Source organism: Rathayibacter sp. AY1E2 (genome assembly GCF_002932325.1).
Taxonomy (GTDB): domain Bacteria; phylum Actinomycetota; class Actinomycetes; order Actinomycetales; family Microbacteriaceae; genus Rathayibacter.
The window spans coordinates 1-55,095 of sequence record NZ_PSVO01000017.1; the positions used below are offsets into that span (position 1 = coordinate 1).

The window sequence follows — 55,095 nt, forward strand, 5'->3', positions numbered from 1 at the left end:
GGGGGAGGAACGGGGGCCGGCGAGGCGCTGCAGCTCGGCGACCAGGTGCGCCCGGAGGGCGGGCTCGGCCACGCGGAGGTAGCTGTCGACGGTCTCGTCGCCGCGGGGCGACCAGGAGATCACGAGCAGGCCGCCCTCCTCGACGACGCGGTCGATCACGTAGCTGCCCTGGCCCGCTCCGCGCAGGAGGGAGGCCGGGATCACCGTCTCGCGCTCGCCGACGGGGGCGATCACGACGCCGCGCTCGTGGAGGCGCAGCACCGCGTTGCCGCGGAAGCCGAGCCCCGGCAGCACGACGCGCTCGAGCGGCTGCTCGAAGCGGGTCGTGGCCACGTACGGGAGGTCGACGCGCTCGACCTCGGCGCCCAGCGAGGACGCGGGCACGGGCTCCGGCGCGAGGGCGGCCGAGCGGCGGCGCCGCGCGCGCCAGGAGAGCAGCATGCCGACGAAGACGAGGACGACGACCGCGGCGATGACGATCGTGATCGCGGCCCTATCCACGGGAGGCCTTCGCGGAGGCGGCGACGACCGCCGCGTCGACGAGCTCGCCGTCCAGCACGGTCGGGAAGCCCCGGTGGAGGGTGGCGACGACGCGGCCCGGCAGCTCGCGACCGAGGTACGGGGAGTTGCCGCTGCGGCCGCGCAGGTCCTCGACGGAGAAGCGGCGTCGCGCCTCCGGGTCGTAGAGCACGACGTTCGCGGCGGCCCCGACGGCGAGGCCGCGGTCGTAGCCGTCGAGCCGGCCGATGCGGGCGGGGGCGGAGGAGAGCACGCGCGCGACGTCGGACCAGCTCATCCGCCCGTCCTCGACGACGGCGGCGTGCACCACGCTCAGCGCGCTCTCGAGGCCGACCATGCCGAACGCCGCGGCGTCCCACTCGCAGTCCTTCGCCTCGACCGGGTGCGGCGCGTGGTCGGTGGCGACGATGTCGATGGTGCCGTCGGCGAGGGCCTCGCGGAGGGCGAGCACGTCCTCGTCGCGGCGCAGCGGCGGGTTCACCTTGAAGCGGGCGTCGTAGCTCGGCCCGTCCTGGCCGGCGACGGCCTGCTCGGTGAGGAGCAGGTGGTGGGGGGTGACCTCGGCGGTCACGTCGATCCCCCGGGCCTTCGCCCAGCGGATGACGTCGACCGAGCCCGCGGTCGAGACGTGGCAGACGTGCAGGCGGGAGCCCACGTGCTCGGCGAGGAGCACGTCGCGGGCGATGATCGCCTCCTCGGCCACGGCGGGCCAGCCCTGCAGGCCGAGGGCGCTGGAGACGGCGCCCTCGTTCATCTGCGCGCCCACGGTGAGCCGCGGCTCCTGCGCGTGCTGGGCGACGACTCCGTCGAACGCCTTGACGTACTCGAGAGCGCGGCGCATCAGCAGCGCGTCCGAGACGCACTTCCCGTCGTCCGAGAAGACCCGCACGGCCGCGCGGCTGCGGGCCATCGCGCCGAGCTCGGCGAGCGACTCCCCCGCCAGACCCACGGTCACCGCGCCGATCGGGCGGACCGTCGCGTAGCCGGCGTCCTCGCCCAGGCTCTGCACCTGCTCGACCACGCCCGCGGTGTCCTGCACCGGCGAGGTGTTCGCCATCGCGAAGACGGCGGTGAAGCCTCCGGCGGCCGCAGCTCGCGTGCCGGTGAGGATCGTCTCGCTCTGCTCGAACCCCGGCTCGCGCAGGTGGGTGTGCAGGTCGACCAGGCCGGGCAGCGCCAGCAGGCCGTCGGCGTCGATCACGCGGGCCCCGCGCGAGTCGAGGTCGGCGCCGATCTCGACGATCACGCCCCCGTCGATCAGCAGGTCGGCGGTCGACTCGTCGGCGAGCGTCGCTCCCGAGATCAGGATCCGCTCCGGCGCCGTGCTCTGAAGCGGCTGGGCAGTGCTCATCAGTGGACCTCCCGTTCGCCGGACAGCAGCAGGTAGAGCGCGGCCATCCGGACGGACACTCCGTTCGTGACCTGTTCGAGCACCGTGGAGCGGCTCGAATCGGCGGCCGCCGAGGAGATCTCGACGCCCCTGTTCATGGGTCCGGGGTGCATGACGATGGTATCGGGACCCAGCCGGGCGAGCCGCTCGTCGTCGAGGCCCCAGATCCGCGCGTACTCCCGGCCGTTGGGGAAGAACCCGCTCGACATCCGCTCGAGCTGGATGCGCAGGAGCATCACGACGTCGGGGAGCCCGGTGTCGATCGCCTCGTCCAGATCGAAGCGGATGGTCGCGGGCCAGTCGCGCGTGTCGACCGGCACGAGGGTCGGCGGTGCGACCAGGGTCACCTCGGCGCCCAGCGCCGTCAGCAGCCAGACGTTCGAGCGCGCCACCCGCGAGTGCAGGACGTCGCCCACGATCGTGACCGCGACGCCGTCGAGGCTCTTGCCGCGGGACGCGGAGGCGCCGTGCAGGCGCCGGCGGATGGTGAACGCGTCCAGGAGCGCCTGGGTCGGGTGCTCGTGGGTCCCGTCACCGGCGTTGAGGATCGACGCGTCGATCCAGCCGCTCGCCGCCAGAACCGCGGGGGCTCCGGAGGCGCTGTGGCGGATGACCACGCCGTCGGCGCCCATCGCGGCGAGCGTCTGCGCGGTGTCCTTCAGGCTCTCGCCCTTGGAGACGCTGGAGCCCTTCGCGCTGAAGTTGATGACGTCGGCCGAGAGCCGCTTCGCCGCCGCCTCGAACGAGATCCGCGTGCGGGTGGAGTCCTCGAAGAAGAGATTGACCACGGTCTTCCCGCGCAGGGTCGGCAGCTTCTTGACCTCGCGGTTCTGCACGTCCGCCATGTCCTCGGCGATGTCGAGGAGGGCGATCGCGCTCGCGCGGTCGAGGTCCCGGGTCGAGAGCAGGTGCTTCACGGAGCCGTCTCCTCGCCGGTGGCCTGCGACTCGATCGCGACCAGGTCCTCACCGTCCGTCTCGACGAGCCGGACGTTGATCCGCTCGCTCAGGCTGCTCGGCAGGTTCTTGCCGACGAAGTCCGCCCGGATCGGGAGCTCGCGGTGTCCGCGGTCGACCAGCGCGGCCAGCCGCACGGCTCGCGGACGGCCGATGTCGCTGAGGGCGTCCAGGGCGGCGCGGATGGTGCGGCCCGAGAAGAGGACGTCGTCGACGAGGACCACGGTCCGGCCGTCGATGCTCGCGGGGACGGCGGTGCGCGCGGGGGTACGGACCGGGTGCCGGGAGAGGTCGTCGCGGTACATGGTCACGTCGAGGGAGCCGGCGAAGACGGGGGGACCGTCCGGCTCGATCCGCGCGATCGTCTCGGCGATGCGCCTCGCGAGGGCGACGCCGCGCGTCGGGATGCCGAGGACGACCAGCGACTCGGGGCCGCGGTTCGACTCGAGGATCTCGTGGGCGATGCGCGTGAGCGCTCGCGTGATGTCAGCGCCGTTGAGCACGATTCGTGCCGTCACACCGACCTCCTTCCCCGCCTCACAGGACGGCTGTTAAAGGAAAAGCCGTGTCAAGTATAGGGGCCGTCGCGCGGCCCGCCGGACGGGCAGCCCGGGAACGACTTCGGCCCGCCCGATCACGGGGATCCGGCGGGCCGAGCAGGTCTCCGGGGCGGGTCAGGCCGTCGTGCGGGACTCCGCGACGGAGGCGAGGAGCCCGTTGATGAAGCCCGCCGAGTCGTCGGTCGACAGCGACGTGGCGGCCTCGACGGCCTCCGAGATGGCGACGCCGTCGGGCACCGCGTCGTTGTGCAGGATCTCCCACACCCCGATCCGGAGGATCGCGCGGTCGACCAGCGGCATGCGCGAGAGGGTCCAGCCCTGGGCGAGCCGGGCGATCAGCTCGTCGATCTCGTCGGCGTGGTCGATGACCCCGTCGACGATCTCGCGGGCGTAGAGCCACGAGGCCTCACGGGCCGGCTCGTTCGCCGCTCGCTCGGCCTCGGCGCGCAGCGACTGGGCGAAGCTGATCTGCCGGACGTCGGCGTTGTAGAGGATGTCGAGGGCGCGCTTGCGCGCCTTCGTGCGAGCACTCACGGGAGGCCCGGCTCAGCTGACGCGGCCGAGGTAGTCGCCCGTGCGGGTGTCGACCTTGACCTTCGTGCCCTGCTCGAGGAAGAGCGGGACCTGGATCTGGTAGCCGGTCTCGACCGTCGCGGGCTTGGTGCCGCCGGTCGAGCGGTCGCCCTGGAGGCCCGGCTCCGTGTAGGTGATCTCGAGGACGACCGAGGCGGGGAGGTCGATGTAGAGCGGGTCGCCGTCGTGCAGGGCGAGGGTCACGTTCTGGTTCTCGAGCATGAAGTTCGCCGCGTCGCCGACGACCGCCTCGGGGACGGTGATCTGGTCGTAGTCGCTGGTGTCCATGAACACGAAGTCCGCGCCGTCGCGGTAGAGGTACTGGAAGTCGCGGCGGTCGACGTTGGCCGTGTCGATCTTGGCGCCCGCGTTGAAGGTCTTGTCGACGACCTTGCCCGTGAGGACGTTCTTCATCTTGGTGCGGACGAAGGCGCCGCCCTTGCCCGGCTTGACGTGCTGGAAGTCGATGACGTTCCAGAGCTGGCCGTCGATGCTGAGGACGGTGCCGTTCTTGATGTCGGTGGTAGAGGCCATGCGAAGGGGGATCCGTTTCGGTGGAAGTCTGCGCCGGCGAGCCCGGTACGCGGGCGCGGCGATATCGGCCGGTCCGGCTGACCCGTCGAGTGTAGTCGACGCGGCCCCGTCGGCAGAGGAGTCTGGACGCCGCGTGCGAATCGTCCCACCGGTCCGCGGGAGCGCGAGACGGTGGAGGACCGACCCCGAGGAGGAGGACAGGGACGCCGTTCCCGCCGACACCGTCGTGCCGCCCTGGTACTCGATCGCGTTCATCGCCGTGCCGATCGTCATCGCCGTCGTGATCGTGCTCGTCGTGGTGCTGATCGTCGTGAACGTGCGCCGGGCGCGCTCGCTCGGAGTGGATCCGCTGACCCTGCGGACCGAGGTCGCGGCCCGCTTCGCGCGCGAGGGTCCCGGCTCCGCCCGCCCGCTGGCGGACCGGCTCGCCGAGCTGGAGGCGCTGCGAGCGGCGGGCACGATCACCGCGGCCGAGTACGCCCAGGCGCGGAAGGCCGCCCTGGGTGGAGGCTGACGGCGCCGCCCGGGCTCAGCCGAGACGGACCTACGATCCGATCTCCTGGTACGCCGCGAACAGCAGCGACGTCTCCGGCCCCTGCAGGATGCTCGGGCGGGCGATGTCGTCGAGGACCACGAAGCGGAGCATCCCCGCGCGGGTCTTCTTGTCGCGCTGCATCGCGGCGAGGAGCGTCTCCCATCGTCCGAGCGGGTAGCTCGTCGGCAGGGTCAGCGACTCGAGGACCCGGCGCTGGCGGTCCACGACCGCGTCGCTGAGCGATCCGGTCAGGCGCGAGAGCTCGGCCGCGAACATCATCCCGACGGAGACGGCCGCGCCGTGGCGCCACTGGTAGCGCTCGGCGTGCTCGACCGCGTGCCCGAGGGTGTGCCCGTAGTTCAGGATCTCGCGCAGGCCCTTCTCGGTGAAGTCCTCGCCGACGACCCGCGCCTTGATCCCGATCGACAGCTCGACCAGGCTGCGGAACTCCTCCGACGTCGGGTCGGTGGCCAGGTCGATGTCGGACTCGATGATGTCGAGGATGCGCGGCTCGGCGATCATCCCGTACTTCACGATCTCGCCGAAGCCGGCGAGGATCTCGTTGCGCGGGAGGCTGGTCAGCACGTCGAGGTCGGCGACGACCGCCCGTGGCGCGTGGAAGGCGCCGACGAGGTTCTTGCCCTCGGCCGTGTTGATGCCGGTCTTCCCGCCGACGGCCGCGTCGACCATCCCGAGCACGGTGGTCGGCACCTGCACCAGGTCGACCCCGCGGAGCCAGGTGGCGGCGACGAAGCCGGCCAGGTCGGTGATCGCGCCGCCGCCGAAGCCGACGACCACGTCCGTGCGGGTGAAGTCCGACTGCCCCATCACCTGCCAGCAGAAGGCCGCCACCTCCACGCGCTTCGCGGCCTCGGCGTCCGGGACCTCGGCGAGCAGCACCTCGTAGCGCTCGAGCAGGCTCTCGCGGATCTCGGCGGCGAGGACCGCGAGGGTCGGCGGGTGCACGATGAGCACCTTCGCGGCCCGGGGGCCGATCGCGTCGGCGAGGCCGTCGAGGAGTCCGCGCCCGACGTGGATGTCGTAGCCGTTCTCTCCGGCGACGGGGATGGCGGTGGTGCCGTCGTTCATGACTGTCTTCCGCTCGGGCGGCTCGCGGCCGCCGGGTCCGATGGTGCAGGGGTGGCGGAGGGGCGCTGCGCGCGCACCCACTCCGCGATCTCGGCGGCGATCAGGGTGATCGGCCGCCGGGAGGTGTCGACCACGGTGTCCGCGAGGGACTCGTAGACCGGGCGCCGCTCGTCGAAGATGCGGACCCAGTCGCCGACCCCGCCGCGCACCAGCGGGCGGGAGCCGGAGCCGAGCCGGTCGCGGACGGCCTCGGCCGTGGTGGTGAGGAGCACGACGGGGACGTCCGCGAGGTCGGCGCGCGTCGCGGGATCGAGCACCGCTCCCCCGCCGAGGCTCAGCACCACGTCGCGGCGGACGGCGCGCTCGACGACACGGCGCTCCTCGCGGCGGAAGGCCGGCTCGCCGTGGGCGTCGAAGTAGGGGGCGATCGGGCCGTGGGTGCGCACGAACTCCGCGTCGGAGTCGACGAAGCCGGCGCTCAGCGCCTTCGCGACCCGCTTGCCGATCGTCGTCTTGCCGGCCCCCATCGGACCGATCAGGACGAGGCGGGCGCGGGCCGCGCCGGTATCGTGACCCGCCATCAGCGGGCCGCCGAGGACGCGGCCATCAGGCGAGCCCGAGAGCCGGGTCGCTCGCGGCGGCCGTGCGGAGCTCGTCGGGGATGGCGGCGAGGTAGCCCTGCAGGTTGCGACGGGTCTCGGTGACGCTGTCGCCGCCGAACTTCTCGAGCACGGCGTTCGCGAGCACCAGGGCGACCATCGCCTCCGCGACGACACCGGACGCCGGCACCGCGCAGACGTCGGAGCGCTGGTGGTGGGCGCCGGCCGCCTCGCCGGTGGCGACGTCGACGGTGCGCAGCGCGTGCGGCACGGTCGCGATCGGCTTCATGCCGGCGCGGACCCGCAGCACGGTCCCCGTGCTCATCCCGCCCTCGGTGCCGCCGGCCCGGTCGCTGGACCGGGAGATGCCGGCGTCGGACTGGAAGAGCTCGTCGTGCGCCTCCGAGCCGCGGCGGGTGGTGGTGAGGAAGCCGTCGCCGACCTCGACGCCCTTGATCGCCTGGATCCCCATCAGGGCCGCCGCGAGCTGGGAGTCGAGACGACGGTCCCAGTGCACGTAGGACCCGAGTCCGGGCGGGAGATCGTACGCGAGGACCTCGACCACGCCGCCGAGGGTGTCGCCGTCGTCGTGGGCGCGGTCCACCTCGGCGACCATGAGGGCGCTGGTCGCGGCGTCGTGGCAGCGCAGCGGATCCGCGTCCAGGGCGGCGACGTCGGCCGGGCCGGGCAGCGGCGAGCCCTCGGGCACGCGGACCGGCCCGATGGCGAGGGTGTGGCTGACGAGCGAGACGCCGAGCTCGCCGAGGAAGCGGCGGGCGACGGCGCCGAGGGCGACGCGGGCCGCGGTCTCGCGGGCGGAGGCGCGCTCGAGCACGTTGCGGGACTCGGGGAAGCCGTACTTCTGCATCCCGACGAGGTCGGCGTGGCCCGGGCGGGGCCGGGTGAGCGCGGCGCCGCGGCCCTTGGGCAGGCTCTCGGGGTCGCGGGGCTCCGCCGACATGACGTCGACCCAGCGCGGCCACTCCGTGTTGCCGATGCGCAGGGCGATGGGGCTGCCCATCGTCGCTCCGTGCCGGACGCCGGAGGAGATCGTCAGCTCGTCCTGCTCGAAGTTCATCCGGGCTCCGCGGCCGTAGCCGAGCTTCCGACGCGCGAGATCGGCGCGGATGTCGTCGAGGGAGACGGGGACGCCCGCCGGCAGTCCTTCGAGGACGGCGACGAGTTCGGGACCGTGGGATTCCCCGGCCGTGAGCCAACGGAGCATCCTCCGATTCTGGCACACGAGGTCAGTGCGCCGGACCCGCCGAGACGGCTCGGCGCATCGCCGCGAGCACCTCGTCCTCACGATCGAGAGGCAGGGCCGGGTCGCCGCCGACGAAGATCCGCACCTGCACGAGTGCCTGGTGGAGCAGCATCCCGAGCCCGGAGACGACCGGGGAGCCGCCCTGCTCCCAGCGCTGGGCGAGAGCGCTCGGCCACGGGGAGTACGCCACGTCGAACAGGGTCGAGCCCGCGACCGCCGCGTCGGGCACGTCGAGGCCGTCCACCGCTCCGCCGGGGAGCGTCGAGATCACCAGCGGCGCTCCGGTGGACCAGTCGGCGAAGGAGCGGACCGAGATCAGGACGCCGAGCGACTCCGCGAGCGGAGCGAGCTCGACGGCCCTCGACGCCGTCCGCAGGACGAGGTCGACCCGCGCCGCGCCCAGCTCGGCGGCGGCGGCCAGGGCGGAGGCGGCGGTCGCTCCCCCGCCGAGCACCTGGACGCGCTCCGCCGAGACGACGCCCGCCTCGGCGAGGGCGCGCACGATGCCCGCGACGTCGGTGTTGAACCCGCGGAGGCGGGGTGCCGGGCCGGAGCGGTCGACCAGCACGGTGTTGACCGCGCCGGTGGCCCGGGCGACCGCGTCCTCCTCCGCCAGCAGCGGGCGCACCGCGTGCTTGAGCGGCATGGTCAGCGACAGGCCGTGCCACGGCTCACCGGACACGACCTCGGAGAGGGTCGCCTCCGTCGTCTCGACGGCGCGGTAGCTCCAGTCGAGTCCGAGCACCCGGTACGCGGCCGCGTGCAGCGCGGGCGACTTCGAGTGCGCGATCGGCGCGCCGAGGACCGCGAGGCGGTACCCGGCGACCGTCACTGGTACTCCGGGTGGTCCCGCATCCAGGCCTGCCACTGGTCGACGGCCGCGTTGTGCTCGGCGTCGGTGGTGGAGTAGACCGTCTCGCCCGTCTCGAGGTTCACCGTGACGAAGTACATCCAGGTGCCGTCCGCGGGGTGCATGACCGCGTCGATCGCCACGTCGCCCGGGTTCGAGATCGGCGCGGGCGGCAGGCCGTCGCGCTGGTAGGTGTTGTAGACGTTGCCGGCGTCGTTCCGCTCGGCGTCCGTGGTCGAGACGCGGTCGGTCGCGCCGGTGCCGTACGCCACGGTCGCGTCCGACTGCAGGCGCCACCCCTGGTCGAGGCGGTTCTGGAACACGCGCGCGACCTTCGGGAAGTCCTCGGCGACGCGGGCCTCGCGCTGCACGAGGGACGCGAACACCACGACGCGGTAGCGGTCGTCCACCGGCACGCCGGCCTGGTCGAGCGACTGGTACATCCGGTCGACCAGGGTCTTCAGGATGTCGTGCGCCGGCGTCGACGGGTCGATGTCGTACGTCGCGGGGAACAGGAACCCCTCGAGGCTCGTCGCCCCGGCCGGGAGCCCGAACGAGCCCCAGTCGGCGGCGGCCGCCTCGAGGTCCGTCAGCGCGACCCCGGTGCCGTCCGCGATGAGCGGCAGCGCCTCCTTGAGCGCCGTCCCCTCGGGGATGACGAAGGTGTTCGCGAGGCGCGTCGACTCGGAGTCGAGCAGCGCCGACAGTGCGGCCTTGGCGCTCATCTCGGCCTTGAGCGAGTACGCGCCGGGCTGGAAGACGGGCTCCGGGCTCTGGGCGAGGAGCAGGTCGTAGAAGGGGTCGTACGACTTGATGACCCCGTCCGAGACGAGGTTGTTGGCGATGTCGCTGCCGCCGTCGCCCTGGTGGATCGTGAACAGCACCTCGCTCGAGCCGGTGCCGGTGAAGTCGGTCGGCTCGGGCTCGGCGAACAGGCCGCGCACGGGCTCGAGGAAGATCGTGACGGCGATGGCGACGAGCGCGGCGAAGACGCCGAAGGCCAGAAGCCCGCCGATGAGCCCGCGGCGGCTGCGGCGCTTCTTCGCGCCGCCCGTCGCGCGAGCCGCGCGGCGACGCTTCGGGCGCGCGTCCGGGTCGAACGCGGCCGCGTCGTCGCGGCCACGGGGCTCGGGCACGTCGGGCCCGGTGAAGAGGCGGCCCAGCGGATCGTGCGCCTCAGTCGGCGCGGGCTGCTGCTCCGGAGTCGGGTCGGGCGGAGTCGGCTGCGCCTGCTCGGCGGCGCGGGCGTCGCGGCGGCTCGGGGGGACGTCGGTCACGAGGAGGTCCTTCGTTCGGTTCGAGCAGGACCCCGGCCGGGGTGCCGGCCGAGCGCTCGGAATCGATGGCGTGCTGCAGGATCACCACGGCGGCGACCTGGTCGATCACGGCTCGGGAGCCGCGGGTGGTGCGTCCGGAGCGGTGCAGGGCGCTCTGAGCGGTGACCGTCGACAGCCGCTCGTCGACGAGCCGCACCGGAGCGGTGGGCACCGCCTCGGCGAGCAGTCGAGCGAATCCGCGCGCGTCCTCCGTCGAGGCCGTCTCGGCCCCCGACAGCGACAACGGCAGTCCGACGATGATCGCCTGGGCATCGTACTCGGCGGCGAGGTGCGCGATCCGGGAGACGTCCGAGGATCCGCCGTCAGTGCCCGCCCGCGCGACCGTCTCGACGGGCACCGCGAGCAGGCCGTCGGCGTCGCAGCGGGCGACCCCGATGCGGGCACGGCCCACATCGATGCCGAGCCGGACGCCGAACCGGCCCATTCAGCTGGTCGCTTCCTGCACCACGGCCTCGAGCGCCGCGCCGATGGCGGAGACGTCGGAGCCGCCGCCCTGGGCGAGGTCGTCCTTGCCGCCTCCGCCGCCACCGAGGATCCCGGCGGCGCGCTTGGCGAGCGCACCCGCGCGGCGGCCCTGGTCGCGGGCGGCCTGGTTGGTGGCGACGATCACCGCGGGCTTGCCCGAGACGTCGGCGGCGAGCGCGACGACGGCCGGCTCCTGGCCGAGCCGCTCGCGGACGGAGGTCACGAGGGAGCGCAGCTCGTCGGTCGATCCGGCGGAGCCGATGCTCTCGGCGACGACGGTCGTGCCGCCCACGGTGCGGCGGGTCGCGGCGAGGGCGGGCACCCGGTCGGCGAGGGCCTTGGCCTCGAACGCGGCGATCCGCTTCTCAGCGGCCTTGAGGCTCGCGACGAGCTCGCCGATCCGCTCGGGGAGCTGCTCGCGCGGGGTCTTCAGTGAGGACGAGATCGTGCTGACGAGGGCGCGCTCGGCGGCGAGCTCCTGGAAGGCCTCGCGGCCCACGAGCGACTCGACGCGGCGGTTGGTCGATCCGACCGAGGACTCGCTGACCAGGCTGATCACGCCGACCTCGGACGAGCGCCCGACGTGGGTGCCCGCGCAGAGCTCGCGCGACCAGGGCCCGCCGATGTCGACCACGCGGACGACGTCGCCGTACTTCTCGCCGAAGAGGGCCATCGCGCCGAGCGCCTTCGCCTCGTCGATCGGGAGCTCGCGCGTGACGACCTCGAGGTTGTCACGGATCGCCGTGTTGGCGATCTCCTCGATCTCGCTGCGGGTCTCGAGCGAGAGGGCCTGGTTCCACGAGAAGTCCAGGCGCAGGTAGCCCGCCTTGTTGTAGGAGCCGGACTGGTGCGCCTGCGGACCGAGCACCTGGCGCAGCGCGGCGTGGATGAGGTGCGTGCCCGAGTGCGCCTGCGTGGCGCCCCGGCGCCAGTCGCGGTCGACGACGGAGGTGGCGGCGTCGCCCACTCCGACCTCGCCGCTGGCGACCTGGACCTTGTGGCTGATGAGCCCCTTGACGGGCTTCTGCACGTCGAGGACCTCGAGATCGAAGCCGGAGCCGACGATGCGGCCGGCGTCGGCCTCCTGGCCGCCCGACTCCGCGTAGAGGCTGGTCGCCTCGAGGATCACCTCGGCGATGTCGCCCGCGACCGCCTTCGTGACGGAGTGCCCGCCGACGATGAGGCCGAGGATGCGCGTCTCGGTGTCGAGCACGTCGTAGCCGGTGAACAGCGTCTCGCCGTGGGCGCGGAAGTCGGCGTAGACCGAGAGATCGGCCAGCGCCGACTTCTTCGACTTCGCGTCGGCCTTCGCACGCGTGCGCTGCGCGGTCATGAGGGAGTCGAACGCCTCGCGGTCGACCGTCAGACCCGACTCCTCGGCGATCTCGAGGGTGAGGTCGATCGGGAACCCGAAGGTGTCGTGCAGGAGGAACGCGGTGTCGCCCGGCAGCGTCGGCGACTCGGCCTTCTTCGTCTTCAGGACCGCGAGGTCGAGGATCTCGGTGCCGGCCGCGAGGGTGCGGAGGAACGCCTCCTCCTCGCCGTAGGCGCTGGTCGAGAGGCGCTCGAACTCCGTGGACACCTCGGGGTAGGCCGACGCCATCGCGTCGCGCGAGGCGGCGAAGAGCTCGGGGAACGTCGCGGTGTCCACTCCGAGCAGGCGCATGGCGCGCACCGTGCGGCGCATCAGGCGGCGGAGGATGTAGCCGCGCCCCTCGTTGGACGGCGTCACGCCGTCCGACAGCAGCATCAGCGAGGAGCGCACGTGGTCGGCGATGACGCGCATGCGGACGTCGTCCTCGTGGACGGCTCCGTAGCGGCGGCCCGAGAGCTCGGCGGCGCGGTCGAGGACCGGACGGACCTGGTCGATCTCGTACATGTTCTCGACGCCCTGCTTGAGGAAGGCGACGCGCTCGAGGCCCATGCCGGTGTCGATGTTCTTGCGCGGCAGCTCGCCGAGGATGTCGAAGTCGACCTTGCTCGTGCCCTCGCCGCGGAGGTACTGCATGAAGACGAGGTTCCAGATCTCCACGTAGCGGTCGTCGTCCGTCGCCGGGCCGCCGTCGATCCCGTAGGCGGGGCCGCGGTCGAAGAAGATCTCGGAGCAGGGGCCGGCAGGGCCGGGCTGGCCGGTCGACCAGTAGTTGGTGTCCTTGTCCAGGCGCTGGATGCGCTCGTCCGGCAGTCCCGCGATCGTCTTCCAGAGCGCGATCGCCTCGTCGTCGTCCTTGTAGACGGTGACCCAGAGGTCCTTCTCGTCGAAGCCCAGTCCCCCGTCGCTCTCGGCGCCGGTGAGCAGCTCCCAGGCGTAGCCGATCGCCCCCTCCTTGAAGTAGTCGCCGAAGGAGAAGTTGCCGTTCATCTGGAAGAAGGTGCCGTGACGAGGCGTCTTGCCGACCTCCTCGATGTCGTTGGTGCGGATGCACTTCTGCACGCTGGTGGCACGCGGGTAGGGCGCGGGGACCACTCCGGTGAGGTAGGGCACGAACGGCACCATGCCGGCGACGGTGAAGAGGAGGCTCGGGTCCTCGCTCACGAGGGAGGCGGAGGGGACCACGGTGTGGCCGCGGCTCCCGAAGAAGTCGAGCCAGCGGTTGCGGATGTCTGCGGTCTGCATGGGTTCCGTTACGGTTCGGTCGGTGACGACGCGGATGTCGGGCGGCGGGGCGTCAGCCCTCGCCGATGGCGGCCTTCAGTTCGGCCTCGCGCTGGTGGTAGCCCTCGGAGACGGCCTCGCCGAGCTCCTTCGCGGTGCGGTTGATGTCGGCGAAGAGCCGGGAGCCCGCCTCGGTGCGCGAGACCTGGTGGGCGACCGCGAATCCGAGGCCGATCCCGATGACGATCAGGAGGATGTTCTTCACGGGGTGTCCTTCCACAGCGGCGGGGCGGGCGCGACGGCGCGACGACCCGTTCGATTCTAGGGCGCGGGCGCGGCGCTACTTCGAGCGCGGGCGCTTCGTGCGCTTCGCGGCGGAGCGGCCGACCGCGGCTCCGGCCTTGTCAGCCGTCCGTCCGGCGACGAGCACGGCGCGGACTCCGGCGGTGAAGCCGGCGAGCTTGATGAGCGGACCGCCGACGGTCGCGGCCGTGAGGGCGACGAGCGCGTTGACGTTGCCGGTGACCTCGGCGACGTCCTTGGTGATCGTGTCCACCCGCGCGAGCTGGTGGTTGGCCTCGCGGAGGGTGGAGGCCGACTCGTCGAGGATCGGCGTCAGGCCGTCGCTGGCCTGCTTGATGGCCTCGCTCGTGCTGTCGAAGACGCGCCCGAGCTTCCAGAGCGGGACGGCGGTGATCGCCACCAGGATCGCGAACACCCCCGCGGCGATGAGCCCTGCGATGTCTCCACCGGTCACGGTGACCTCCGTTCGATGCCGCCCAGCGCGGCACTCCAGCCTACCGACGGGCCGCGACAGGGGCGGACCCGGGGACCGGCGCTCGGCTCGGGCGCGACGGCCGGATCGGACGCAGCGCGGGTCTCTTGGAGCGCGGCGGGCACTCCGGATCGGGACCCCGGGAACGGGAAAGGCCCCGGTGCGGACACCGGGGCCTTTCTCTGCGGGGCTGGACTCAGCGGGCCGCGTAGTACTCGACGACGAGCTGCACTTCGCAGGTCACGGGGACCTCGGCGCGCTTCGGGCGGCGCAGGAGCGTCGCCTGCAGCTTGTCGATCTCGACCTCGAGGTAGCCCGGGGTCTTGGGGAGGACGTCGACGTGTCCACCGGCGGCGGCGACCTGGAAGGGCTCGGTGCCCTCGGAGCGGGTCTTGACGTGGATGACCTGGCCCGGCTTCACGCGGAAGGAGGGGCGGTCGACCGTCTTGCCGTCCACCATGATGTGGCGGTGGGTGACGAACTGGCGGGCCTGCGCGGTGGTACGGGCGAAGCCCGAGCGCAGGACGAGGGCGTCGAGGCGCATCTCGAGGAGCTCGACCAGGTTCTCACCGGTCAGGCCCTGGGTGCGGCGCGCCTCCTGGAAGGCGATGCGGAGCTGCTTCTCGCGGATGCCGTACTGGGCGCGCAGACGCTGCTTCTCACGCAGGCGGACCGCGTAGTCGGAGTCGGCCTTGCGCTTCGAGCGGCCGTGCTCGCCGGGAGCGTAGGGACGCTTCTCGAGGTAGCGGGCGGCCTTCGGGGTCAGGGGGATGCCGAGGGCGCGCGAGAGGCGCGTCTTCGAGCGGGTGCGGGACGTGGTCGACACAGTGGTCCTTCCAAGGTCTGAGAGGTTCGGTCGCAGCTCTCGACCGCCGACTCCGGGAGGAGGGCGGACGCCGCGGTCGTGTCCTCCGCGGGTGCGGGGGAAGGGTGACCGCAGTGGCGGGCTGCGCGATTCAGAGGGATGCGCTGCTCCGCTCGGCTACAGAGCGGTGGGCAACCTCGCAAGACTATCAGGCCACGGCCTCCCGTGCGGGTCGCGCGAGTTCGCGGTCGGCGCGGTCAGCCCCGGTCGCCGCGGATGATGCGCAGGAGCTTCGCCAGTCGTGCGGAGACGTCGCGCTCGTTGCCGTGCTCGGTGGGCCGGTAGTACCGCGCGCCCTGGAGCGGGTCCGGGAGGTACTGCTGCTCGAGGACGCCGAGGTCGGCGTCGTGCGGGTACCGGTAGCCCTTCCCGTGGCCGAGCTTCTTGGCGCCGGGGTAGTGCGCGTCGCGCAGGTGCGCCGGCACCCGGCCCGCGCGGCCCGCGCGCACGTCCGCGATGGCCGCGTCGATGGCGGAGTAGGACGCGTTCGACTTCGGGGCGGTCGCCAGGTGCACGACCGCCTGGGCGAGCGGGATGCGCCCCTCCGGCATGCCGATGAACTGCACGGCGTCGGCCGCGGCGATCGCGACGACGAGCGCCTGCGGGTCGGCCATGCCGATGTCCTCGGACGCGGAGACGATGATGCGGCGGGCGATGAACCGCGGATCCTCCCCCGCCTCGATCATCCGGGCCAGGTAGTGCAGCGCCGCGTCGACGTCCGAGCCCCGGATGGACTTGATGAAGGCGCTGATGACGTCGTAGTGCTCGTCGCCGTTGCGGTCGTAGCGCAGCAGGGCGCGGTCGACGGCGCGCGCGACGACCTCGGTCGTGATCACGGGGAGCGCGGGCTCCTCGGCGGCGGCCTCGACGGGAGCGCCCTCGTCGTCCTCGTCGTCCTCGTCCGGGTCCTCCGCGGCGGCGGCGCGGGCGACCCGGTCGGCCTCGCGGGCCTCCGAGCGGGCGGAGGTGGCGGCGGCCTCGAGCGCGGTCAGCGCCCGCCGGGCGTCTCCGGAGGCGAGCCGCACGATGCTCGCCCGAGCCTCCTCCTCCAGCGTCACCGAGTCGCGCAGACCCCGCTCGTCGTGCAGGGCGCGGTCGACCAGGACGCCCAGGTCGTCGTCGCTGAGCGGCTCGAGGGTCAGCAGGAGCGAGCGCGAGAGCAGCGGCGCGATCACCGAGAACGAGGGGTTCTCGGTCGTGGCCGCGATGAGGATGACCCACCCGTTCTCGACGCCGGGCAGCAGTGCGTCCTGCTGCGCCTTGGTGAAGCGGTGGATCTCGTCGAGGAAGAGCACGGTGGACGTGCCGTAGAGGTCGCGGGTGGAGAGTGCCTCCTCCATCACCTGCCGCACGTCTTTCACGCCCGCCGTGACGGCGGAGAGCTCGACGAAGCGGCGGCCGCTGGAGTGGGCCACCGCCTGCGCGAGCGTGGTCTTGCCCGTGCCGGGAGGGCCCCAGAGGATCACGGACACCGCTCCCCGCTCCCCCGTCGTGTCGGCGGCGAGGGCGACCAGGGGCGAGCCGGGCGTCAGGAGGTGGCGCTGGCCGGCGACCTCCTCGAGGCTGCGCGGCCGCATCCGCACGGCGAGCGGAGTCGCCCCGGAGCGGAGTCCGGCCTGCTGCATGGTCATGCCCCCAGCGTAACGACGGCCTCCGACAGAGCCCCGGCCCGACTGCCCGGCGCGACGGAGCGGCGTTTGTCGCGCCTCCGGCGGTTCTCGTAGGCTCGACGCGGCCTGCGTGCGCGGGCCGCCGCGCCGAAGCCGCGCGGACGAGGACGTCGGAGGAACACGTGGCCCAGGGCAAGTCGAACGACCGCGAGGCGCGCACCCGGCTCCGGGCCTACCAGGCCCGTCAGAGCCTCCACCGCTCGAGGCAGAAGCGGCGCGTGCGCGACAACGTGATCGCGGCGATCGCCGCCGTCGTCGTGATCGGGCTCGCGGTCGTCGCCCAGATCCTCTACTTCTCCGGCGGCCCCGGCACCCCGGTCGCCGAGCCGACCTCCTCCTCCTCCGCGACCCCGACGCCCGAGGCGACGGGGTCGAACACCGGCGACGTCCCCTCCTCCGACATCGCCGAGGGCCGCGACTGGACGGGCACGCTCACGATCGGCCAGGACCCGCTGGGCATCACGCTCGCCGGCGCCGCCGCCCCGCAGGCGGTGTCCTCCTTCATCTCGCTGACGCAGTCCGGCTTCTACGACGGCGTCTCCTGCCACCGCCTCACCACGGAGGGCCTCTACGTCCTCCAGTGCGGCGACCCGGACGGCGACGGCACCGGCGGACCGGGCTACAGCTACGGTCCCGTCGAGAACGCGCCCGAGGACGGCGTCTACCCGGCCGGGACCATCGCGATGGCCCGCCAGGGCGGCAACGGCTACAGCCAGGGAAGCCAGTTCTTCGTCGTCTACCAGGACACGACCCTGCCCGCCGACGCGGCCGGCGGGTACACCGTGCTCGGGCAGGTCACCTCGGGACTCGACGCCCTCGTCAGCGACGTCGTGTCGAAGGGCACGGCCGACGGATCGGGTGACGGCGCCCCCGCCGAGCCCGTGACCATCACCTCCGTCTCCGTCCAGTAGCCGCACCCGCGGCGTCGTCACGGTCCGCCCGCGCGGGGAGTGCAATAGGCTTGTCGTCACTGCCCGTTCGCGGCCGAGCGCGGTCTTCGGCCCTCCGGCCGTCGAGCCCCACCGGCCGACGACGCGACGGGCACCGAGAAGCACGACATCGAACAGCAAGGTGAGGCTCCGAGCGATGAGTGACCAGCAGCCGTGGGGACGGGTCGGCGACGACGGGACGGTCTACGTCCGCGTCGGCGACGGGGAGCGAGAGGTCGGCCAGTACCCCGATGCGACTCCCGAGGAGGCGCTCGCCTACTACGAGCGCAAGTACACGGAGCTCGCCGGGCAGGTCTCCCTGCTCGAGCAGCGCGCCAAGCGGGGCGCACCCGCCGGAGACGTCGCCCGCACGGTGCAGTCGCTGTCCGCGGCCATCGCGCAGGCGAACGCGGTCGGCGACCTCGAGTCGCTGCAGACCCGGGTCGACGCGCTGAGCGGCTCCGTCGAGGATCTGACCGAGCAGCAGGCGGCCGAGTCGAAGGCCGCGCTGTCCGAGGCCCTCGCCTACCGCGAGGCCATTGTCGCCGAGGCCGAGGCCCTGGCGGCGGTCGACCCGGCGAAGACGCAGTGGAAGCAGGCCAGCGCCGCGATCGACGACCTCTTCGCCCGCTGGCAGAACCACCAGCAGCAGGGTCCGCGCCTGCCCAAGAACGATGCGAACGAGCTGTGGCGCCGGTTCCGCGGTGCGCGCACCACGATCGAGCAGAACCGCAAGGCGTTCTTCGCCGACCTCGACTCCGCGCACCGCGAGGCCAAGCAGGCCAAGCAGGCGCTCATCGACCAGGCCGAGGCGCTGGTGCCGCAGGGCGCCGACGCCATCCCGGACTACCGCGCGCTCCTCGAGCGCTGGCGGGTCGCAGGCCGCGCAGGCAAGCGGTTCGACGACGCGCTCTGGGCGCGCTTCAAGGCCGCCGGCGACGCGATCTACGGCGCCAAGGCCGAGATCGTCGCGCAGGAGAGCGTCGAGTACACCGAGAACCTCGACCTCAAGCTCGCCCTCCTCGAGGAGGCGGAGCCGCTCCTGCAGGAGCAGGACCGCGAGAAGGCCAAGCGGGTGCTGCTCTCGATCCAGGAACGCTGGGACGCCGTCGGCCGCGTGCCGCGCGAGCAGGTGCGCACCGTCGAGGACCGCCTCCGCAAGGTCGAGGCGCACGTCCGCAAGCTCGACGAGGAGCACTGGAACCGCAGCAACCCGGAGCGCAAGGCCCGCTCCGAGGGTCTCGCCTCGCAGCTGACCGCCGCGATCCAGAAGCTCCAGGACGAGCTCGACGAGGCGAAGGCGCGCGGCGACCGCGACGCGATCGCCCAGGCTCAGGAGGCGCTCGACGCCCGCAAGGTCTGGCTCGACGCGATCGGCTAGACCCGCTCCGGCGGATCCCTCCACAGATCCGCTCGCGACGCTCCGGAGGGGAGGTGCATCGGCCAGCATGGCCGGATGCGCCTCCCCTCCGTGCTCCTCCCCGGGCACCTTCCTCTCGCGGAGCTGTGCGCCGCCCGCCTCGACGGCGAGCTGGTCGCGCTCGACGAGGGCTTCCTCGTCGCGGACCTGCCCCTGGGGGCGTCCGAGCGGGCCGCCTCCCTGCGCTCGCTGCTCCCCCGCGGCGCCGTCGCCGATCGTCTCTCCGCCGCATGGGTGCACGGAGCGACGCACCGTCCGCCGCCGGTGCACAGCGCCTCGATCGACCGGCGGAAGCGCCGGCAGGCGCCGTCGAACCCCCGCCTGCGCTGCCACGAGGTCCTGCTCGACGAGGACGACGTCGTCCTCCTCGGCGGCGCGCCGGTCACGTCGCCTGCCCGCACCCTGATCGACCTCGCCCGGACGGAGGACGCGGGCGCGATCCTCCGGGCGCTCTCTCGGAGCACCCGGATCGGCCTCGACGCCGTCCTCGCGAGGCTGGAGGAGGGCAGCGCCGTCGCCGGACGGAGGATCGTCGGACGACGGCTGCGGGCGGCGCTCGGCGAGGCGCCGCCCGGGGATCAGCCCGCGTTCACTCGGTAGACGTCGTAGACGGCGTCGATCCGGCGCACGGCGTTCAGCACGCGGTCCAGGTGGGTGGTGTCGCCCATCTCGAAGACGAACCGGCTGATCGCCAGCCGGTCGCTCGAGGTGGAGACCGTCGCCGAGAGGATGTTGACGTGGTGCTCCGAGAGCACGCGCGTCACGTCGCTCAGCAGGCCCGAGCGGTCCAGCGCCTCGACCTGGATCTGCACGAGGAAGATGCTCTTGGAGGACGGCGCCCACTCGACGTCGACGATCCGCTCCGGTTCCTTCAGCAGCTCCTGCACGTTGTGGCAGTTCGCCTGGTGCACGGAGACGCCGGCTCCCCGCGTCACGAATCCGACGATCTGATCGCCCGGAACCGGAGTGCAGCACTTCGCGAGCTTCACGAGGATGTCCGGCGCGCCCTTCACGAGGACGCCCGACTCGCTGCTCCGGCTCCGCGGCCGGGGCGAGCGCGGGAGGGTGACCTCGTTCTCGTCCGACTCCGGATCGCCCTGGATGGAGGAGACGACCTTCTCGAGCACCGACTGGGTCGAGACGTGGCCCTCGCCGACGGCCGCGTAGAGCGCCTCGACGTCGTTGTAGCGCAGCTGGCTGGCCACCTCGGTGAAGGTGTCCTGGCTCATCAGCTTCTGCAGCGGCAGGTTCTGCTTCCGCATCGCCCGGGCGATGGAGTCCTTGCCCTGCTCGATCGCCTCGTCGCGCCGCTCCTTGGTGAACCACTGCCGGATCTTGTTGCGGGCCCGGGGGCTCTGCACGAAGTGGAGCCAGTCCTGGCTCGGTCCCGAGTCGGGGTTCTTCGAGGTGAAGACCTCGACCACGTCGCCCGTCGTCAGAGCCGACTCCAGCGGCACGAGGCGCCCGTTGACCTTGGCGCCCATCGTCCTGTGCCCGACCTCGGTGTGCACCGCGTAGGCGAAGTCGACCGGGGTCGCACCGGTCGGCAGGCCGATCACGCGTCCCTTCGGGGTGAAGACGTAGACCTCCTTGGCGCCGATCTCGAAGCGGAGGGAGTCGAGGAACTCGTTCGGGTCGGTGGTCTCCGACTGCCAGTCCGAGAGGTGCGCGAGCCAGGCGAGGTCGGTGTCGTTCGATCCGGAGGTGGGCACCTTGCCGGTGGCCATCTGCTCCTTGTACTTCCAGTGCGCCGCGATGCCGAATTCCGCGTGCTGGTGCATCTCGTTGGTGCGGATCTGGATCTCGACCGCACGCCCCTTCGGCCCGACGACCGTCGTGTGCAGCGACTGGTAGAGGTTGAACTTCGGAGTGGCGATGTAGTCCTTGAACCGGCCCGGCATCGGCGTCCAGCGGGCGTGGATCGAGCCGAGCACGGCGTAGCAGTCGCGCACCGAGTTCACGAGGACGCGGATGCCGACCAGGTCGTAGATCTCGTCGAACTCGCGACCGCGGACGACCATCTTCTGGTAGATCGAGTAGTACTGCTTCGGTCGGCCGACGACGCGACCGCGGATCCGCCCGGCCCGCAGGTCCTCGCTGATCAGGTCGATGACGTTCTGCACGAACTCCTCGCGCTGCGGCGTCCGCCGCTTCACCAGGCTCTCGATCTCGTTGTAGATCTTGGGGTAGAGCACCGCGAAGGACAGGTCCTCGAGCTCCCACTTGATCGCCTGGATGCCGAGGCGGTGCGCCAGCGGCGCGTAGATCTCGAGGGTCTCGGTGGCCTTGCGGGCCGCGGACTCGGCGGGGACGAAGCCCCAGGTCCGCGCGTTGTGGAGGCGGTCGGCGAGCTTGATGATCAGGACGCGGATGTCCTTCGACATCGCCACGATCATCTTGCGCACGGTCTCGGCCTGCGCGCTGTCGCCGTACTTGACCTTGTCGAGCTTGGTGACGCCGTCGACGAGCATCGCGACCTCGTCGCCGAAGTCGGCGCGGAGCTCGTCGAGCTGGTAGTCGGTGTCCTCGACGGTGTCGTGCAGCAGCGCGGCGGCGATCGTCTTCGAGCCGATGCCGAGGTCGGCGAGGATCTGCGCGACGGCCAGCGGATGCGTGATGTAGGGCTCGCCGCTGCGGCGCTTCTGATTCGCGTGCGCCCGCTCCGCGACCGAGTACGCGCGCTCGATCAGCGCGATGTCGCTCTTGGGATGGTGCATCCGGACGGTGCGGACGAGGGTGTCGACAGCACCGGAGGGCTGCGCGCGCGAGAAGATCCGCGGGACCAGTCTGCGCAGGGCAGCGGTCGAGGACGTCGTCGTCGTTTCCGTCACGCGAGGATCTCCATCGCCCCATTATCGCCCGTGCGGACGGTGCCGATGACCGTTCCGCCCGGGGCGGACGGCGCCGGCGTCAGCCGATGCGTCCGGGGCGCCCCTCGCCGTCGATCACGTCGCCGCCCGCCGCGGCCCAGGCGGTCATGCCGGCGTCGACGTTGGCGACCTCGTATCCGGCGCCCTCGAGGGCCTGCGTCACCATCGCGGAGCGGACTCCGGAGTGGCAGACCACCAGGATCGCCGTGTCGGCGGGGAGCTCGTCCTGCCGGGCGCCGATCTCCCCCATCGGGATGTGGTGGGCGGCCGGAGCGTGCCCCGCCGCCCACTCGTGCGGCTCCCGGACGTCGAGCAGCCAGACCTCGTCGCGCTCGACGAGTCCGACGGCGTCGGCCGCCGTGACCTGTGCGTAGTCGGCCACGGCTCAGCCCTGCACGGCCGGCGCGGCCGGCGCGGCCGGCGCGGTCGCCTTCGCCCGGGCCGACTCCACGCGCTTGTCGTGCTTGGAGATCTCGGGCTCCCGGCTGCGCAGCTGGGCGTACAGCGGCGCCGCGACGAAGATCGTCGAGTACGTGCCGACGATGATGCCGATCAGCAGAGCGAGGGAGATGTCGCGGAGAGTGCCCGCGCCGAGGACGAACGCGCCGATCACGAGGATCGCGGCCACCGGGAGGGCGGCGACGATCGAGGTGTTGATGGAGCGCACGAGGGTCTGGTTCTCGGCCAGGTTCACCGTCTCGGAGAAGGTGCGGGTCGTGCTGCCGAGCGCCTCCACGGTGTTCTCGCGGATCTTGTCGAAGACCACGACCGTGTCGTAGAGCGAGTAGCCGAGGATCGTCAGCAGTCCGATCACCGCCGCCGGCGACACCTCGGTGCCGGTGATGCCGTAGACGCCCGCCACGATCACGAGGTCGTGCAGGAGCGCGACGATCGCCGCGAGCGACATCTTCCAGGTGCGGAAGTACGCCCACATGGCCAGGGCCGCGAGGACCACGAAGATCACCAGGCCGCGCAGGGCCTGCTGAGTCACGTCGTTGCCCCACGCCGCTCCGATGAAGGAGGAGGCGACCTGGTCGGTGGGCACGTCGTACGCCTCCGACAGGGCGTTCCGCACCGCGGTCGACTCGTCGGTCGAGAGCTGGCCGGTCTGCACGCGGATGGAGTCGTCGCCGACGATGGACACTCGCGGCACGGTCTCGGGAGCGACCGAGGTCACCGCATCCGTCGCCGTCGCCTGCTCGAGGCTCGACGGCGAGGACACCGTGAACTGCGAGCCGCCGGTGAACTCGATGCCGAAGTTGAAGCCGCCGCGGGCGACCGTCCCGAGCAGCGTGATCAGGATCAGGGCGAGCGAGACGAGGTACCACGTGCGGCGCCGGCCGACGAAGTCGATCGATCGCGCACCGGTGTAGAGGTCGTTTCCGAACTGCGAGAAGCTGGCCATCACGCGTCCTTCCCGTTCGAGTCGTTGGAGTCGCGCAGGCCGGCCGCCTCGGCGGCCTTCCGCTCGGCGATGGTCTGGCGCTTGGCCGCCTCACGGGACGCGGAGGCGCGCTTGCCGGCGACCACCTGGTCCTGCGGACGGAAGGCGGCTCGGCCGCGGTAGACGGCCCCGAGCGCCCGGGGATCCAGGCCCGAGGCCTTGTGCCCCTCGGCGAAGAACGGTCTCGTGGCCATCAGCTGCAGGATCGGGTGGGTGAACAGCGCCACCACGATCAGGTCGATGATCGTCGTGATCCCGAGGGTGAGCGCGAAGCCGCGGACACTGCCGACGGCGAGGAGGAAGAGGACCACCGCGGCGAGCAGGTTCACCATGTCGGACGCGAAGATCGTGCGCAGCGCGCGCCGCCAGCCGGACTCGACGGCGGACTCGAGGCCGCGTCCGTCGCGGAGCTCGTCGCGGATGCGCTCGAAGTACACGATGAACGAGTCGGCCGTGATGCCGATCGCGACGATGAGACCCGCGACTCCTGCGAGCGAGAGGCGCAGTCCCTCCCGCCAGGACAGCAGCGTGACGATGAGGTAGGTGACGATCGCCGCGACGAGCAGCGAGGCGATCGTGACGGCTCCGAGCACGCGGTACTGCGCGATGGAGTAGACGATGACGAGGATCAGGCCGATGAGGCCGGCGAGCAGGCCGCTGGCGAGCTGGGCGGAGCCGAGCGTCGCCGAGATGCTGTCCGAGCTCTGGACCTGGAAGCCGATCGGCAGCGCGCCGTACTTGAGCTGGTCGGCGAGCGTCTTCGACGACTCCTGGGTGAAGGAGCCCGAGATCTGCGCGTTGCCGTCGGTGATGGCGGCGTTCGTCGACGGGGCCGAGATGACCCGGCCGTCGAGGACGATCGCGAACTGGTTCTGCGCACCCTGCAGCGCCACGAGGCGCGAGGTCACGTCGCCGAAGGCCTGCGTGCCCTGGTCGTCGAACGAGAGGTTGACGGCCCAGGTGCCGGTGCTGGCGCCGGAGGAGGTCGTCATCAGGCCGTTCGAGGCGTCCGAGATGTCCTCGCCGGTGATCTCCACCGGGCCGAGGACGTACTTCACCGTCCCGCTGTCGTCGCAGGTGATGAGCGGCTGGTCGGCCGGGGCGAGGTTCGGGTCCTGGCCGTTGAGGTACGCGCAGTCGAACGAGGTGTACTGGGCCTCGAGCGCCGGCGTGAGGTAGACGAGGTCGCTCGCGTTCGTCGGCGAGGCGGTCGGCTCCGTCGAGAGCGACGGGTCGACGGGCGTCGGCGTGGGCGAGGACGTCGCGTCGCCGCCGACCGAGCTGTTGGTGGCCTGGCTCGCGACGAGGACCGGACGGAAGTCGAGCTTCGCCGAGGCCTCGATGCGCTGGAGCGTCTCGTCGTCGGGCGTGCCCGGGATCGAGACGACGATGTTGCTCGAGCCCTGGGTCGTGATCTCGGCCTCGGAGACGCCGGACGCGTCGATGCGCTGGCGGATGATCGAGACGGCCTGCGTCAGCTGCTCCGACGAGACGGTGTCGCCGTCGTTCAGCTGCGGCTGCAGGACGATCTGCGTGCCGCCCTCGAGGTCGAGGGCGAGCTTCGGCGTCCAGGAGCCGCCGCCCCAGAGGACGGCCGCCGTGTTGAGTCCGACGAGAGCGAGGATCAGGACACCGAGCCAGCTCAGGGAGCGGCGGGCCTTCCGGACGGGGGTTGATGCGGCCACCCAGGGCTCAGCTTTCTCTTCGGTCGACGGTGATCGGCCCGGGGTCGCCCGGGCGTGGAGAAGTGCGGGCGGGCGCCGATGCGCCCGGCCCGCCCAGGAGACTACTGCGCGTCGGGGCGGCGGTCGCGCTCGACCGGGTCCACCAGCGGGTCGCGGTGCGCGGAGTCGCGCTCGCCGAACTCGGGCGAGCCGGTCGCGGTCAGCGGGTCGGCCTCGTCCTCGGTCTCGACGGCGACGGCGTTCTCGCTCGGGTCGATGAGCCGGGCGATCGCCTGACGGTGGATGGTCAGCAGCGTGCCGGGAGTCGACTCGATGACGATCTTGTTCGCCTCGTCGTCGATCGACACGACGGTGCCGAAGAGGCCGGAGCCGGTCATCAGCTCCACCCCCGGCTGGAGGTTGTTCTTCATGCTCTCCGCGTCGCGCTGGCGCTTCTTGTTGTTGCGGAACATGAAGATGATCATCACGGCGAGCAGCAGGACGAGCAGGATGATCGTCGGATCCATGGGTGGGCCTTCCGGAGTGGATGGGCGATCCGCCGCGCGGCCTCAGGTCGAGGCGGAGCGGATCGAGCGGCCCGTCGGGCCTAGAGAATCATAGGTCATCGGGGAACAGGGGCGGCTGAGCCGCCGTCCCCCGGGGGTCGATGCCGAAGTGGCGGTAGGCGGCGGGGGTCGCCACGCGGCCGCGCGGCGTCCGGGTCAGCAATCCGATCCGCACGAGGAACGGCTCGACGACGGCCTCGACCGTCTCCGCCTCCTCCCCCACCGACACGGCGAGGGTGTTCAGGCCGACCGGCCCGCCGTCGAAGCGGGTCAGCACGATCTCCATCACCGCGCGGTCGAGCCGGTCGAGTCCGAGCGCGTCGACGTCGTAGAGCTCCAGCGCCGCGCGGACGGCGGTCACGTCGGCCCGTCCGCCGTGGACCAGGGCGAAGTCCCGCACCCGCCGGAGCAGGCGGTTGGCGATGCGCGGGGTGCCTCGGCAGCGGCCGGCGATCTCGGCGATCGCGTCCGCGTCGATGTCGAGCTCGAGCAGCCGTGCCGCCCGGGCGAGCACCTGCCGCAGCTCGTCCTCCGCGTAGAACTCGAGGTGCGCGGTGAAGCCGAAGCGGTCGCGGAGCGGATTGGGCAGCAGGCCGGAGCGGGTCGTGGCGCCGACGAGCGTGAACGGGGCGAGATCCAGCGGGACGGACGTCGCTCCCGCCCCCTTGCCGACCATGATGTCGATCCGGAAGTCCTCCATCGCGAGGTAGAGCATCTCCTCCGCGGAGCGCGCCATGCGGTGGATCTCGTCGATGAAGAGGATCTCGCCGGGCAGCAGCGAGGAGAGGACGGCGGCGAGGTCGCCCGCGTGCTGGATCGCGGGGCCGCTGGAGAGCCGCAGGGGCGAGGAGCTCTCCTCCGCCACGATCATCGCGAGGGTCGTCTTGCCGAGACCGGGCGGGCCCGCCAGCAGGATGTGGTCCGGGGTCCGGCCCTGCATGGCCGCGGCCTTGAGCAGCAGCTCGAGCTGGCCGCGCACCTTGCGCTGGCCGACGAACTCGCTGAGGTTCCTGGGCCGCAGGGCGCCCTCGAAGGCGACCTCGGCCTCCGATGCGACCTCGGCGCCCAGCACCTCGTCGCTCACGAGCGGGCCGCCGGACCGAGGCGGGCGAGGGCGAGCCGGAGCAGCGCCTGCACGTTCGCGGCGTCGGAGGCCTGCGCGTCGAGCAGGATCTCGTCGACCACATCGGCCGCGGTGCGCTCGGGCCAGCCCAGGCCGACGAGCGCCGCGAGCACGTTCTGCGCGGCGGTGGCGGCGGGACCGGAGCCGCGGGCGGCGCGCGGACGGACGGTCACCTTGCCGGCGAGCGACAGGATGATCAGCTTGGCCGTCTTCGGGCCGATGCCGCTGACCTTCCGGAACACCCCGTCGTCCTCGTCGGCGACCGCCTGCGCGATCCGGTCCGGCTCGACCGCGCCGAGCACGCCGAGGGCGGACTTCGGGCCGACGCCGGTCACGCCGATCAGCAGCTCGAAGATCTCGAGCTGCTCCTCGTCGGGGAAGCCGTAGAGGGTCAGCGAGTCCTCGCGGACGACGAGCACGGTGCTGACCGTGGTCTCGTCGCCGACGCGCATCTCGAGCGCGTGCTGCGGGGTCACGTTCACCGCGTAGCCGACGCCGTGGACGTCGAGGACGGCGAGACTCCCGCGGGCGGAGAGGACGGTGCCGCGGAGGGAGGAGATCACCGCGTCAGTCTAGATGCTCGAACAGGCGTTCGACTCGCGGCCTCGGCGGCGCGCCACGCCCGCTGCGCTGCTGTGCCGCCCGCCGCTCCGTCGGCACCGGCTCCCGCCGACCCGGAGAAGGGCGCGAGAGGGGCCCGCCAGGCGTGGCAGACGGCCAGGGCGAGAGCGTCGGCCGCGTCGGCCGGCCGCGGCGGGGCGTCGAGCCGGAGGACGCGCTGGATCATCGCGGTGACCTGGCGCTTGTCCGCGGCTCCGTAGCCGGTGACGGCGGCCTTCACCTCGCTCGGCGTGTGCATCCCGACCGGGAGCCCGCGCCGGGCCGCCGCGACGAGGGCGACGCCGCTGATCTGCGCGATGCCCATCACGGTGCTGACGTTGTTCTGAGCGAAGACCCGCTCGATCGCGACGGCGTCGGGGCGGTGCTCGTCGAGCAGTGCCTCGAGCCCGTCGCCAAGGGCCAGCAGGCGGCGCTCCAGCGCGTCATCGGGCGGTGTTCGGAGGACCGTCACGTGCACGAGGGTCGCGCGGCGGTCGCGCGAGACGTCGACGATGCCGACGCCGCAGCGGGTGAGCCCGGGGTCGATCCCGAGGACGCGCATCAGGCCGCCCTTTGGGATCGGGCCGGGCTCACCGCGTCACTCCTCGTTCTCGAGCTCGGCGCGCACCTCTGCCGTGATGTCGAGGTTGGTGTAGACGTTCTGCACGTCGTCCGAGTCCTCGAGCGCGTCGATCAGGCGGAAGACCTTGCGAGCCGTCTCGGCGTCGGCCTCGACCTGGAGAGAGGCGACGAACTCGATGTCGGCGGAGTCGTAGTCGATGCCCGCCTCCTGCAGGGCCGAGCGGGCCGGGACGAGCTCGCTCGGCTCGACGCGGACCTCGAAGCTCTCGCCGTGGTCGAGGACGTCGTCGACGCCGAAGTCGAGGACCGCGCCGAGCACGTCGTCCTCGGTGACGCTCTCTCCGTGGGGCACGGAGATGACGCCCTTGCGTGCGAAGTTGTAGGCGACGCTGCCCGGGTCGGCCATGGTGCCGCCGTTGCGGGTCATCGCGGTGCGGACGTCCGCCGCGGCGCGGTTCTTGTTGTCGGTGAGGCACTCGACGAGCAGGGCGATGCCGTTGGGGCCGTAGGCCTCGTACATGATCGTCGTGTAGTCGATGACCTCGCCGGTGAGGCCGGCGCCGCGCTTGATCGCGCGGTCGATGTTGTCGTTCGGCACCGAGGTCTTCTTCGCCTTCTGCACGGCGTCGACGAGCGTCGGGTTGCCGGAGAGGTCGGCGCCGCCGATCTTGGCGGCCACCTCGATGTTCTTGATCAGCTTGGCGAAGGACTTCGCGCGGCGCGAGTCCTTGATCGCCTTCTGGTGCTTGGTCGTGGCCCACTTGGAATGCCCGGACACGGTGCTCCCTCGGAAATCTCGTTGCGTGCGGCCCCCGAGGGCGCCGCTGATGGCAGGGGCCAGTCTATTCGAGAGCCGGTCCGCGCCCGTCTCGGCCCGAGCGCCGAGCCTTCCACACCCTCCTCGCCGAAGACGAGCCGCCATCTCGGCAGCCCCTGCACCGCCGAACCAGTGATCCGCGTGCCAGCGGATCGCTGTAGGCGAACGCGACCCACTCCACCCGCCCCGCCATCTCCGGAACCCGACCGCGGCGAGCCGGGCAGGGACCGGCTCGCCACAAGCACAGCCGAACGAGTGATCCGCGTGCCAGCGGATCGCTGTAGGCGGACGCGACCCGCTCCACCCGTCCCGCCACCCCCGGAAGCCGACCGCGGCGAGCCGGGCAGGGACCGGCTCGCTATCTGATCAGCCGCGACAGCAGCCGGTCGGCGAGGATCCTGCCGTCGGTCTGGCAGGTGGGGCAGTACTGGAGCGTGGAGTCGTGGAAGACCACCTGGCGGATCGTGTCGCCGCAGACGGGGCACGCCTCTCCTGTGCGGCCGTGGACGCGCATGCCGAGCTTCTTCTCGCGCTTGAGGTCGGCCGCGTGCAGGCCCTCGGCGCGGGCGAGCGCCTCCTCGAGGGTGTAGCGGAGAGCCGCGTAGAGGCGGCCCAGCTCGTCGGCGGTGAGCGCGGCGGGCTTGAAGGGCGACATGCGCGCCACGTGGAGGATCTCGTCGGAGTAGGCGTTGCCGATGCCCGCGATGCGGGACTGGTCGCGGAGGACGCCCTTCACCTGCGACCGGCCCGCCGTGGCGAGGATCGCGCCGAGGATCTCCTCGGTGAACTCCGGGTCCAGCGGATCGGGACCCAGCCGGGCGACGCCCGGGACGTCGAGCGGATCGGCGACGATCGAGAGCGCGAGGCTCTTCTTGGTGCCGGCCTCCGTCACGTCGAACCCCGACCCGTCGTCGAGGACCAGCCGAGCGGCGAGCGGGCCCCGGCCGGGCTTCGCCGGAGCCGTCGGCCGCTCGGGCCGCCAGCGGACCCAGCCGGCGCGGGCGAGGTGCAGGAGGACGTGGGCCTCGCCGACTGCGATGTCGAGGAACTTGCCGTGCCGCGACACTCCGTGGACGGTCTCGCCGGACAGAGCCGACGGCGGGATGGCGACGGTCTTGAGGGCGGAGATCGCGAACACGTCGAGCCGCTCGAGGACGCGTCCGCCCAGGCGCGCGTCGAGATCGAGGGCGAGGGCCTGGACCTCGGGGAGTTCGGGCATGCGACCACCCTGGCCCGCGGGTCCCGCACCGTCCACCCCTGGCGGAGGGGACGGCAGCCGGTCAGTCGCCGAAGCGCGTCGCCGCGACCTTCCGCAGGAACAGCTCGTGGAACCGGTAGTCGCCGGTGATCTCGGGGTGGAACGCCGTCCCGAGGAGGTTGCCCTGCTCGACCGCGACCACCCGCCCGTCGGCGACGCTGGCGAGCGCGGTCGCCCGCTCCCCCAGCTCCTCCACGACCGGTGCGCGGATGAAGACCGCGTGCACCGGCGGATCGCCGATGGCCGGCACGTCAAGATCGGTCTCGAAGGAGTCGAGCTGGTTGCCGAACGCGTTCCTCCGGACCGACACGTCCAGGCCGCCGAAGCTGCTCTGGCCGTCGATGCGGTCGAGGACCCGGTCGGCGAGCATGATCAGCCCGGCGCACGTCCCGTAGACGGGCATCCCCGCACTGATCGCCTCGACGACCGACTCCGCGAGGCCGAAGAGTCGCGACAGCTTGTCCATCACCGTGGACTCGCCGCCCGGGATGACCAGCCCCGCGACGGCGGCGAGCTCCTCCGGGCGGCGCACGAGCACCACCTCGGCGCCCAGCTCGCGCAGGACGTGCGCGTGCTCACGGAAGTCGCCCTGCAGCGCGAGGACGCCGACGCGGAGCCCCTCGAGGGACTCCCGCGTCAGTCCTGCGCCGGCGAGCGGCGCGTCGGCGCTACCAGCCACGCTCGGCGAGGCGGTGCGGCGCGGGCACGTCGGCCACGTTGATGCCGACCATCGCCTCGCCCAGGCCGCGCGAGGCCTCCGCGACGACCTTCGCGTCGTCGAAGAAGGTGGTCGCCTTCACGATCGCGGCCGCGCGCTTGGCGGGCTCGCCCGACTTGAAGACGCCGGAGCCGACGAACACGCCGTCGGCGCCCAGCTGCATCATCAGCGCCGCGTCGGCCGGGGTCGCGACCCCGCCGGCGGTGAAGAGGACGACGGGGAGCTTGCCGGTCCGGGCGATCTCGACGACCAGGTCGTAGGGGGCCTGCAGCTCCTTCGCGGCGACGTAGAGCTCGTCCTTGGTCATCGCCTTCAGGCGGTTGACCTCGCCTGAGATCGTGCGGATGTGCTTGGTCGCCTCGGAGACGTCGCCGGTGCCGGCCTCGCCCTTCGAGCGGATCATCGCTGCGCCCTCGGTGATGCGGCGCAGCGCCTCGCCCAGGTTGGTCGCTCCGCAGACGAAGGGGACGGTGAAGTTCCACTTGTCGATGTGGTTCACGTAGTCGGCGGGCGAGAGGACCTCGGACTCGTCGATGTAGTCGACGCCGAGCTCCTGAAGGATCTGCGCCTCGACGAAGTGGCCGATGCGCGCTTTCGCCATGACGGGGATCGACACGGCGGAGACGATGCCGTCGATCAGGTCGGGGTCGCTCATGCGTGCGACGCCGCCCTGCGAGCGGATGTCGGCGGGGACGCGCTCGAGCGCCATGACGGCGACCGCGCCGGCGTCCTCCGCGATGCGGGCCTGATCGGCGTCGACGACGTCCATGATGACGCCGCCCTTGAGCATCTCGGCGAGACCGCGCTTGACGCGGCTCGAGCCGAACTGCTCGGGAGCGGACGAGGACGGAGTGGTGGTGTCGGTCATGTTCGCGAGTCCTGTTCTGTGCGGCGACTTCCGCCGACGGCAGCTCCGAGTCTACGAGACGGCGCCCACCGTCCGCGGCGCTGGACAGGGGACCGGGCGGCGGTCTAGAGGCTCGGCCAGGCCGCCGCGAGGCTCGCCCGCACGTCGCCGAGCAGCTGCGGGAGCGCCTTCGTGCGGGCGATGATCGGGAAGAAGTTCGCGTCGGTCGCCCAGCGCGGAACCACGTGCTGGTGCAGGTGCGCGGCGATCCCCGCTCCCGCGACCGCGCCCTGGTTCATCCCGAGGTTGAAGCCGTCGTTGTTCGAGACCGAGCGGACGACGCGCATGGCCGTCTGCGTGAGCGCTCCGATCTCGGCCACTTCCTCGGGAGTGGCCTCGTCGTAGAGCGGGATGTGCCGGTACGGGCAGACCAGGAGGTGGCCGGAGTTGTACGGGAACAGGTTCAGCAGGACGTAGGCATGCTCCCCGCGGGCGACGATGAGGGCCTCCTCGTCGCTCAGCGTCGGCGCCACGCAGAAGGGGCAGTCGTCGGCTCCGGGCTGCCCCTTCTGGATGTAGACCATCCGGTGCGGCGTCCACAGGCGCTGGAACTCGTCGGGAACCCCGGCGAGGTGCGCCGAGCCCTCCGCTCCCTCGGGCACGCAGCCGTCGCTCACGCTCAGACCTGCGCCTTCGAGGCGACGGCCTCGCGGATGCGCGCGACGGCGTCGGCGACCGGGATCCCGTTCTCCTGCGTGCCGTCTCGGAAGCGGAAGCTGACGGCTCCGGCGTCGCGGTCCTTCTCCCCCACGATCATCTGGAAGGGCACCTTCTGCAGCGTGGCGTTGCGGATCTTCTTCTGCATCCGGTCGCTGGAGTAGTCGATCTCGGCGCGGATGCCCGACCGCTTGAGCTCGCCGACGACCTCCTCGAGGTAGGGCAGGTACTCGTCGGCGATCGGGATGCCCACGACCTGGACCGGCGACAGCCAGACCGGGAACGCCCCGGCGTAGTGCTCGGTGAGGATCGCGAAGAAGCGCTCGATGGAGCCGAAGAGCGCGCGGTGGATCATCACGGGCCGCTTCTTCGAGCCGTCCGAGGCCGTGTACTCGAGCTCGAAGCGCTCGGGCTGGTTGAAGTCGAGCTGGATGGTCGACATCTGCCAGGTGCGGCCGATGGCGTCGCGCGCCTGCACCGAGATCTTCGGACCGTAGAACGCCGCTCCTCCCGGATCCGGCACCAGCTCGAGACCGGAGGCGACGGCGACCGCGCGCAGCGACTCGATCGCCTCCTCCCACTGCTCGGGCGCACCGACGAACTTCGGGTTGCCCTCCTCGTTCGTGGACAGCTCGAGGTAGAAGTCGTCGAGGCCGTAGTCGCGCAGCACCTGCAGCACGAACTCGAGGTTGCGGGTCAGCTCGGCCGACACGTCCTCCTGCGCGACGTAGATGTGGGCGTCGTCCTGGGTCAGGCCGCGCACGCGGGTGAGGCCCTGCAGGGTGCCGCTCTTCTCGTAGCGGTACACGGTGCCGAACTCGGCCAGGCGCAGCGGGAGCTCGCGGTAGCTGCGGCCGCGCGAGCGGAAGATCAGGTTGTGGAACGGGCAGTTCATGGGCTTGAGGTAGTAGTCCTGGCCCTGGCGGGTGACGTTGCCGTCCTCGTCCTGCAGCTCGTCGAGGTGCATCGGGGGGAACATCCCCTCGGAGTACCACTGCAGGTGCCCGCTCGTCAGGAACAGGTCGCCCTTGGTGATGTGCGGCGTGTAGACGAGCTCGTAGTCGTGGGCGAGCAGCTGCTCGCGCATGTACTGCTCGATCTCGTAGCGGATGATCCCGCCCTTGGGGTGGAAGACCGCGAGGCCGGAGCCGATCTCGTCCGGGAAGGAGAACAGGTCGAGCTCGTGGCCGAGCTTGCGGTGGTCGCGGCGCGCCGCCTCCTCGAGGCGGGCCTGGTGCTCGCGCAGCTCGTCCTTCGTGGGCCACGCGGTGCCGTAGACGCGCTGCAGCTGCGGGTTCTTCTCCGAGCCGCGCCAGTAGGCGGCAGCGTTGCGGGTCAGGGCGTAGCCGTTGCCGATCATGCGGGTGTTGGGCAGATGCGGGCCGCGGCAGAGGTCCTTCCAGACCGTCTCGCCGGAACGCGGGTCGACGTTGTCGTAGATGGTGAGCTCGGCGCCGCCGACCTCGACGCTCTCGTCCTCGGCTCCCCCGCCCTTGATCCTGATCAGCTCGAGTTTGTAGGGCTCGCCGGCGAGCTCGGCGCGCGCCTCCTCCTCGGAGACGACGCGGCGCACGAACCGCTGGCCCTGGCGGACGATGCGGTCCATCGCCTTCTCGAGCGCCTTCATCGCCTCGGGCGTGAAGGGCTCCTCGACGTCGAAGTCGTAGTAGAAGCCGTCGGTGACGGGCGGGCCGATGCCCAGCTTCGCCTCCGGGTTGATCTGCTGCACCGCCTGTGCGAGCACGTGGGCCGCGGAGTGGCGGAGGATGTTCAGCCCGTCCGGCGAGGAGATGAGCACCGGCTCGATGCGGTCGCCCGGCACGACGTCGGCGGCGAGGTCCTTGAGCTCCCCGTTGACGCGGATCGCGACCACGGCCCGGTCGGTGAAGTGCGTGAATCCCGTGCCCGCCTCGGTGACGACCGAGTGGGACTCGTTCTCTGCGGGATTCGACGGTTCGTTCGACACGTGCGGGCACTCCTCGGGCTCGGTTGACCCCTCGACTGTAGTCGGCGGCGGCCTCTACCCGAGCGCGTCGCGCACGCGGGCGTCGAGCGCGCGCAGAGCGGAGGCGAGCTCGTCCCGGTCGGCGCCGGGGAGCACGAGCGAGCTGCGCTCGAACTGGTGCAGGAGGATCTCCTCCAGCCCCGGCGGCAGAGAGTCCACGGCGAGCGCCCCCTCGAGTGCGGCGAGCACGGCGACGACGGCCACCGCGTCGCGTGCCGCGAGTCTGCGTGCGCTGATCTCCATGCGTCTCCGTCCGTGTCGCCCGACCCCGTCACCCTGCCGACAGGACGTGCCCCGGAGAGGGGCGCGGCGGCGACCGGTGCGCAATCCGTCCAGGTGTCATCCTGGTCAGATGGGTGCCGGTCCTGCGCTGCAGCGCTTCACGCGCTCCGGGGCCGACCTGGAGGAGGCGCGGCGCTTCTACTCGGACGGCTACGGCGGGTCGGGATTCCGGACGGAACCGGTCGAGCGGCCCTTCTCCTTCCGCTACGACGTCTCCGGGAGCGAGGGCGTGAGCCTGCGGACGTCGGTGTTCCGGGGCTCCGTGTCCGGGGGGCTGCGTCCGGAGGGCGAGTACGTCGTCTCGTGGTTCCTCTCCGGCACGAGCGTGGTGGACCCGGAGGGCGATCGGATCGTCCACCTGCCGGGGCGGCCGGTCGTGTTCCCCAGCGCGCGTCCGTTCGAGTTCGTCAGCCGCGACTTCCAGCAGCGGCTCGTGCACGTGGCCGCCGGCCTCCTCGAGCAGGTCTCGTCCGAGGCCGGCGACGGCGTGCCGCTGCCGCTCGTCTTCGACCACCGCTCGATCGCCTCCGCCTCGGCGCTGCCGGGCTGGTGGCGGGCGGTCGACGACTTCGCGGGCGTCCTGCGGTCTGGCCGCGAGGCGACCGCGCTGCAGCTCGTGGCGGCCGAGCGCGGTGTCGCTCTGCACCTGCTCGCGACCTTCGCGCACCGGCCGGTCGTCGTTCCGGCGCAGGTGCTGCGGCCGGGGCTCGAGCACCTGCTGCGGGCCGCCGAGTTCCTGCACGCGTTCGCCGCGTCGCCCGTCACCGTGTCCGACATCGCGGCAGCGGCGGGGCTCACTCCGCGGGCGCTGCAGGCCGCGTTCCGGAGGCACTTCGGCGACACTCCGCTCGGCTACCTGCGCGGCGTGCGTCTCGACCGGGCGCGCGTCGAGCTTCGCGAGGCCGCTCCGGGCGAGGAGACCGTGCGCGCCGTCTCCGCGCGCTGGGGCTTCCTCAACCAGGGCCGCTTCTCGGGGGCGTACCACCGCCGCTTCGGCGAGTACCCGGTGGAGACCCTGCGCCGCTGACGCTCAGGCGCCGGGAGCGAGATCGCGGGCGTAGCAGACCGAGTGCTCGGACCCGATGTAGGCGCCGAACGGCGGGATGGCGTGGTAGCCCTCCCGGAGGTAGAACCGCATCGCGTCGGGCTGGAGCGTCCCGGTCTCCAGCACCAGGCGCGTCGTGCCCAGAGCGGCCGCCCGCGCCTCGAGCGCGCGCAGGACGGCCGTGGCCGCTCCGGTGCCGCGGGCGACGGGGTCGGCGAACATCCGCTTCACCTCGATCGCCCCCGGTCCGAGGACGTCGTCGTCGAGAGGCCGCAGTCCGCCGCAGGCCACCGCCGTGCCGCTCGCGTCGCGGGCGACGAGGAAGACGGGCACGTCGTCGGCCGAGGGCGGCGTGCCGGGCTCGTGGTCGTCGTTGCCGTAGCGCTCGTCGAGCTCGCACCGCTGCGCGTCGCGCAGACGCTCGGCGTCCGGGTGGGTCCACGCCACCTCGTCGATGGTCCAGCTCATGAGGGCTCCTCCCGGCCGCGCGGCGGGCACGGCCGAGGCCATTCTGCCGCGCCAGCCCCCTCCGGCCGGCCCGGTGGCAACCCCTTCCGCGCCGGGCCGCAGCGGGCGTCGACTGGAGGCCCACCGACGAAAGGACTCACCGTGCTCTCCGACTCCCCCATCGGCCCCGTTCTGCTCTCCCGCGACCTCGCCGCCTCCCGCGCCTTCTACGCCGGCTCCCTGGGACTGGAGGTCCTCGAGGAGAGCGAGTCGGCGATCGCCTACTCCTGCGGCGGCACGCGGCTCACCGTCACCGCCAGCACCACGGGCTCGAAGGACGAGCAGACCAAGGCCGCCTGGCGGGTGGCCGACCTGCGCGCCGAGCTGGACGCGCTGGCGGCTCGGGGCGTGGCTCCGGAGGACTACGACAGCGACGAGCTGCGCACCGAGAACGGCGTGGCCGACCGCGGCAGCGTCTGGGCGTCCTGGATCCTCGATCCCGACGGGAACGCGCTCGGCATCGAGCAGCCCAAGAGCTGATCGGCGCCGCTCTAGACTCGCCCCATGCCCGACGACTCCGCTCCGCTGCCCGCGCCCGGGTGGTACCCGCACCCGGCCGACCTCGGCTCGGAGCTCTACTGGGACGGCGCGGCGTGGACGGACCGGTCCCGCCCGTCCTCCTCGGCGCCCGCTCCCGCCTACGGCACGCCCCCGGGCGCTCCGGAGCAGGAGCTGTACGCCTATCCGTCCGCCCCGTCCTCCGCGGCGGGCCGCAACCCCATGGCGATCGCGAGCCTCGTGCTCGGCGTCCTGAGCCTGCTGATCAATCCGCTGCTGATCCCCTCGATCCTCGCCATCGTCTTCTCGGCGAAGGGCCGGGCGGCCGCACCGCTCGTCGGAGGCGGTCGCGGGCTCGCGACGGCCGGACTCGTCACCGGGATCCTCGGTCTGGTGTCGGGCGTCTTCACCATCGTCGGCAACCTCTCGGCCGGGGTCCCCGGCCTGACCGGCTGACCGGGGTGCCGCGGCCCTCGACGCCCCGATGACCGCGCGCCGGAGCGCTCCCTGGCTCCTCGTCGTGGCGGTCGCCCTGGTCGCGCTGGTCCTGCGCGGTCCGATCGTCGCCGTCGCGCCCATCATCGACGCGGTGCGCGAGGACCTCGCGCTGTCCGCGGGCCAGGCGGGGATCCTCACCAGCATCCCCGTGCTCTGCTTCGCCCTGGCGACTCCGCTCGCCCTCCTGGTGATCCGCCGCGCGGGACCCGACGCCGCCGTGACCGTCACGGTGATCGGCGTCGCGCTCGGCACGATCGTCCGATCGATCGGCGACGTGGGACCGGCCGTGACGGGCACCGTCCTGATCGGCGTCTCCATCACGATCGGCAACGTCGTCCTCCCCGTCGTGATCCGGCGGGACGTCGCTCCCGAGCGCGTCGACCTCACGACGGGCGTTTACACCGCGGCCCTCAACGTCGGCTCGACGATCACCTCGCTCGGCACCGCTCCGCTCGCTCTGGCGCTCGGCTGGCGCGGCGCCCTGCTCGTCTGGCTCGCCCTCAACGCCCTCGCTCTGGCCGGCTGGCTCGTGGCCGTGGGGCCTCGGGCGGCCCTGCGTCCGACTCCCCGCCCGTCCCGTGCCGACCGCGCACCGGCCGCACCGGCTCCGCGGATCTTCCGCAGCGCGACCGTGCTGGCGCTCGCGCTCTGCTTCTCGAGCCAGGCGTTCTCGTACTACGGAGTGACGGCGTGGCTCCCCTCGCTGCTCGTCGACCGCAACGGCTTCTCGATCGCGACCGCGGGCGCGAGCGCCTCCGTGTTCCAGCTCGCCGCGGTCGCCGGCGCCCTCGGCGTCCCGCTCCTGGTCCGCAGGCTCGGACCGCTGGGGAGCATCGTGCTCGTCGGCCTCCTCTGGTGCACGGTGCCGGCGGGGCTGCTGCTCGCCCCGCAGCTCTGGGCGCTCTGGTGCGTGCTGGGCGGCGCGGCCCAGGGCGGAGGATTCACGGTGGTCTTCGTGCTCGTCGTGCGGCTCTCCCGCTCCGACGCCCACGCGTCGCGGCTCTCGGCCACGGTGCAGGGGATCGGCTACGCCGTGGCCGCCACCGCCCCGACCGTCATCGGCTTCGCGCACGACGCGAGCGGCGGCTGGGAGGCTCCCCTGCTGACCGTCCTCGCCGCGACCTGCTCCTTCCTCCTCTTCGGCACCCTCGCCGCCGCGCGCCAGCGCCGGGCCTGACCCGCGACACGACCGGCCGCGCCGTCAAGGGGGCCGTCCGACGACTGTCGGCCCCGTAGCGTGTCCGCATGGCCGAGCAGAGCACGACCCGCGAGAAGACAGCGCCCGATCCCGACGATTCCCGGAAGCCCGACGACGTCACCGACATCACCAAGCGCTCCTGGTTCTACGTCCTCAAGAAGACGGCTCGCGAGTTCGGCGCGGACCAGTGCACCGACCTCGCCGCCGCGCTCACCTACTACGCCGTGCTCGCGCTCTTCCCCGCCCTGCTCGCGATCGTGTCGGTGCTGGGGCTCTTCGGCCAGGCGCAGGCCACCACCGATCTGGTCCTCGACCTGATCGGGAACCTCGCGTCGAGCGAGGTCGTCGACCTGCTGCGCGACCCGATCCAGGCGCTGACCAGCTCCTCCGCCGCGGGTCTCGCCTTCGTGACCGGTGTCGTCGGAGCGATCTGGTCCGCCTCCGGCTACGTCGGCGCCTTCGGCCGCGCGATGAACCGCGTCTACCAGATCGACGAGGGGCGCCCCTTCTGGAAGCTCCGCCCGACGATGCTCGGCGTGACCGTGGTGACGGTCGTCCTGATCGTGATCGCGGCGCTCATCCTCGTGCTCAGCGGACCGGTCGCGACCGCCGTCGGCGACGTCATGGGCCTCGGCCCCGCCGCCCTCACCGTGTGGAACATCGCGAAATGGCCGGTGCTCGTGGTCATCGCGATCGTGATCGTCGCGATCCTCTACTACTGGGCGCCCAACATCCGCCAGCCGAAGTTCCGCTGGATCAGCATCGGATCGATCGTCGCCCTGGCGATCTGGCTGATCGCCTCGACCGGCTTCGCGTTCTACGTGGCCAACTTCTCCAACTACAACAAGACCTACGGCTCGCTCGGCGCGGTGATCGTCTTCCTCCTCTGGATCTGGATCACCAACATCGCCCTGCTCTTCGGCGCGGAGTTCGACGCCGAGCTCGAGCGCGGACGCGAGCTGCAGGCGGGCATCGAGGCGGAGGAGACCATCCAGCTCCCCCCACGCGACACCGCCGCGAGCGACAAGAAGGCGGCCGTGCACGAGAAGGACGTCCGCGACGGACGCTGGCTGCGCCTGGCGAGCGAGAACCGCAGCGACGAGGGCGCGGCCCAGGACGACGAGGCCGCGAAGAAGAAGTGACTCAGGACTCGGCCGACCAGAGCGCGCGGTAGTAGGCCGCGCGCTCGTCGTCCGGATCCGCTCCGTACTCCGCGAGGAGCAGCGGGGTGTGGCCGGGGCCGTAGTTCCAGCCGAGGCTGACCGCGGCGACCGCCAGATCCGCCCAGCGGTCGCCCACGCCCAGGTCGCCGACGTCGACCGTGCCGCTCCAGCGTCCGTCGTCGTCGACGAGCGTGTTCGGAGCGCACGCGTCGCCGTGCACCACGACGGGGTCCACGAGCTCCGGAGCCGCGCCGAGCGCCGACGGCCGGCGCGCAAACCAGGAGTCGCCGCGCAGCTCTTCGGGCACCGCGTCGACGGGGAGCGCGTGGACCGCCCGCAGGCCGGCCGCGATCGCGCGGACGGCCTCCTCCGGCCGGGCTGTCCACTTCGGATCGACGGCGCTCCGCCCGGGCAGCGGTGCGGTGAGGAGCCACTGCCCCTCCTCGTCCTCGCCCGCCTCCAGGATCCGGGGCGCGTCGATCCGCCCCTCCAGCCAGCGCAGACGCGCGATCTCGCGACGGAGGTCGACGCCCGTGGACCGGGGATTCCACTTCAGGTACCCGGCGTCCACGCGGAAGGTCAGCCCGTCGAGCTCGTTGCGCCAGACGAGCGCCGGATCGGTGCCGCCGTTCAGGCGCCTCGCCGGCGACGGGATCCGGACGCCCTCGAGCGAGGACTGCCGTGCGAGGTCGGGACCGCTCATGCCTCCAGGGTAGGCGCCCCGATCCTGAGAGGATCCGCACGCCGCGGACCGCGCCACCCGCCTCCTCCGAGCAGCGCGCCCTTACCCTGACGGGCGTGCCGGAGCAGCCGCCCGGCGCGATCCGGTGACGAGGGAGCCCCCGTGACGCAGAGCGACGACGACCGCGGGCCCGTGCAGCCCGACTTCTCGAAGGAGCAGGAGGGCTACCGTCCCGGCCTCAAGCCCCGGCAGCTGCAGATGATCGCCATCGGCGGCGCGATCGGCACCGGCCTCTTCCTCGGCGCCGGCGGCCGACTCGCCACCGCCGGTCCCTCGCTCGTCGTCGTGTACGCGGTCTGCGGCGTCTTCGCCTACCTGATACTCCGCGCGCTCGGCGAGCTGGTCCTGCACCGGCCGAGCTCGGGCTCCTTCATCTCCTACGCCCGCGAGTTCCTGGGCGAGAAGGCCGCCTTCGTCGCCGGCTGGATGTACTTCCTGAACTGGGCGATGACCGCGATCGCCGACGTCACCGCGGTGGCCCTGTACGTGAAGTACTGGTCGCTCTTCTCCTCCGTGCCCCAGTGGCTCCTCGCACTCATCGCCCTGGTCGTCGTGCTCTCGCTGAACCTCGTCTCGGTCAAGGTCTTCGGGGAGCTGGAGTTCTGGTTCGCGCTGATCAAGGTCACGGCGCTGGTGGTCTTCCTGGTGATCGGCGTCGTCGTGCTCGCCGCGGGCTGGCCGCTGCAGTCCGGCGGCGTCGCCGTGGACCCCGGGATCAGCCTCTGGAACGACAACGGCGGCATCCTGCCCGGCGGCCTGATCGCCAGCGTCCTGGTCGTCCAGGGCGTGGTGTTCGCCTACTCCGGAGTCGAGCTTGTCGGCACGGCGGCGGGCGAGACCGCGGAGCCGGCGAAGGTCATCCCGCGCGCCATCAACTCGGTCATCCTGCGCATCGCCGTCTTCTACGTCGGCTCGGTGCTGCTGCTGACGCTGCTGCTGCCCTACACGGCCTACTCGAAGGGCGAGAGCCCGTTCGTCACGTTCTTCAGCTCGCTGGGCGACGGCTCCTCGGGCGAGATCGCCGGATCGATCATGAACTTCGTCGTGCTGACGGCCGCGCTCTCCAGCATCAACGCCGGGCTCTACTCGACCGGCCGCATCCTCCGCTCCATGGCGCTCAACGGCTCCGCCCCCGCCTTCACCGGCCGGATGAACAAGCAGGGCGTCCCCTACGGCGGCATCCTGCTCACGGCGAGCATCACCCTGATCGGGATCGTGCTGAACCTCTTCGTGCCGTCCGAGGCCTTCGAGATCGTCCTCAACGTCTCGGCGCTGGGCATCGTCACGGGCTGGGGCATGATCGTCCTCTGCCAGATGCAGCTGCAGCGCTGGGCGGCTCAGGGGCGCCTGGAGCGCCCGTCCTTCCGGATGCCCGGCGCCCCGGTGACCTCGTGGCTCACCCTGGCGTTCCTGGTGATCGTGGTGGTCCTCATCGCCGTCGACTTCCCGACCGGCACCTGGACCGTGGGGATCGTCGCGGTGGTCGGCGTGCCCGCCCTGATCGTGGGCTGGCACGTCGCGAAGCCGCGCATCCTGGCGATCGCGTCCGCCCGGGACGGCTTCACCGGCGCCCACCCCGTGATCGCCGCCCGTCCGGCCTCCGAGGCCAAGCGCGACGGGAACGAGCGGCGCCGCGAGTAGGGCGGGTCAGCGCCGGCGGAGGTAGCGCAGGAGCAGCGTGTCGCCGGCGCTGAGCACGTGCGCCAGGCGCTGCGGGCGCGGTCCGGGGACGTCGCCGCGGGCGAGCCTCCCGGAGTCCCCCGCCTCGAGCGTCGGAGCGACGGTCAGGCAGAGCTCGTCGACGGCGTCCGCGGCGAGGAGGGTCCCGAGCAGCGACGGACCGCCCTCGCAGTGGATCCTGCCGAGCCCCCGCTCCGCGAGCTGCGCCCGCATCCGCGTCGCGTCGAGCTCTGCGTCGCCGCAGACGAGCACGTCGGCGACCTCGGCGAGCTCCGCGCGCCGGCGGGCCGGCGAGGAGCCGGTGGTCACGACGGTCGGGCGCACCGGCGCCTCGGTGAAGATCCGCGAGGCGGGATCGAGGTCGAGCGACCCCGAGACGATCGCGAAGACGGGCTGCGGGGCGAGCCCGGTGCCGAGCCGCGCCCGCACGGACTCGTCGCTCAGCACCATCGGGCCGTAGCCCTCGGTCCGCACCGTGCCGGCCGCGACGAGCACGACGTCGGCGAGCCGGCGGAGCAGGTCGAACACGCGCAGGTCCGCCGCGCCCCCGAGATCGCCCGAGACGCCGTCGCGGGTGACCGCTCCGTCGACGCTCGCGACGAAGTTGACCCGGAGCCACTGCTCGCCGGCCCCGTCCGCGTAGAGGGCCAGCAGAGCCTGGTCGGACAGGTCCTGCCCGGCCGGCGACAGACCGTCGATGCGGGCGCTCACGCCGCCGGCTCCACGTTGTGGCGGAGGAAGGCGGGCGCCCGCCAGCCCAGCACCGCCTCCGTCATCCGCACGGCGTCCACCGCCTGGCGCACGTCGTGCATGCGTACGATCCGCGCACCGTTCAGGATGCAGATCACCGCGGCGGCGAGGGAGCCCTCGAGGCGCTCCCCCTGCGGCCGGTCCAGCGCCTCGCCGATGAAGTCCTTGTTGGAGACCGCGGCGAGCACCGGGAAGCCGAGCGCGGCCACCTCGCCCAGCCGGCGGGTGAGCTCGAGCGTGTGCAGGGTGTTCTTGTTCAGGTCGTGACCCGGATCGACGATGATCCTCCCGGCAGGCACTCCACCCGAGAGCGCGCGATCGACGCGGCTCCGCAGGTGGTCGACCACCGTCGCCACGACGTCGTCGTACTCGGGTCTCTCCGGCTCGCTGCGGGGAGCGCCCACGCTGTGGGTGATGACGAGCTGAGCGGAGGAGGAGGCGACGACCTCGAGCATCCGGGGGTCGTGCAGCCCGCTCGTGTCGTTGATGACGGAGGCGCCCGCGGCGATGCTCGCGCGCGCGACCTCGGCGCTCGTCGTGTCCACCGAGACGACCACGTCGCTCCGCTCCGCGATGCCCGCCACGACGGGGACGACCCGGTCGAGCTCCTCCTGGAGCGTGACGGCGGGGCCGCGGCCGAACGGCACTCCGCCGATGTCGACCCAGTCGGCGCCGAGCTCCGCGGCGCGCACGGCGGCCGCGATGGCGCTGTCCAGGGCGAAGGTGGAGCCCTTGTCGTAGAAGGAGTCGGGCGTGCGGTTCACGACCGCCATCACGGCCACCTGCCGCTCGAAGTCGAACTCTCGTCCGCCGATGTGCCGCGTGGTCATGGGCGCGTCCCTCCCGCTCGGAGCGCCGGGAGAAGGCCGGCGCCGCTCACCCTAGACGAGCGGAGTCGGCGGAGGCTGGAGCGGGCCGCCCTCGAGCAGCGCCTGGAAGAGGACGTGGTCCTGCCACTCCCCGGCGATCCGCAGGTAGCGCCGCGCGACGCCGATCCGCTCGAAGCCGTTGCGCTGCAGCACGGTCTGCGATCCGACGTTGTGGAGGAGCGTCCCGGCCTGCACGCGGTGCAGCCCCAGATCCTCACGCGCGGTGCGCAGGACGGCTCCGACCGCGCGGGTCATCACGCCGCGGCCCTGCAGACCGCTGTCGAGCCAGTAGCCGAGATCGCCGCTGTCGAAGGCGCCGCGGACGATGTTCGCGAGAGTCAGCCGACCGACGATCACGCCGCCCGCGTCGAGGACGAGCGGGAGGACGCTGCCGGCCCGGTGCGCGGCGAGTGCGTCGGCGACGGCGTCGGTCTGGCCCCCCGCCTCGAAGAAGCGGGTCGAGCGCGTCGGCTCCCAGGGCGCGAGGTGCCGGCGGTTGCGCCGGTACGCGGCGGCGAGGGCAGGTCCGTCGTCCCGCGAGACGAGCCGCAGGAGGGTGCCCTGGTCGTCGACGGGGATCGGGGCGGGCATCCTGCGAGGGTAGCGCCGGAGCCGGGAACGACAGAACCCCCGGCCAGGGGCCGGGGGTTCTCGTGGTGGGCGATACTGGGATCGAACCAGTGACCTCTTCCGTGTCAGGGAAGCGCGCTACCGCTGCGCCAATCGCCCGTTGCTCCGTGCGGAGCGCCTCGTTCGGTGAACGATCGAGGTGGATACGGGATTCGAACCCGTGTATACGGCTTTGCAGGCCGCTGCCTCGCCTCTCGGCCAATCCACCGTGTACGGGATTCGGTGTCGGCGGCCCGAGGGCCGACCAGGTGGGAGGCACCCGAGGGTGCCGTCCCGATCACGCCGGTCCGAGGACCGGTGTTCGAGCGGATGACGAGATTCGAACTCGCGACCCTCACCTTGGCAAGGTGATGCGCTACCGCTGCGCCACATCCGCATGTAGGTCGTACTGGTGTTGCCGTTTTGCGTGTCGTGCTGTCTTGCTGTCTGTCCGGCGCTTTCGCTGCCCGGCTCGACCTAGAAGAATGTATACGACAGCGGCGCCGGAATCCAAATCGAGCGGACGCCGATCCCGCCGCTCGGAGTCCGATCCGCGTCTTTCCGCGCGAAACCGGCTCGTCGCCGTCCGTTCACCCGGGCGTGGCGGGCGTCGGCGGTGCATCCGGGCCCCGCGGATCCGCTACGATCGTCTCTCGGGTCGTCCAGCACGTCCCCCTGGGCGATTGGCGCAGTTGGTAGCGCGCTTCCTTCACACGGAAGAGGTCATCGGTTCGAGTCCGGTATCGCCCACCCTCACCCCCGGTCCGTGCTCACGCACTCGGCCGGGGGTTCTCTCGTGCCGCCGCGGCCGTCCTCCGGCCTCGCAGCGCCCAGTCGAAGGAGCCGACCCGCGATGATGGGCCGCTCGCACGCCGTCTCCGGTGCGCTCGCCTGGGCCGTCGCCGCCTCCGTGCCCGCCGTCGCCGGGCCCCTCGGCCTCGCGGGTCTCCCGCTCGACCTCCGACTGGTCGGCCTCGGAGTCGCCGCCGGCTGGGCCCTGGTGCCCGACGCGGACCACGCGAGCGCGACCGTCTCCCGCTCGGCGCCGGGCGCCTCCCTGCTCACGGCGACCGCGGGCCGGATCAGCGGAGGGCACCGGCACGGGATGCACTCGCTGCTCGCGGTCGCCGTCGTCTGGTACCTGGTGCCGGTGCTCACGGCGCTGCGCTTCCCGGTGCCGGTCGTCGGCCCCGTCGCCGTGGCCGCCGTGCTCACGCTGCCCGCCCTCGCGTTCGCCGCGAAGGCCGTCCGGGCCGCCCCCTCCTGGCGCATCGCCTGGGCCGGGGCGACGGTCGTCACGGTCCTGCTCGTCGCGCTCGCCGACGGCACCTGGGCGTGGCTCCGGGTCGCCGCGACGCTGGGCTACCTCGTGCACGTGGCCGGCGACGCCCTCACGACCGGCGGGATCAACTGGCTGTGGCCGCTGCGCGTGCGCCTGCCGCGGCGCCTGCGCCGGACACCGCTGCGCCACGTCTGGACCACCGGCGGCTACGCCGCGCTGCCCGTGCTGGGCTCCGCCGGGTCCTGGCGCGAGACGGTCCTCTACTGGCTGATGTCCGCGGCGACGATCGTGCTCACCGCCTCGATGATCACGGCCGAGCTGCTGTAGCCCGGGGCGCCCTCCTCAGAAGACCTTCCCCGGGTTCATGATCCCCAGCGGGTCGAACACGGCCTTGATCCCGCGCTGGAGCGCCAGCGAGTCCTCGCCCAGCTCCTCCGCCAGCCAGCGCCGCTTGAGCAGTCCCACGCCGTGCTCGCCCGTGAGCGTGCCGCCGAGGGCCAGGGCCGTGCGGAAGAGCTCCGCCGCGGCGCCCCAGACGTCCTCCCCCACGGGTCCGTCCCCCGCGGGCAGCACGAAGTTCGGATGGAGGTTCCCGTCCCCCGCGTGGGCGACGGTGGGGATGCTGAGCCCCGTCCGCTCCTCGATGCCGCGGATCGCCGCGAACATCGCCGGCAGCGCCGAGCGGGGCACGCAGACGTCCTCGATCAGCACCCGGCCCTCCGCCTCGAGCGCCGGGTGGAAGGCCCGGCGGACGGCCAGCAGAGCCTCGCCCTCGGCCGGGTCCTCGGTCGCCTCGGCGGCGCCCCCGGAGGCGGTCACGATCTCGAGGACGCGCTGCGACTCCTCCGCCGCTCCTCCGCCGTCCGTCTGGACGAGGAGGTAGGCGGCACCGCGGTCCAGGCTCGCTCCGGTGTAGCGCGAGATCGCGGCGAGCGCCGCCTCGTCCATCAGCTCCATCACCGCGGGACGGAGCCGCGCGGCGGTGATCGCGGCGGAGGCGGCGGCCGCGGCGACGACGCTCGGGAAGTACGCGCCGACCGTGACCACGCGCCCGGTCGGGATCGGGCGGAGCTTCACGGTGGCCTCCACGATGACGCCCAGCGTCCCCTCGGAGCCGGTCAGGAGCGCGGTGAGGTCGTACCCGGTGACTCCCTTCACGCTGCGGCGGCCGGTGCGGAGCAGTCGTCCGTCGGGGAGGACGACCGTCAACCCGAGCACCGCTTCCCGGGTCACGCCGTACTTGGCGCACAGCAGCCCCCCGGCGTTCGTCGCGATGTTTCCGCCGATGCTCGAGATCGCGCGGCTCGCGGGGTCGGGCGAGAAGACGAGGCCGTGCGGAGCGACGGCGTCCGACAGCGCCTGATTGATGACCCCGGGCTCGACGACCGCCAGCTCGTCCTTGAGCGACACCTCGAGGATGCGGTCCATCGCGGCGGTCGAGAGGACGAGCGCTCCCTCGCTCGCCACTCCCCCGGCAGCGAGGCCCGTTCCCGCTCCGCGCGGCACGACCGGGAGCCGGTGCTCCGTCGCTATGCGCAGCGCCGCCTGCACGTCCTCGACCGAGCGGGCAGCGACGAGCGCGAGCGCGCGACCCGGTGCGGAGAAGCCCGACTTGTCGGTGTGCACGGCCTCGAACCCGGGGCCCTCGGTCAGGACCGCGTCTCCGAGCGCGTCGCGCAGCTGTCGGAGGATCTCGTGGTCGTGCATGGTTCACTCCGTGCGGTCGCGGGCGGGTCCTGCCGATCCTTCCACGGGCGCGGGGCAGGATGGCGGGATGACCGGAGAGACGCGATGACCGCGGTGACGAGCGCGGGGATCCTGCTGCACCGCGAGGGCCCCTCCGGCACCGAGGTGTTCCTCGGGCGGATGGGCGGCCCCTTCTGGACCCGGCGCCCCCGCGCGTGGACGATCCCGAAGGGCGTGCACACGGGCGACGAGACGCCGCTGGACGCCGCGCGCCGCGAGTTCGAGGAGGAGACCGGCGCTCCTCCGCCCGTCGGGGAGCTGACCCTCCTCGGCGCGTTCCGGCAGAGCGCGGCCAAGACCGTCACGGTCTTCGCCGGGCGCGGACACGCGGACACCGCCTTCGTCGCGAGCAACACCTTCGAGCTGGAGTGGCCGCGGGGCTCCGGCGTGCTGCGCAGCTTCCCCGAGCTGGAGGACGCCCGGTGGCACCCGCTCGACGAGGCCCGCTCGCTGGTGGTGGCCGGGCAGGTCGCCGCCCTCGACGCGCTGGCCGAACTGCTGGCGGATCCGGACGGCGGGGACCGGGCCGGCACCGCCCCCTAGTCCGCGGTCGCGTAGACCCGCAGGCCCAGCGGCACGATCCGCACCACGGCCTCGTCGAATCCGTCGCGGGAGCCGTCGAAGCGCTCGGTCTCGCCGTCGTGCGCCCACTCGGGGTCGTCCCCCGCGGGTCGGCGCGCGCCGACGGTGATCTCCGGCGTCGAGAACGACTCCACCACCGGTGCCCGCCAGCCGGGCACACGGCCGACCACCGGGGTCGCCGTACGGCCGAGCAGGAGCGAGAACGCTCCCCGGGTGCGAGGAGTCCGTCCTGAGTGCAGGATGCGCACGTCGAGGTGGCCGTCGTCGAGCCGACGCCGGGCGAGCGGGGCGGCCGTGCGCGGGTGCTCCTGGTTCACCCCGACGAAGTACGACCAGACGAGCTGCGTGCGCCCGTCGCGCCGGAGCTCGAACGGATCGGTGCGCCGCACGACCGAGAGGGCCGCGATCACGGCGGCGAGCGGCTTCCCGATCCGCTTCTCGCGCTTCTCGCGGGCCGCGACGAACTCCGGGTAGACGCCGATCGAGACCGTGTTGAGCACCGTGACCGGGTCTCCCCCGTCCGCGACGACCTCGGCCACGTCGACGTCGCGGCGCTCGCCGATCGTCGCCGCGTCGAGCGCGTCCTGGACGGTGAGCAGCCCCAGCGCCTTCGCGAAGTGGTTCATGGTCCCGCCCGGCAGCACGAGCAGCGTCATCCCCTCGGCGCGGGCGAGAGCGGCACCGACCGACATGGTCCCGTCCCCGCCGTAGATCCCGAGCACCCGGGGCGGAGAGTCCCCCGAGCGCGCCTCGCGCACCACGTCGGCGAGGTCCTCCCCCTCGGTCAGCCGGTGCACGCGCGCCTTCGGGAACCGGGCTCGGACCAGCGGCTCGGGATCGGGGCGGTGCGAGTCCCGGCCCGCGCCGGGGTTGAGGACCACGAGGAGGGCGGCGCCGTCCCCCAGCGGGCTGCGGTCGACGGGGGGCCGGGTCGCGCGCTCCGAGACGGGCACGTGGCGCGGCTCGGCCGGCAGGACGGCTCGGCCGACGACCGCGACCGCCGCGCCGAGCGCCGCGCCGCCGAGGACGTCCGAGAGCCAGTGGACGCCGACGTGCAGGCGGGAGAAGGCCACGGCGGCGGCGAGCGGGGCGACCGCCGCCCCCACTCGGGGCGACTCGAGCGCGACCCCGGCGGCGAAGGCGGCGGCGCTCGCCGCGTGCCCCGAGGGGAAGGACGCCGACGTCGGCACCGTCGCCAGGCGCCGGCCGACCGGGACGTCGACGAGGAGCGGCCGGTCGCCGCCGAACACGCGCTTGCCGACCAGGTTCGCGAGCGCGCTGGCCGCGGCGAGCGAGGCGGTCCCCCGCAGAGCCTCGCGGGGACGGCCCGCCAGGAGCAGCAGGACGCCGACGCCGGCCCAGAGGACTCCGTGGTCCGCGGCCCGGGAGAGCCCCACGAGCGCCCCGTCGACGACGGGCGACGGGCGACGGGCGTTCAGCCGCCGGGCCGCACGAGCGTCCGCCCGGCGCACGACGCGCGGGACGGTGACGAGTCGGCGGAGCAGGACGGACGGGGGTCGGGTTCCGCGGAGGGCCATGCGCTCAGCGTAGGAGGAGGCGCCTCCGCGGTCCCTGGACCGGTCGACGGCGCGCTACACCTCGCCGAAGCCCGACTCGACCAGATCGCCGAGCCGGCCGACCGCCTCGTGGGCCTGCGGCCCCGACGCCGAGAGGACGACCTCGTCCCCGCGGTCGAGCCCCAGCGACATCACGCCGAGCAGGCTCGTGGCGTCCTTGCCGTTCGCGTCGATCCGGGCGTCGAAGGTGGCGGCGAGCGTGACGAAGTCGGCCGCGGGACGGGCGTGCAGGCCGTTCGGGTTGATGAGGCGGACGCGGCGCTGCACGCGCTCGTCACCGGGCGCGGTCTCCTCGGCGGGAGCAGCGAGCGCCTCGCCCCGGGCCGACTCCGCGGCGGCGAGCACCTCGTCCAGCGACGCCCCCGTGCCCGCGGCGACGGCGGCCGCGACCGCCCCCTCCACCAGCGGGGCGTCGGCGATCCGGACCCGGGCGCGCGCGTCGTCGTCGAGGAACTCGACCGCGGTCTCCGCCGTCATGATCGCCGAACCGAGGTCGCAGAGGACGACGACCCCCTCGCCGGAGTCCGCTTCCGCCAGGGCCGCCGTGATGCGGTCGAAGCTGGTGCCGATGCCGCCATCGTCCGTCCCGCCCGCGGCGACCAGCGCGACCGAGGCAGCCATCTGCTCCGCGAGCTCGACCAGCCCCTCCGCCAGCTGCGCGCTGTGCGAGACCAGGACCAGCCCGACGCTCACGCCGCCGCCTCGGCTGCTGCGCGGAGCAGGAGAACGGTCGACACGCTGCCGGGATCTCGGTGCCCGATGGCGCGCTCGCCGAGGTAGCTGGCGCGTCCCTTGCGGGCGACCAGCGGGTCCGTCGACTCCGCTCCCCTCTGCGCCGCCTCGGCCGCCGCGGCGAGGACGTCGGCCGGAGCCGCTCCCTCCTCGACGGCGGCCGCGGCCGCGTCGACCGCCGGCGTCCACGCGTCCACCATCGTCTTGTCGCCCACCTCGGCCTTGCCGCGGAGCACGATGCCGTCCCTCGCCGCGGCCAGGAGAGCTGCGACGTCAGCGCCCTCGAGCGCGTCCTCGCCCGCGACCGCGGCGGAGGCCTTCAGGAACGCCGTGCCGAACAGCGGGCCCGAGGCGCCGCCGACGGTGGAGATGAGCGTCGTCGCGACCAGCTTGAGCACGTCCGCCGGGAGCCCCTGCTCCGGCGCCCCGTCCAGCTTCGCGACCACGGCCTGGAAGCCGCGGTCCATGTTCTCGCCGTGGTCCCCGTCGCCGATCGCCCGGTCGAGCGTGATCAGCTCGACCCGGTGCTCCGCGATCGACTCGGCGGCGCGGCGGATCCACGCCGTCGCCCACGCCGCGTCGAGCCCGGCTCCCTGTGCGTCCTGCATGGTCGTCTCCTCCTCGTGGGCCGCTCCTGCGGCTGTCGTTCCGGTCATGGTGTGCGCGCGGGCGCTCAGCGTCCCCACCGCAGCGCCGCGGTCTGCACCGGGGAGTCCCACAACGCGGTCAGGGCGTCGTCGAGCTTGAGGACGGTGAGCGAGAAGCCCTGCATCTCGAGCGACGTCGTGTAGTTGCCGACGAGGCTGCGTGCGACGGTGATCCCCTTCTCGGCCAGGGCCTCGGCTGCGCGCCGGTAGGCGAGGTACAGCTCGATCTGCGGCGTGCCGCCCATGCCGTTCACCAGGAGCAGCACCTCGTCCCCGGAGGAGAACGGCAGGTCCTCCAGGATCGGGCCGAGGATCCGGTCGACGATGCGGTCGGCCGGCTCCAGCGCGATCTTCTCCCGGCCGGGCTCGCCGTGGATGCCGATGCCGATCTCGATCTCGTCCTCGCCCAGCTCGAAGCTCGGCTCGCCCGCGTGCGGGACGATGCACGGCGTGAGGGCGACGCCCATCGAGCGCACGTTCGCGATCACCGTCTCGGCGATCGTCGCGACCTCGTCGAGGGAGTCGCCCCGCTCGGCCGCGGCGCCCGCGATCCGCTCGACCAGCACGGTGCCGGCCACGCCGCGGCGGCCCGCGGTGTAGAGCGAGTCCTTCACCGCGACGTCGTCGTCGACGATCACGCTGCGCACCTCGATCCCCTCGGCGCCGGCGAGGTCGGCCGCGGTCTCGAAGTTCAGGACGTCGCCCGTGTAGTTCTTCACGATGTGCAGCACACCCGCGCCGCCGTCGACGGCCTGCGTGGCCGCGACGATCGGGTCGGGCGTGGGCGAGGTGAAGACGGGACCGGGGACGGCGGCGTCCAGCATCCCGAATCCGACGAAGCCCGCGTGCAGCGGCTCGTGCCCGCTGCCGCCTCCGCTGACGATGCCCACCTTGCCCGAGCGGGGCGCGTCGGCCCGCACCACGAACAGGGGATCCGACACCACCCGGACCAGGTCGGCGTGCGCCAGGCCGAAGCCGGCCACCGACTCCGTGACGACGTTCTTCGGGTCGTTGATGAGCTTCTTCATCGAGGTCTCCTCCAGGATCGGGCCACCACTCGGGCGACCCGTGACCTGCGGGCGATCCGGCGCGTGGTGGATCGCCGCCCGCACCGTCGCGGACAGCAGCCCCACGTTACGCCCTGCGCTCGCGCCTACGGCAGCGGGACGACGGCGCGCTGCGTCTCGCGGACCCACTCCTCGAGCTTGGCCGTGGCGGCCCCGGAGTCGACGGCCTCCGCCGCGCGGTCCATCGACGTCCGCAGGCGCTCCAGGACGGGCGTGCGCACCAGGTCCGGGTCGCGCGCCAGGTCGAACGCCGCGAGGCCCGCGGCCGCGTTCAGAAGGACGATGTCGCGGACGGGGCCGCCGTCTCCCGCGAGCACCGAGCGCACCACGCTCGCGTTGTAGGCGGCGTCGCGGCCGCGCAGCTCGTCGATCCGCGCGCGGGGCAGGCCCAGGTCGCGCGGGTCGAGGTCGTGCTCGACCACGGAGCCGCGCGACACCTCCCAGATGTGGCTGTGACCCGTGGTGGTGAGCTCGTCGAGGCCGTCGTCCCCGCGGAACACCAGAGCCGTCGCCCCGCGCGTCCGGAACACGCCGACGACCAGCGGCACCCGGTCGAGGTGCGCCACCCCGACCGCAGAGGCCTCGGGACGCGCCGGATTGCAGAGCGGGCCGAGGAAGTTGAACACCGTCGGCACGCCCAGCTCGGCGCGCACCGGACCGGCGTGCCGGAAGCCGGGGTGGAAGAGGGACGCGAAGACGAAGGCGATCCCCGTCCGCCGGAACACCTCGGCCACCCGCTCGGGGGAGAGGGAGAGGTCGACCCCGAGTGCCGCGAGCACGTCGGAGGAGCCGGAGGAGGAGGACGCGGCCTTGTTCCCGTGCTTCACGACGGGCGTGCCGGCGGCGGCCGCGATGATCGACGCGGTGGAGGAGATGTTGACGGTCCCGAAGCGGTCCCCGCCCGTCCCGACGATGTCCAGGGCCATCGGGTCCACGTCCAGCGGCACCGCGTGGTCGAGGATCGCGTCGCGGAAGCCGACGATCTCGTCGACGGTCTCGCCCTTCGCCCGGAGGGCCACCAGCAGTCCGGCGAGCTGCGCCGGAGTCGCCGCGCCCTCCATCACCTGCTCCATGGCCCACGTCGCCTCGGAGACGCTCAGATCGGAGGACTCGAGGAGTGCGCTGAGAACGTGCGGCCAGGACAGGGTTTCCGACATGGCTCCCAGATTATGCGACGAGGATCGCCTCCCGGCTAGTGCGACTTCCCTCCCCTGCCATCGGCCATAATGGTCTGTGTGACGAGCACCTCTCTCTCCCCCACGGCCACCGCGCCCGTAGTGAACCGACCCAACCCGGTCGCGGTCGGAACGATCGTCTGGCTGGGCAGCGAGGTCATGTTCTTCGCGGGCCTGTTCGCGATCTACTTCACCCTGCGGAGCACCTCCCCCGAGCTCTGGGGCGCCGAGACCCAGATCCTCAACGTCCCCTACGCGGGCGTGAACACGGTGATCCTCGTGGCCTCGTCGTTCAGCTGCCAGTTCGGCGTGTTCGCCGCCGAGCGCCTGCAGCCGCGCGCGACGGGCCTCAGCCCGTTCAAGTGGGGCATGGTCGAGTGGTTCTTCCTCACCTACGCCCTGGGCGCGGTCTTCGTCTCCGGCCAGGTGCTCGAGTACGCGACCCTCGTCTCCGAGGGCGTCACGCTCTCCAGCAACGCCTACGGCTCCGCCTTCTACCTGACGACCGGCTTCCACGCCCTGCACGTCACCGGCGGCCTGATCGCGTTCCTCCTCGTCATCGGCCGCGGCTTCGCGGTCAAGAACTTCGGCCACAAGGAGGCGACGAGCGCCATCGTCGTCTCGTACTACTGGCACTTCGTCGACGTCGTCTGGGTCGGCCTGTTCGCCGTCATCTACTTCCTCAAGTGACGCGCCCGCCGATGCCCCACTCCACTCCCGACCCCCGCAGGAAGGACGCCTCGATGGCCTCCCCGAAGACGAAGAGCCGAGCCAAGAAGGGTCGCCGCCACCCGCTCGCCACCCTGGCCCTGATCGCCATCGGCCTCGGGCTCACCGGCGGGACCTACGCCGCGGTCGGCGTCGCGACGTCCGCCTCGGCGGAGACGTCGTCCACCAGCCAGCAGACGATCGACGAGGGCTCGAAGCTCTTCGCCGCGAACTGCGCCACCTGCCACGGCCTAGACGCCGCGGGCACCGACAACGCTCCCTCCCTCATCGGAGTGGGCGCGGCGTCGGTCGACTTCCAGGTCGGCACCGGCCGCATGCCGATGCAGATGCACGGCCCCCAGGCGCTCGAGAAGCCGGTGCAGTTCACCGACGAGCAGGTCGGCGAGCTCGCCGCCTACGTCGCGTCGCTGGCCCCCGGCCCCGCGATCCCCGAGGGCGAGGTCCTCGATGGACAGGGCGACGCGGCGAACGGCGCCGAGCTGTTCCGCATCAACTGCGCCATGTGCCACAACGTCGCCGGGGCCGGCGGCGCGCTCACCGAGGGCAAGTTCGCTCCCCCGCTGGGCGGCGTGACCGAGGCGCACATCTACGAGGCGATGGTCACCGGCCCGCAGAACATGCCGGTCTTCAACGACCTGAACATCTCGCCCGAGGACAAGCGCGACATCATCTCGTACCTCAAGTACATCGAGGCCAACCCGTCCCCGGGCGGATTCGCGCTCGGCTCCCTCGGGCCGGTCGCAGAGGGCCTGTTCCTCTGGATCTTCGGCCTCGGCGCGATCGTGGCCCTGACGGTGTGGATCACCGCCCGATCCAACTAGACGACTGCAGCGCCCTGACGGGCGCGACTGACCCACGGCACCGACTGGTGCCGACACGGCGTGAAAAGGAGAACCATGGCAGAGCACGATGAGGGTGGCACGGACCTCGCCACCTCGTCGGCCACCGGGCACGGAACGGCTCCGGCCGGCACCGCGGTCGTGACGCGGGACCGCGTCCAGGACCCGGGCCTCCCGCCGCACCGCCCCCGGATGACCGACGTCGACCCCAAGGTCGAGAAGCGTGCCGAGCGCACGGTGTACACGCTCTTCTACCTCTCCTTCGCGGGCTCGATCTTCGCGGTCGCCGCCTACATGGCGTTCCCGATCACCGAGGACGTCGCGTCGGTCCGGCTGAACACACTGTTCATCGGCCTGGGCATGTCCCTCGCGCTCCTGGGCATCGGCATCGCCGCCGTCCACTGGGGCAAGCAGCTGATGTCGGACCACGAGGGCATCGACATCCGCCACCCCGTCCGCAGCGCGGAGCCCACCCGCGCCCGTGCGCTCGAGATCTTCGACCAGTCCGACAAGGAGTCCGGCTTCGGCCGCCGCTCCCTCGTCCGGAACAGCCTGATCGCCTCCCTCGTCGTGTTCCCCCTGCCCGCCGTGATCCTGTTCCGGGGCCTCGGCCCGCAGGACCAGAACCCCGTCGCCCTCCTCAAGACCACCCTGTGGGAAGAGGGCACGAGGCTCACCCTGGACCCGTCGGGAGCGCCGATCCTCGCATCGGACGTCACCCTCGGATCCGCCTTCCACGTC

The 55,095-nt window shown here is 72.5% G+C and carries 57 protein-coding genes, 4 tRNA genes and 1 pseudogene (1 of these 62 only partly in view); 16 read left to right on the plus strand and 46 right to left on the minus strand.

Features of this window, described 5'->3' with window-relative positions; genetic code table 11:
* The 6 genes from C5C49_RS12270 to efp all read right to left on the minus strand — a co-directional run.
* A partial coding sequence (locus C5C49_RS12270) for a hypothetical protein (protein ID WP_104329202.1) occupies nucleotides 1-501 on the minus strand: 501 nt, incomplete at its 3' end.
* Entirely contained in the window at nucleotides 494-1,870 is a 1,377-nt protein-coding gene (locus tag C5C49_RS12275) for a dihydroorotase (RefSeq protein WP_104224748.1), read from the minus strand. The genes C5C49_RS12275 and C5C49_RS12270, both read right to left, overlap by 8 nt.
* Entirely contained in the window at nucleotides 1,870-2,826 is a 957-nt protein-coding gene (locus tag C5C49_RS12280) for an aspartate carbamoyltransferase catalytic subunit (RefSeq protein WP_104224749.1), read from the minus strand. Before C5C49_RS12280 ends, C5C49_RS12275 begins: the two co-directional genes overlap by 1 nt.
* Nucleotides 2,823-3,383: a bifunctional pyr operon transcriptional regulator/uracil phosphoribosyltransferase PyrR gene (gene pyrR, locus C5C49_RS12285; RefSeq protein ID WP_104224750.1), complete on the minus strand. Its 561-nt coding sequence runs from the start codon at nucleotides 3,381-3,383 to the stop codon at nucleotides 2,823-2,825. The genes C5C49_RS12280 and pyrR overlap by 4 nt, the downstream gene beginning before the upstream one ends.
* Nucleotides 3,384-3,539: 156 nt before the next feature.
* Nucleotides 3,540-3,959 (minus strand): transcription antitermination factor NusB, encoded by a 420-nt coding sequence (gene nusB, locus C5C49_RS12290; RefSeq protein WP_104224751.1) that lies wholly within the window; start codon nucleotides 3,957-3,959, stop codon nucleotides 3,540-3,542.
* A 12-nt stretch (nucleotides 3,960-3,971) separates the two neighbouring features.
* On the minus strand, nucleotides 3,972-4,532 hold the full coding sequence (gene efp, locus C5C49_RS12295) for an elongation factor P (protein ID WP_068210208.1): 561 nt from the start codon (nucleotides 4,530-4,532) through the stop codon (nucleotides 3,972-3,974).
* A gap of 133 nt (nucleotides 4,533-4,665) precedes the next feature.
* On the opposite strand from efp, the gene C5C49_RS12300 reads away from it, so the two are divergent.
* Complete coding sequence (locus tag C5C49_RS12300) at nucleotides 4,666-5,046, plus strand: SHOCT domain-containing protein (protein ID WP_146084883.1); 381 nt, start codon at nucleotides 4,666-4,668, stop codon at nucleotides 5,044-5,046.
* A 30-nt stretch (nucleotides 5,047-5,076) separates the two neighbouring features.
* On the opposite strand, the gene aroB is transcribed toward C5C49_RS12300, so the two are convergent.
* The 11 genes and pseudogenes from aroB to C5C49_RS12355 all read right to left on the minus strand — a co-directional run bounded on the left by aroB (nucleotide 5,077) and on the right by C5C49_RS12355 (nucleotide 16,538).
* Entirely contained in the window at nucleotides 5,077-6,156 is a 1,080-nt protein-coding gene (gene aroB, locus C5C49_RS12305) for a 3-dehydroquinate synthase (RefSeq protein WP_104224752.1), read from the minus strand.
* Complete coding sequence (locus C5C49_RS12310; RefSeq protein WP_104327533.1) at nucleotides 6,153-6,737, minus strand: shikimate kinase; 585 nt, start codon at nucleotides 6,735-6,737, stop codon at nucleotides 6,153-6,155. The genes aroB and C5C49_RS12310 overlap by 4 nt, the downstream gene beginning before the upstream one ends.
* A gap of 25 nt (nucleotides 6,738-6,762) precedes the next feature.
* Nucleotides 6,763-7,980, minus strand: a complete 1,218-nt coding sequence (aroC, locus tag C5C49_RS12315; protein ID WP_104224754.1) for a chorismate synthase — start codon at nucleotides 7,978-7,980, stop codon at nucleotides 6,763-6,765.
* A 22-nt stretch (nucleotides 7,981-8,002) separates the two neighbouring features.
* Nucleotides 8,003-8,851 (minus strand): shikimate dehydrogenase, encoded by an 849-nt coding sequence (locus C5C49_RS12320; protein WP_181135772.1) that lies wholly within the window; start codon nucleotides 8,849-8,851, stop codon nucleotides 8,003-8,005.
* Entirely contained in the window at nucleotides 8,848-10,146 is a 1,299-nt protein-coding gene (gene mltG, locus C5C49_RS12325; RefSeq protein ID WP_104313171.1) for an endolytic transglycosylase MltG, read from the minus strand. Before mltG ends, C5C49_RS12320 begins: the two co-directional genes overlap by 4 nt.
* 10 nt (nucleotides 10,147-10,156) lie before the next feature.
* A pseudogene (ruvX, locus tag C5C49_RS12330) lies at nucleotides 10,157-10,630 on the minus strand (Holliday junction resolvase RuvX); the annotation flags it as partial.
* Nucleotides 10,631-13,288 (minus strand): alanine--tRNA ligase, encoded by a 2,658-nt coding sequence (gene alaS / locus C5C49_RS12335; RefSeq protein WP_104255387.1) that lies wholly within the window; start codon nucleotides 13,286-13,288, stop codon nucleotides 10,631-10,633.
* Between the two features lie 52 nt (nucleotides 13,289-13,340).
* Entirely contained in the window at nucleotides 13,341-13,532 is a 192-nt protein-coding gene (locus C5C49_RS12340) for a hypothetical protein (RefSeq protein ID WP_104239057.1), read from the minus strand.
* Between the two features lie 75 nt (nucleotides 13,533-13,607).
* Entirely contained in the window at nucleotides 13,608-14,024 is a 417-nt protein-coding gene (locus C5C49_RS12345; RefSeq protein ID WP_104224759.1) for a DUF948 domain-containing protein, read from the minus strand.
* A gap of 214 nt (nucleotides 14,025-14,238) precedes the next feature.
* Nucleotides 14,239-14,868, minus strand: coding sequence for a 30S ribosomal protein S4 (gene rpsD, locus C5C49_RS12350; RefSeq protein ID WP_068210518.1), 630 nt, complete (start codon nucleotides 14,866-14,868; stop codon nucleotides 14,239-14,241).
* 236 nt (nucleotides 14,869-15,104) lie between these two features.
* Entirely contained in the window at nucleotides 15,105-16,538 is a 1,434-nt protein-coding gene (locus C5C49_RS12355) for a replication-associated recombination protein A (protein WP_104346262.1), read from the minus strand.
* A 161-nt stretch (nucleotides 16,539-16,699) separates the two neighbouring features.
* On the opposite strand from C5C49_RS12355, the gene C5C49_RS12360 reads away from it, so the two are divergent.
* The 3 genes from C5C49_RS12360 to C5C49_RS12370 all read left to right on the plus strand — a co-directional run bounded on the left by C5C49_RS12360 (nucleotide 16,700) and on the right by C5C49_RS12370 (nucleotide 19,526).
* Nucleotides 16,700-17,488: a peptidylprolyl isomerase gene (locus C5C49_RS12360; RefSeq protein ID WP_104346263.1), complete on the plus strand. Its 789-nt coding sequence runs from the start codon at nucleotides 16,700-16,702 to the stop codon at nucleotides 17,486-17,488.
* Between the two features lie 175 nt (nucleotides 17,489-17,663).
* A complete protein-coding gene (locus C5C49_RS12365) occupies nucleotides 17,664-18,887 on the plus strand; it encodes a DUF349 domain-containing protein (RefSeq protein ID WP_104224762.1) in 1,224 nt (407 codons plus the stop codon).
* Between the two features lie 75 nt (nucleotides 18,888-18,962).
* Complete coding sequence (locus C5C49_RS12370) at nucleotides 18,963-19,526, plus strand: type IV toxin-antitoxin system AbiEi family antitoxin (protein ID WP_104346264.1); 564 nt, start codon at nucleotides 18,963-18,965, stop codon at nucleotides 19,524-19,526.
* On the opposite strand, the gene C5C49_RS12375 is transcribed toward C5C49_RS12370, so the two are convergent.
* The 15 genes from C5C49_RS12375 to C5C49_RS12445 form a co-directional block, all read right to left on the minus strand.
* Nucleotides 19,505-21,757, minus strand: a complete 2,253-nt coding sequence (locus C5C49_RS12375) for a bifunctional (p)ppGpp synthetase/guanosine-3',5'-bis(diphosphate) 3'-pyrophosphohydrolase (RefSeq protein ID WP_104225334.1) — start codon at nucleotides 21,755-21,757, stop codon at nucleotides 19,505-19,507. The genes C5C49_RS12370 and C5C49_RS12375 overlap by 22 nt on opposite strands.
* Before the next feature lie 79 nt (nucleotides 21,758-21,836).
* A complete protein-coding gene (locus C5C49_RS12380) occupies nucleotides 21,837-22,178 on the minus strand; it encodes a rhodanese-like domain-containing protein (RefSeq protein WP_104346265.1) in 342 nt (113 codons plus the stop codon).
* 3 nt (nucleotides 22,179-22,181) lie between these two features.
* A complete protein-coding gene (gene secF / locus C5C49_RS12385) occupies nucleotides 22,182-23,201 on the minus strand; it encodes a protein translocase subunit SecF (protein WP_104346266.1) in 1,020 nt (339 codons plus the stop codon).
* Nucleotides 23,201-24,925, minus strand: a complete 1,725-nt coding sequence (secD, locus tag C5C49_RS12390; protein ID WP_104346267.1) for a protein translocase subunit SecD — start codon at nucleotides 24,923-24,925, stop codon at nucleotides 23,201-23,203. Before secD ends, secF begins: the two co-directional genes overlap by 1 nt.
* Before the next feature lie 101 nt (nucleotides 24,926-25,026).
* Entirely contained in the window at nucleotides 25,027-25,431 is a 405-nt protein-coding gene (gene yajC / locus C5C49_RS12395) for a preprotein translocase subunit YajC (protein WP_104346268.1), read from the minus strand.
* Between the two features lie 88 nt (nucleotides 25,432-25,519).
* Nucleotides 25,520-26,554, minus strand: a complete 1,035-nt coding sequence (gene ruvB / locus C5C49_RS12400) for a Holliday junction branch migration DNA helicase RuvB (RefSeq protein WP_104224769.1) — start codon at nucleotides 26,552-26,554, stop codon at nucleotides 25,520-25,522.
* Nucleotides 26,551-27,156 carry a Holliday junction branch migration protein RuvA gene (gene ruvA / locus C5C49_RS12405; protein ID WP_104225337.1) on the minus strand — a complete coding sequence of 202 codons (606 nt, stop codon included), beginning with the start codon at nucleotides 27,154-27,156 and terminating at the stop codon, nucleotides 26,551-26,553. Before ruvA ends, ruvB begins: the two co-directional genes overlap by 4 nt.
* Nucleotides 27,153-27,755, minus strand: a complete 603-nt coding sequence (gene ruvC, locus C5C49_RS12410; protein WP_104346269.1) for a crossover junction endodeoxyribonuclease RuvC — start codon at nucleotides 27,753-27,755, stop codon at nucleotides 27,153-27,155. Before ruvC ends, ruvA begins: the two co-directional genes overlap by 4 nt.
* A gap of 36 nt (nucleotides 27,756-27,791) precedes the next feature.
* Nucleotides 27,792-28,553, minus strand: coding sequence for a YebC/PmpR family DNA-binding transcriptional regulator (locus C5C49_RS12415; RefSeq protein ID WP_104224772.1), 762 nt, complete (start codon nucleotides 28,551-28,553; stop codon nucleotides 27,792-27,794).
* A 397-nt stretch (nucleotides 28,554-28,950) separates the two neighbouring features.
* Nucleotides 28,951-29,811 carry an Fpg/Nei family DNA glycosylase gene (locus C5C49_RS12420; RefSeq protein WP_104346270.1) on the minus strand — a complete coding sequence of 287 codons (861 nt, stop codon included), beginning with the start codon at nucleotides 29,809-29,811 and terminating at the stop codon, nucleotides 28,951-28,953.
* A gap of 61 nt (nucleotides 29,812-29,872) precedes the next feature.
* Nucleotides 29,873-30,490 (minus strand): pyridoxal 5'-phosphate synthase glutaminase subunit PdxT, encoded by a 618-nt coding sequence (pdxT, locus tag C5C49_RS12425; RefSeq protein ID WP_104346287.1) that lies wholly within the window; start codon nucleotides 30,488-30,490, stop codon nucleotides 29,873-29,875.
* A gap of 28 nt (nucleotides 30,491-30,518) precedes the next feature.
* Entirely contained in the window at nucleotides 30,519-31,436 is a 918-nt protein-coding gene (pdxS, locus tag C5C49_RS12430; RefSeq protein ID WP_104224629.1) for a pyridoxal 5'-phosphate synthase lyase subunit PdxS, read from the minus strand.
* 104 nt (nucleotides 31,437-31,540) lie between these two features.
* Nucleotides 31,541-32,092 (minus strand): HIT domain-containing protein, encoded by a 552-nt coding sequence (locus C5C49_RS12435; RefSeq protein WP_244230646.1) that lies wholly within the window; start codon nucleotides 32,090-32,092, stop codon nucleotides 31,541-31,543.
* A gap of 2 nt (nucleotides 32,093-32,094) precedes the next feature.
* A complete protein-coding gene (thrS, locus tag C5C49_RS12440) occupies nucleotides 32,095-34,005 on the minus strand; it encodes a threonine--tRNA ligase (protein ID WP_258068459.1) in 1,911 nt (636 codons plus the stop codon).
* 147 nt (nucleotides 34,006-34,152) lie between these two features.
* Complete coding sequence (locus tag C5C49_RS12445; protein ID WP_104346272.1) at nucleotides 34,153-34,380, minus strand: hypothetical protein; 228 nt, start codon at nucleotides 34,378-34,380, stop codon at nucleotides 34,153-34,155.
* A gap of 109 nt (nucleotides 34,381-34,489) precedes the next feature.
* Between C5C49_RS12445 and C5C49_RS12450 the strand changes: the two genes are divergently transcribed.
* A complete protein-coding gene (locus C5C49_RS12450; RefSeq protein WP_219814594.1) occupies nucleotides 34,490-35,446 on the plus strand; it encodes an AraC family transcriptional regulator in 957 nt (318 codons plus the stop codon).
* A gap of 3 nt (nucleotides 35,447-35,449) precedes the next feature.
* On the opposite strand, the gene C5C49_RS12455 is transcribed toward C5C49_RS12450, so the two are convergent.
* On the minus strand, nucleotides 35,450-35,932 hold the full coding sequence (locus C5C49_RS12455; RefSeq protein WP_104346273.1) for a GNAT family N-acetyltransferase: 483 nt from the start codon (nucleotides 35,930-35,932) through the stop codon (nucleotides 35,450-35,452).
* 141 nt (nucleotides 35,933-36,073) lie between these two features.
* Between C5C49_RS12455 and C5C49_RS17070 the strand changes: the two genes are divergently transcribed.
* The 4 genes from C5C49_RS17070 (at nucleotide 36,074) to C5C49_RS12475 (ending at nucleotide 39,307) form a co-directional block, all read left to right on the plus strand.
* Nucleotides 36,074-36,451, plus strand: coding sequence for a VOC family protein (locus C5C49_RS17070; protein WP_104224632.1), 378 nt, complete (start codon nucleotides 36,074-36,076; stop codon nucleotides 36,449-36,451).
* 24 nt (nucleotides 36,452-36,475) lie between these two features.
* A complete protein-coding gene (locus tag C5C49_RS12465; RefSeq protein WP_104224633.1) occupies nucleotides 36,476-36,925 on the plus strand; it encodes a DUF2510 domain-containing protein in 450 nt (149 codons plus the stop codon).
* Nucleotides 36,926-36,953: 28 nt separating this feature from the next.
* Entirely contained in the window at nucleotides 36,954-38,144 is a 1,191-nt protein-coding gene (locus C5C49_RS12470) for a CynX/NimT family MFS transporter (protein WP_104346274.1), read from the plus strand.
* 68 nt (nucleotides 38,145-38,212) lie between these two features.
* Nucleotides 38,213-39,307 carry a YihY/virulence factor BrkB family protein gene (locus tag C5C49_RS12475; RefSeq protein ID WP_104346275.1) on the plus strand — a complete coding sequence of 365 codons (1,095 nt, stop codon included), beginning with the start codon at nucleotides 38,213-38,215 and terminating at the stop codon, nucleotides 39,305-39,307.
* Between the two features lies 1 nt (nucleotide 39,308).
* Here C5C49_RS12475 and C5C49_RS12480 read toward each other — a convergent pair whose 3' ends face one another.
* Nucleotides 39,309-40,031: an aminoglycoside 3'-phosphotransferase gene (locus C5C49_RS12480; RefSeq protein WP_104346276.1), complete on the minus strand. Its 723-nt coding sequence runs from the start codon at nucleotides 40,029-40,031 to the stop codon at nucleotides 39,309-39,311.
* Nucleotides 40,032-40,172: 141 nt separating this feature from the next.
* Here C5C49_RS12480 and C5C49_RS12485 point away from each other — a divergent pair, with 141 nt between their 5' ends.
* The gene (locus C5C49_RS12485; protein WP_244229624.1) at nucleotides 40,173-41,711 is read left to right on the plus strand and encodes an amino acid permease; all 1,539 of its coding nucleotides are present in this window, start codon (nucleotides 40,173-40,175) and stop codon (nucleotides 41,709-41,711) included.
* A gap of 6 nt (nucleotides 41,712-41,717) precedes the next feature.
* Here C5C49_RS12485 and C5C49_RS12490 read toward each other — a convergent pair whose 3' ends face one another.
* The 6 genes from C5C49_RS12490 to C5C49_RS12515 form a co-directional block, all read right to left on the minus strand.
* The gene (locus tag C5C49_RS12490) at nucleotides 41,718-42,461 is read right to left on the minus strand and encodes a pyrimidine reductase family protein (protein ID WP_104346277.1); all 744 of its coding nucleotides are present in this window, start codon (nucleotides 42,459-42,461) and stop codon (nucleotides 41,718-41,720) included.
* The gene (gene folP, locus C5C49_RS12495; protein ID WP_104224638.1) at nucleotides 42,458-43,330 is read right to left on the minus strand and encodes a dihydropteroate synthase; all 873 of its coding nucleotides are present in this window, start codon (nucleotides 43,328-43,330) and stop codon (nucleotides 42,458-42,460) included. The genes C5C49_RS12490 and folP overlap by 4 nt, the downstream gene beginning before the upstream one ends.
* 51 nt (nucleotides 43,331-43,381) lie before the next feature.
* Entirely contained in the window at nucleotides 43,382-43,960 is a 579-nt protein-coding gene (locus C5C49_RS12500; protein WP_104225349.1) for a GNAT family N-acetyltransferase, read from the minus strand.
* Nucleotides 43,961-44,023: 63 nt separating this feature from the next.
* A tRNA-Val gene (locus tag C5C49_RS12505) sits at nucleotides 44,024-44,098 on the minus strand.
* A 38-nt stretch (nucleotides 44,099-44,136) separates the two neighbouring features.
* Nucleotides 44,137-44,207, minus strand: a tRNA-Cys gene (locus C5C49_RS12510).
* Nucleotides 44,208-44,303: 96 nt separating this feature from the next.
* Nucleotides 44,304-44,375: transfer RNA gene (locus C5C49_RS12515), tRNA-Gly, on the minus strand.
* A 280-nt stretch (nucleotides 44,376-44,655) separates the two neighbouring features.
* Between C5C49_RS12515 and C5C49_RS12520 the strand changes: the two genes are divergently transcribed.
* Together C5C49_RS12520 and C5C49_RS12525 are read left to right on the plus strand one after the other, a co-directional pair.
* Nucleotides 44,656-44,728 (plus strand) — tRNA-Val (locus C5C49_RS12520).
* 103 nt (nucleotides 44,729-44,831) lie between these two features.
* The gene (locus tag C5C49_RS12525; protein ID WP_104269509.1) at nucleotides 44,832-45,587 is read left to right on the plus strand and encodes a metal-dependent hydrolase; all 756 of its coding nucleotides are present in this window, start codon (nucleotides 44,832-44,834) and stop codon (nucleotides 45,585-45,587) included.
* A 15-nt stretch (nucleotides 45,588-45,602) separates the two neighbouring features.
* Here the strand turns inward: C5C49_RS12525 and C5C49_RS12530 are convergent, their stop codons facing one another.
* Nucleotides 45,603-46,967 (minus strand): FAD-binding oxidoreductase, encoded by a 1,365-nt coding sequence (locus tag C5C49_RS12530; protein WP_104346278.1) that lies wholly within the window; start codon nucleotides 46,965-46,967, stop codon nucleotides 45,603-45,605.
* 84 nt (nucleotides 46,968-47,051) lie between these two features.
* Between C5C49_RS12530 and C5C49_RS12535 the strand changes: the two genes are divergently transcribed.
* On the plus strand, nucleotides 47,052-47,549 hold the full coding sequence (locus C5C49_RS12535; protein WP_104346279.1) for an NUDIX domain-containing protein: 498 nt from the start codon (nucleotides 47,052-47,054) through the stop codon (nucleotides 47,547-47,549).
* On the opposite strand, the gene C5C49_RS12540 is transcribed toward C5C49_RS12535, so the two are convergent.
* From C5C49_RS12540 to trpD, 5 genes are all read right to left on the minus strand, one after another.
* Nucleotides 47,546-49,126: a bifunctional phosphatase PAP2/diacylglycerol kinase family protein gene (locus C5C49_RS12540; protein ID WP_104239316.1), complete on the minus strand. Its 1,581-nt coding sequence runs from the start codon at nucleotides 49,124-49,126 to the stop codon at nucleotides 47,546-47,548. The genes C5C49_RS12535 and C5C49_RS12540 overlap by 4 nt on opposite strands.
* 54 nt (nucleotides 49,127-49,180) lie before the next feature.
* A complete protein-coding gene (dhaM, locus tag C5C49_RS12545) occupies nucleotides 49,181-49,858 on the minus strand; it encodes a dihydroxyacetone kinase phosphoryl donor subunit DhaM (RefSeq protein WP_104346280.1) in 678 nt (225 codons plus the stop codon).
* Nucleotides 49,855-50,505: a dihydroxyacetone kinase subunit DhaL gene (gene dhaL / locus C5C49_RS12550; protein ID WP_104346281.1), complete on the minus strand. Its 651-nt coding sequence runs from the start codon at nucleotides 50,503-50,505 to the stop codon at nucleotides 49,855-49,857. Before dhaL ends, dhaM begins: the two co-directional genes overlap by 4 nt.
* A 65-nt stretch (nucleotides 50,506-50,570) precedes the next feature.
* Nucleotides 50,571-51,572 (minus strand): dihydroxyacetone kinase subunit DhaK, encoded by a 1,002-nt coding sequence (gene dhaK / locus C5C49_RS12555; protein WP_104346282.1) that lies wholly within the window; start codon nucleotides 51,570-51,572, stop codon nucleotides 50,571-50,573.
* A 125-nt stretch (nucleotides 51,573-51,697) separates the two neighbouring features.
* Nucleotides 51,698-52,768, minus strand: coding sequence for an anthranilate phosphoribosyltransferase (trpD, locus tag C5C49_RS12560; RefSeq protein WP_104225357.1), 1,071 nt, complete (start codon nucleotides 52,766-52,768; stop codon nucleotides 51,698-51,700).
* A gap of 69 nt (nucleotides 52,769-52,837) precedes the next feature.
* Here trpD and C5C49_RS12565 point away from each other — a divergent pair, with 69 nt between their 5' ends.
* From C5C49_RS12565 to C5C49_RS12575, 3 genes are all read left to right on the plus strand, one after another.
* Entirely contained in the window at nucleotides 52,838-53,476 is a 639-nt protein-coding gene (locus C5C49_RS12565) for a heme-copper oxidase subunit III (protein ID WP_104224647.1), read from the plus strand.
* 53 nt (nucleotides 53,477-53,529) lie between these two features.
* Nucleotides 53,530-54,336, plus strand: coding sequence for a c-type cytochrome (locus tag C5C49_RS12570; protein WP_104224648.1), 807 nt, complete (start codon nucleotides 53,530-53,532; stop codon nucleotides 54,334-54,336).
* Nucleotides 54,337-54,411: 75 nt separating this feature from the next.
* Nucleotides 54,412-55,095 carry the 5' portion of a ubiquinol-cytochrome c reductase iron-sulfur subunit gene (locus C5C49_RS12575; RefSeq protein WP_104346283.1) on the plus strand. The gene runs 375 nt beyond the window's last position, so 684 of the gene's 1,059 nt are visible here — the first part of the coding sequence; the start codon lies at nucleotides 54,412-54,414; its stop codon lies off the right edge, out of view.

Excerpts from the sequence above, each read along its gene's own strand:
- C5C49_RS12370 (WP_104346264.1), top strand. The coding sequence starts at position 18,963 with ATGCGCCTCCCCTCCGTGCTCCTCCCCGGGCACCTTCCTCTCGCGGAG.
- aroB (WP_104224752.1), bottom strand. The coding sequence starts at position 6,156 with ATGAACGACGGCACCACCGCCATCCCCGTCGCCGGAGAGAACGGCTAC.
- ruvC (WP_104346269.1), bottom strand. The coding sequence starts at position 27,755 with ATGCGCGTCCTCGGGATCGACCCCGGGCTCACCCGCTGCGGCGTCGGC.
- C5C49_RS12275 (WP_104224748.1), bottom strand. The coding sequence starts at position 1,870 with ATGAGCACTGCCCAGCCGCTTCAGAGCACGGCGCCGGAGCGGATCCTG.
- C5C49_RS12475 (WP_104346275.1), top strand. The coding sequence starts at position 38,213 with ATGGCCGAGCAGAGCACGACCCGCGAGAAGACAGCGCCCGATCCCGAC.
- C5C49_RS12465 (WP_104224633.1), top strand. The coding sequence starts at position 36,476 with ATGCCCGACGACTCCGCTCCGCTGCCCGCGCCCGGGTGGTACCCGCAC.
- C5C49_RS12450 (WP_219814594.1), top strand. The coding sequence starts at position 34,490 with ATGGGTGCCGGTCCTGCGCTGCAGCGCTTCACGCGCTCCGGGGCCGAC.
- C5C49_RS12355 (WP_104346262.1), bottom strand. The coding sequence starts at position 16,538 with ATGACCATGCAGCAGGCCGGACTCCGCTCCGGGGCGACTCCGCTCGCC.
- alaS (WP_104255387.1), bottom strand. The coding sequence starts at position 13,288 with ATGCAGACCGCAGACATCCGCAACCGCTGGCTCGACTTCTTCGGGAGC.
- secF (WP_104346266.1), bottom strand. The coding sequence starts at position 23,201 with ATGGCCAGCTTCTCGCAGTTCGGAAACGACCTCTACACCGGTGCGCGA.
- C5C49_RS12310 (WP_104327533.1), bottom strand. The coding sequence starts at position 6,737 with ATGGCGGGTCACGATACCGGCGCGGCCCGCGCCCGCCTCGTCCTGATC.
- dhaK (WP_104346282.1), bottom strand. The coding sequence starts at position 51,572 with ATGAAGAAGCTCATCAACGACCCGAAGAACGTCGTCACGGAGTCGGTG.
- C5C49_RS12470 (WP_104346274.1), top strand. The coding sequence starts at position 36,954 with ATGACCGCGCGCCGGAGCGCTCCCTGGCTCCTCGTCGTGGCGGTCGCC.
- C5C49_RS12540 (WP_104239316.1), bottom strand. The coding sequence starts at position 49,126 with ATGGCCCTCCGCGGAACCCGACCCCCGTCCGTCCTGCTCCGCCGACTC.
- C5C49_RS12565 (WP_104224647.1), top strand. The coding sequence starts at position 52,838 with ATGGTCTGTGTGACGAGCACCTCTCTCTCCCCCACGGCCACCGCGCCC.
- C5C49_RS12525 (WP_104269509.1), top strand. The coding sequence starts at position 44,832 with ATGATGGGCCGCTCGCACGCCGTCTCCGGTGCGCTCGCCTGGGCCGTC.
- C5C49_RS12420 (WP_104346270.1), bottom strand. The coding sequence starts at position 29,811 with ATGCCCGAACTCCCCGAGGTCCAGGCCCTCGCCCTCGATCTCGACGCG.
- dhaL (WP_104346281.1), bottom strand. The coding sequence starts at position 50,505 with ATGCAGGACGCACAGGGAGCCGGGCTCGACGCGGCGTGGGCGACGGCG.
- C5C49_RS12570 (WP_104224648.1), top strand. The coding sequence starts at position 53,530 with ATGGCCTCCCCGAAGACGAAGAGCCGAGCCAAGAAGGGTCGCCGCCAC.
- C5C49_RS12445 (WP_104346272.1), bottom strand. The coding sequence starts at position 34,380 with ATGGAGATCAGCGCACGCAGACTCGCGGCACGCGACGCGGTGGCCGTC.
- pdxS (WP_104224629.1), bottom strand. The coding sequence starts at position 31,436 with ATGACCGACACCACCACTCCGTCCTCGTCCGCTCCCGAGCAGTTCGGC.
- C5C49_RS12500 (WP_104225349.1), bottom strand. The coding sequence starts at position 43,960 with ATGCCCGCCCCGATCCCCGTCGACGACCAGGGCACCCTCCTGCGGCTC.
- C5C49_RS12455 (WP_104346273.1), bottom strand. The coding sequence starts at position 35,932 with ATGAGCTGGACCATCGACGAGGTGGCGTGGACCCACCCGGACGCCGAG.
- C5C49_RS12365 (WP_104224762.1), top strand. The coding sequence starts at position 17,664 with ATGAGTGACCAGCAGCCGTGGGGACGGGTCGGCGACGACGGGACGGTC.
- C5C49_RS12535 (WP_104346279.1), top strand. The coding sequence starts at position 47,052 with ATGACCGCGGTGACGAGCGCGGGGATCCTGCTGCACCGCGAGGGCCCC.
- yajC (WP_104346268.1), bottom strand. The coding sequence starts at position 25,431 with ATGGATCCGACGATCATCCTGCTCGTCCTGCTGCTCGCCGTGATGATC.
- C5C49_RS12480 (WP_104346276.1), bottom strand. The coding sequence starts at position 40,031 with ATGAGCGGTCCCGACCTCGCACGGCAGTCCTCGCTCGAGGGCGTCCGG.
- efp (WP_068210208.1), bottom strand. The coding sequence starts at position 4,532 with ATGGCCTCTACCACCGACATCAAGAACGGCACCGTCCTCAGCATCGAC.
- folP (WP_104224638.1), bottom strand. The coding sequence starts at position 43,330 with ATGACCACGCGGCACATCGGCGGACGAGAGTTCGACTTCGAGCGGCAG.
- trpD (WP_104225357.1), bottom strand. The coding sequence starts at position 52,768 with ATGTCGGAAACCCTGTCCTGGCCGCACGTTCTCAGCGCACTCCTCGAG.
- aroC (WP_104224754.1), bottom strand. The coding sequence starts at position 7,980 with ATGCTCCGTTGGCTCACGGCCGGGGAATCCCACGGTCCCGAACTCGTC.
- C5C49_RS12530 (WP_104346278.1), bottom strand. The coding sequence starts at position 46,967 with ATGCACGACCACGAGATCCTCCGACAGCTGCGCGACGCGCTCGGAGAC.